The organism is Aquibacillus salsiterrae (genome assembly GCF_028416595.1).
Taxonomy (GTDB): domain Bacteria; phylum Bacillota; class Bacilli; order Bacillales; family Amphibacillaceae; genus Aquibacillus_A; species Aquibacillus_A salsiterrae.
The window spans coordinates 346,030-387,945 of the sequence record NZ_JAMQKC010000003.1 but is presented as its reverse complement, the minus strand read 5'-3'; the positions used below and the strand labels follow the sequence as shown (position 1 = coordinate 387,945).

Annotated in this window: 47 protein-coding genes and 1 riboswitch (1 of these 48 only partly in view); of the genes, 22 read left to right on the top strand and 25 right to left on the bottom strand. The window is 37.5% G+C overall.

Features of this window, described 5'->3' with window-relative positions:
- Positions 1–245 precede the first annotated feature (245 nt).
- The 5 genes from NC799_RS06595 (at position 246) to NC799_RS06575 (ending at position 3,802) form a co-directional block, all read left to right on the top strand.
- Entirely contained in the window at positions 246–1,484 is a 1,239-nt protein-coding gene (locus tag NC799_RS06595) for an ATP-grasp domain-containing protein (protein ID WP_272445590.1), read from the top strand.
- Positions 1,481–2,503: a YheC/YheD family endospore coat-associated protein gene (locus NC799_RS06590; protein WP_272445589.1), complete on the top strand. Its 1,023-nt coding sequence runs from the start codon at positions 1,481–1,483 to the stop codon at positions 2,501–2,503. Before NC799_RS06595 ends, NC799_RS06590 begins: the two co-directional genes overlap by 4 nt.
- A gap of 23 nt (positions 2,504–2,526) precedes the next feature.
- Positions 2,527–2,976 carry a CotY/CotZ family spore coat protein gene (locus tag NC799_RS06585; protein WP_272445588.1) on the top strand — a complete coding sequence of 150 codons (450 nt, stop codon included), beginning with the start codon at positions 2,527–2,529 and terminating at the stop codon, positions 2,974–2,976.
- 201 nt (positions 2,977–3,177) lie between these two features.
- Positions 3,178–3,381: a cation transporter gene (locus NC799_RS06580; protein ID WP_272445587.1), complete on the top strand. Its 204-nt coding sequence runs from the start codon at positions 3,178–3,180 to the stop codon at positions 3,379–3,381.
- A gap of 82 nt (positions 3,382–3,463) precedes the next feature.
- Positions 3,464–3,802: a hypothetical protein gene (locus NC799_RS06575; RefSeq protein ID WP_272445586.1), complete on the top strand. Its 339-nt coding sequence runs from the start codon at positions 3,464–3,466 to the stop codon at positions 3,800–3,802.
- A 245-nt stretch (positions 3,803–4,047) separates the two neighbouring features.
- Here the strand turns inward: NC799_RS06575 and leuD are convergent, their stop codons facing one another.
- The 8 genes from leuD to ilvD all read right to left on the bottom strand — a co-directional run bounded on the left by leuD (position 4,048) and on the right by ilvD (position 14,271).
- Positions 4,048–4,641: a 3-isopropylmalate dehydratase small subunit gene (gene leuD, locus NC799_RS06570; protein ID WP_272445585.1), complete on the bottom strand. Its 594-nt coding sequence runs from the start codon at positions 4,639–4,641 to the stop codon at positions 4,048–4,050.
- A 49-nt stretch (positions 4,642–4,690) separates the two neighbouring features.
- Positions 4,691–6,106 (bottom strand): 3-isopropylmalate dehydratase large subunit, encoded by a 1,416-nt coding sequence (gene leuC, locus NC799_RS06565; RefSeq protein ID WP_272445584.1) that lies wholly within the window; start codon positions 6,104–6,106, stop codon positions 4,691–4,693.
- A 39-nt stretch (positions 6,107–6,145) separates the two neighbouring features.
- The gene (gene leuB, locus NC799_RS06560; RefSeq protein WP_272445583.1) at positions 6,146–7,237 is read right to left on the bottom strand and encodes a 3-isopropylmalate dehydrogenase; all 1,092 of its coding nucleotides are present in this window, start codon (positions 7,235–7,237) and stop codon (positions 6,146–6,148) included.
- Between the two features lie 128 nt (positions 7,238–7,365).
- Positions 7,366–8,898 (bottom strand): 2-isopropylmalate synthase, encoded by a 1,533-nt coding sequence (locus NC799_RS06555; protein WP_272445581.1) that lies wholly within the window; start codon positions 8,896–8,898, stop codon positions 7,366–7,368.
- Positions 8,885–9,916 (bottom strand): ketol-acid reductoisomerase, encoded by a 1,032-nt coding sequence (gene ilvC / locus NC799_RS06550; RefSeq protein ID WP_272445580.1) that lies wholly within the window; start codon positions 9,914–9,916, stop codon positions 8,885–8,887. The genes NC799_RS06555 and ilvC overlap by 14 nt, the downstream gene beginning before the upstream one ends.
- A 74-nt stretch (positions 9,917–9,990) precedes the next feature.
- Positions 9,991–10,512, bottom strand: coding sequence for an acetolactate synthase small subunit (gene ilvN, locus NC799_RS06545; protein WP_272445578.1), 522 nt, complete (start codon positions 10,510–10,512; stop codon positions 9,991–9,993).
- Positions 10,509–12,230, bottom strand: coding sequence for an acetolactate synthase large subunit (gene ilvB, locus NC799_RS06540; protein WP_272445577.1), 1,722 nt, complete (start codon positions 12,228–12,230; stop codon positions 10,509–10,511). Before ilvB ends, ilvN begins: the two co-directional genes overlap by 4 nt.
- 373 nt (positions 12,231–12,603) lie before the next feature.
- Entirely contained in the window at positions 12,604–14,271 is a 1,668-nt protein-coding gene (ilvD, locus tag NC799_RS06535; RefSeq protein WP_272445576.1) for a dihydroxy-acid dehydratase, read from the bottom strand.
- 469 nt (positions 14,272–14,740) lie between these two features.
- Between ilvD and NC799_RS06530 the strand changes: the two genes are divergently transcribed.
- From NC799_RS06530 to NC799_RS06495, 8 genes are all read left to right on the top strand, one after another.
- Positions 14,741–15,193 carry a DUF6884 domain-containing protein gene (locus tag NC799_RS06530; RefSeq protein WP_272445575.1) on the top strand — a complete coding sequence of 151 codons (453 nt, stop codon included), beginning with the start codon at positions 14,741–14,743 and terminating at the stop codon, positions 15,191–15,193.
- A gap of 135 nt (positions 15,194–15,328) precedes the next feature.
- A riboswitch (TPP riboswitch) is annotated at positions 15,329–15,432 on the top strand.
- A 93-nt stretch (positions 15,433–15,525) separates the two neighbouring features.
- A complete protein-coding gene (gene thiT / locus NC799_RS06525) occupies positions 15,526–16,107 on the top strand; it encodes an energy-coupled thiamine transporter ThiT (RefSeq protein ID WP_272445574.1) in 582 nt (193 codons plus the stop codon).
- Positions 16,108–16,227: 120 nt separating this feature from the next.
- Positions 16,228–16,374 carry a hypothetical protein gene (locus NC799_RS06520; protein ID WP_272445573.1) on the top strand — a complete coding sequence of 49 codons (147 nt, stop codon included), beginning with the start codon at positions 16,228–16,230 and terminating at the stop codon, positions 16,372–16,374.
- A gap of 185 nt (positions 16,375–16,559) precedes the next feature.
- Positions 16,560–17,981, top strand: a complete 1,422-nt coding sequence (locus NC799_RS06515; protein ID WP_272445572.1) for a hypothetical protein — start codon at positions 16,560–16,562, stop codon at positions 17,979–17,981.
- Positions 17,982–18,272: 291 nt separating this feature from the next.
- Positions 18,273–19,994: a carbon starvation CstA family protein gene (locus tag NC799_RS06510; protein WP_272445571.1), complete on the top strand. Its 1,722-nt coding sequence runs from the start codon at positions 18,273–18,275 to the stop codon at positions 19,992–19,994.
- A 132-nt stretch (positions 19,995–20,126) separates the two neighbouring features.
- Positions 20,127–20,384: a cory-CC-star protein gene (locus NC799_RS06505; RefSeq protein WP_272445570.1), complete on the top strand. Its 258-nt coding sequence runs from the start codon at positions 20,127–20,129 to the stop codon at positions 20,382–20,384.
- A 14-nt stretch (positions 20,385–20,398) separates the two neighbouring features.
- Positions 20,399–21,340 carry an ArsA family ATPase gene (locus tag NC799_RS06500; RefSeq protein WP_272445569.1) on the top strand — a complete coding sequence of 314 codons (942 nt, stop codon included), beginning with the start codon at positions 20,399–20,401 and terminating at the stop codon, positions 21,338–21,340.
- Entirely contained in the window at positions 21,337–22,320 is a 984-nt protein-coding gene (locus tag NC799_RS06495) for a zinc-binding dehydrogenase (RefSeq protein ID WP_272445568.1), read from the top strand. Before NC799_RS06500 ends, NC799_RS06495 begins: the two co-directional genes overlap by 4 nt.
- A gap of 136 nt (positions 22,321–22,456) precedes the next feature.
- Here NC799_RS06495 and spoVAE read toward each other — a convergent pair whose 3' ends face one another.
- The 8 genes from spoVAE to NC799_RS06455 all read right to left on the bottom strand — a co-directional run bounded on the left by spoVAE (position 22,457) and on the right by NC799_RS06455 (position 27,441).
- Entirely contained in the window at positions 22,457–22,807 is a 351-nt protein-coding gene (spoVAE, locus tag NC799_RS06490; protein WP_272445567.1) for a stage V sporulation protein AE, read from the bottom strand.
- Between the two features lie 5 nt (positions 22,808–22,812).
- A complete protein-coding gene (gene spoVAD, locus NC799_RS06485; protein ID WP_272445566.1) occupies positions 22,813–23,820 on the bottom strand; it encodes a stage V sporulation protein AD in 1,008 nt (335 codons plus the stop codon).
- Positions 23,820–24,296, bottom strand: a complete 477-nt coding sequence (gene spoVAC, locus NC799_RS06480; RefSeq protein ID WP_272445565.1) for a stage V sporulation protein AC — start codon at positions 24,294–24,296, stop codon at positions 23,820–23,822. Before spoVAC ends, spoVAD begins: the two co-directional genes overlap by 1 nt.
- A 16-nt stretch (positions 24,297–24,312) precedes the next feature.
- Positions 24,313–24,783 (bottom strand): hypothetical protein, encoded by a 471-nt coding sequence (locus NC799_RS06475; RefSeq protein ID WP_272445564.1) that lies wholly within the window; start codon positions 24,781–24,783, stop codon positions 24,313–24,315.
- A gap of 262 nt (positions 24,784–25,045) precedes the next feature.
- Positions 25,046–25,792: an oxygen-insensitive NADPH nitroreductase gene (nfsA, locus tag NC799_RS06470; RefSeq protein WP_272445563.1), complete on the bottom strand. Its 747-nt coding sequence runs from the start codon at positions 25,790–25,792 to the stop codon at positions 25,046–25,048.
- 14 nt (positions 25,793–25,806) lie between these two features.
- Positions 25,807–26,529 (bottom strand): hypothetical protein, encoded by a 723-nt coding sequence (locus tag NC799_RS06465; RefSeq protein ID WP_272445562.1) that lies wholly within the window; start codon positions 26,527–26,529, stop codon positions 25,807–25,809.
- 26 nt (positions 26,530–26,555) lie between these two features.
- A complete protein-coding gene (locus NC799_RS06460) occupies positions 26,556–26,822 on the bottom strand; it encodes a YrhK family protein (RefSeq protein ID WP_272445561.1) in 267 nt (88 codons plus the stop codon).
- Positions 26,823–27,213: 391 nt separating this feature from the next.
- Positions 27,214–27,441 carry a hypothetical protein gene (locus NC799_RS06455; RefSeq protein ID WP_272445560.1) on the bottom strand — a complete coding sequence of 76 codons (228 nt, stop codon included), beginning with the start codon at positions 27,439–27,441 and terminating at the stop codon, positions 27,214–27,216.
- A 289-nt stretch (positions 27,442–27,730) separates the two neighbouring features.
- On the opposite strand from NC799_RS06455, the gene NC799_RS06450 reads away from it, so the two are divergent.
- Positions 27,731–28,141 carry a YwpF-like family protein gene (locus NC799_RS06450; RefSeq protein WP_272445559.1) on the top strand — a complete coding sequence of 137 codons (411 nt, stop codon included), beginning with the start codon at positions 27,731–27,733 and terminating at the stop codon, positions 28,139–28,141.
- A gap of 79 nt (positions 28,142–28,220) precedes the next feature.
- Here the strand turns inward: NC799_RS06450 and NC799_RS06445 are convergent, their stop codons facing one another.
- The 5 genes from NC799_RS06445 to NC799_RS06425 all read right to left on the bottom strand — a co-directional run bounded on the left by NC799_RS06445 (position 28,221) and on the right by NC799_RS06425 (position 33,431).
- Positions 28,221–29,378, bottom strand: coding sequence for a S1C family serine protease (locus NC799_RS06445; RefSeq protein ID WP_272445558.1), 1,158 nt, complete (start codon positions 29,376–29,378; stop codon positions 28,221–28,223).
- Between the two features lie 22 nt (positions 29,379–29,400).
- Positions 29,401–30,567 (bottom strand): tetratricopeptide repeat protein, encoded by a 1,167-nt coding sequence (locus NC799_RS06440; protein ID WP_272445557.1) that lies wholly within the window; start codon positions 30,565–30,567, stop codon positions 29,401–29,403.
- 550 nt (positions 30,568–31,117) lie between these two features.
- On the bottom strand, positions 31,118–31,642 hold the full coding sequence (gene lepB, locus NC799_RS06435; protein WP_272445556.1) for a signal peptidase I: 525 nt from the start codon (positions 31,640–31,642) through the stop codon (positions 31,118–31,120).
- 40 nt (positions 31,643–31,682) lie between these two features.
- Complete coding sequence (locus NC799_RS06430) at positions 31,683–32,018, bottom strand: PilZ domain-containing protein (RefSeq protein ID WP_272445555.1); 336 nt, start codon at positions 32,016–32,018, stop codon at positions 31,683–31,685.
- Between the two features lie 264 nt (positions 32,019–32,282).
- Complete coding sequence (locus NC799_RS06425) at positions 32,283–33,431, bottom strand: aminotransferase A (protein ID WP_272445554.1); 1,149 nt, start codon at positions 33,429–33,431, stop codon at positions 32,283–32,285.
- Positions 33,432–33,534: 103 nt separating this feature from the next.
- Between NC799_RS06425 and NC799_RS06420 the strand changes: the two genes are divergently transcribed.
- From NC799_RS06420 to NC799_RS06405, 4 genes are all read left to right on the top strand, one after another.
- Entirely contained in the window at positions 33,535–33,684 is a 150-nt protein-coding gene (locus NC799_RS06420) for an FbpB family small basic protein (RefSeq protein WP_272445553.1), read from the top strand.
- Positions 33,685–33,942: 258 nt separating this feature from the next.
- Positions 33,943–34,815: a patatin-like phospholipase family protein gene (locus NC799_RS06415; protein WP_272445552.1), complete on the top strand. Its 873-nt coding sequence runs from the start codon at positions 33,943–33,945 to the stop codon at positions 34,813–34,815.
- A 48-nt stretch (positions 34,816–34,863) separates the two neighbouring features.
- Complete coding sequence (locus tag NC799_RS06410; protein WP_272445551.1) at positions 34,864–35,235, top strand: hypothetical protein; 372 nt, start codon at positions 34,864–34,866, stop codon at positions 35,233–35,235.
- Positions 35,236–35,381: 146 nt separating this feature from the next.
- Positions 35,382–35,576: a hypothetical protein gene (locus NC799_RS06405; protein WP_272445550.1), complete on the top strand. Its 195-nt coding sequence runs from the start codon at positions 35,382–35,384 to the stop codon at positions 35,574–35,576.
- A gap of 186 nt (positions 35,577–35,762) precedes the next feature.
- Here NC799_RS06405 and NC799_RS06400 read toward each other — a convergent pair whose 3' ends face one another.
- The 3 genes from NC799_RS06400 to trhA all read right to left on the bottom strand — a co-directional run bounded on the left by NC799_RS06400 (position 35,763) and on the right by trhA (position 38,195).
- The gene (locus tag NC799_RS06400; protein ID WP_272445549.1) at positions 35,763–36,239 is read right to left on the bottom strand and encodes a YkyB family protein; all 477 of its coding nucleotides are present in this window, start codon (positions 36,237–36,239) and stop codon (positions 35,763–35,765) included.
- 353 nt (positions 36,240–36,592) lie between these two features.
- Positions 36,593–37,450 carry a metallophosphoesterase gene (locus tag NC799_RS06395; protein WP_272445548.1) on the bottom strand — a complete coding sequence of 286 codons (858 nt, stop codon included), beginning with the start codon at positions 37,448–37,450 and terminating at the stop codon, positions 36,593–36,595.
- 109 nt (positions 37,451–37,559) lie between these two features.
- A complete protein-coding gene (trhA, locus tag NC799_RS06390) occupies positions 37,560–38,195 on the bottom strand; it encodes a PAQR family membrane homeostasis protein TrhA (RefSeq protein WP_272445547.1) in 636 nt (211 codons plus the stop codon).
- 218 nt (positions 38,196–38,413) lie between these two features.
- On the opposite strand from trhA, the gene cbpB reads away from it, so the two are divergent.
- The 4 genes from cbpB to NC799_RS06370 all read left to right on the top strand — a co-directional run bounded on the left by cbpB (position 38,414) and on the right by NC799_RS06370 (position 41,307).
- Positions 38,414–38,866 carry a cyclic-di-AMP-binding protein CbpB gene (gene cbpB / locus NC799_RS06385; RefSeq protein ID WP_272445546.1) on the top strand — a complete coding sequence of 151 codons (453 nt, stop codon included), beginning with the start codon at positions 38,414–38,416 and terminating at the stop codon, positions 38,864–38,866.
- A gap of 133 nt (positions 38,867–38,999) precedes the next feature.
- On the top strand, positions 39,000–39,722 hold the full coding sequence (gene dapD / locus NC799_RS06380; RefSeq protein WP_272445545.1) for a 2,3,4,5-tetrahydropyridine-2,6-dicarboxylate N-acetyltransferase: 723 nt from the start codon (positions 39,000–39,002) through the stop codon (positions 39,720–39,722).
- 131 nt (positions 39,723–39,853) lie between these two features.
- Positions 39,854–40,975 (top strand): N-acetyldiaminopimelate deacetylase, encoded by a 1,122-nt coding sequence (locus tag NC799_RS06375; protein WP_272445544.1) that lies wholly within the window; start codon positions 39,854–39,856, stop codon positions 40,973–40,975.
- A gap of 89 nt (positions 40,976–41,064) precedes the next feature.
- Entirely contained in the window at positions 41,065–41,307 is a 243-nt protein-coding gene (locus tag NC799_RS06370) for a YkuS family protein (RefSeq protein ID WP_272445543.1), read from the top strand.
- 49 nt (positions 41,308–41,356) lie between these two features.
- On the opposite strand, the gene NC799_RS06365 is transcribed toward NC799_RS06370, so the two are convergent.
- On the bottom strand, positions 41,357–41,916 hold the 3' portion of the coding sequence (locus NC799_RS06365; RefSeq protein WP_272445542.1) for a mechanosensitive ion channel family protein. 265 nt of this gene lie beyond the right edge of the window; only the last 560 of its 825 coding nucleotides appear in the window; its start codon lies beyond the right edge, outside the window; its stop codon occupies positions 41,357–41,359.

The following is a 41,916-nucleotide window of genomic DNA, read 5'->3' as shown; positions in this document are numbered from 1 at the left end:
TTCGATATCTGTATTCACAATGATTGCGATATGCACAATATTCACCTCAAGAATATTATGCGGTTAAGCATCCATATTGTACATTTTTAAACAATCATTTATGTACATCCTTAGGGTATCATTTATAGAACACTTCTAAGGGCCTCTTTGCTTTTCTTATTGGCTCATGGCACGTGCCGTTACTTAATCTATTTGTTTGCTTATGATAGGTATAAAGTAATAATTTGTGAAAGAGGGAGGACTGGATGAAATCAATTATTTTTATCGAGACAAACAAATCAGGTTCAAGTCGTGAAGGTATAAAGGCTGCTGAGCAACTTGGCTATTATACTGTCTTAATTACTTCAAAAAAAAAGCTGGTGAAGCAACGTGAGGAATTTCCTGATGTCCACAAATTTATTTATCTTCCAAAAATAACGAAAAAAAAAGTCGAAAATAGGCTAGAAAAATTTTTAGGTTATAGCCATGAAATAAAAGCAATTATTAGTTTTATTGATAACTATGTGGCATTAGCAGCTCAGCTTTGTATTAGTTTTTGCAATCGTTCGCTATCGGTAAAAGCGATTCAATCGATGGAGGATAAAGCAATATCTACTGAGGTGTTGAATGGTCTAGAATATTCCCCAACATCCCACCTATGTAAAAATCTCACAACCGTTTATGAAAAACTTGACAACTATACCATTCCGCTACCGTTTGTTATGAAAGCGCCAAATTCAACCGGATCAAAAGACGTCCTTCTCGTAAATAAGAGGGAGGAAATTAAAGACTCCTTCAACTATTTAAAAAAGAAATATCCGAATAAATCGATTTTAATAGAGGAATTTATCTCAGGGCCACAATATCTAATTGAAGGAGTGGTACACAAAGGGAAATTAGCTATCGTTGCCATCATAAAACAAGAAATAACCTTTAAAGACCGATTTATCATTACAGGCTATCAATACCTTGCCAATGTCGAAGAACCCTTTTATTATTCATTGGAACACGCAGTTAACGCTATCATAACGAAATTTGAAATGGATAATGGATCATTTCATATGGAAATGCGAAGAAGCACAAACGGATGGAAATTAATAGAGATAAATCCACGAATTTCTGGTAGTGCAATGAATCTGATCATTCTAAATGCCAATGGGATAAATCTAGCAAAAGAAACAGTAGCCCTATATTTAGGAGATAAACCAAACCTAGTAAAGGAATTTGAACAACCAGTTTTTGCTCAATTTCTTACCGTTGACAAGCAAGGAAGGCTGAGCAAAGTAACCGGAAAGAGTCGGGCAAGTAACTGTGAAGGTATATGTAGTGTCTACATTAAGCCAAAAAAAGGGCAACTAGTTACTCCCCCAATGTCGATGGGGCATCGTTATGCATATGTGATAGCTAAAGGTGAGACGGAGGAACAAGCAAAGGAAAGAGCCAAAAATGCAGCAGCAGAAATAAAATTTCACATAATGCCAAGCAAGAAGGAGGGAATTAATTGACTACGATTGCAATGCTTCATTATCGGAAAAATCCAGAAAAAGTAAAAAAAGCTTTTGCATGTGCAGCAGTGGCCAAAGCTGAAGGAATTGACTTTTATTATTTTACACCAGGAATGGTTGATTTCAAACAAAATATTGTCTATGGAAAGGTCTATCAAAAAGGAACTTGGGTCAGTAAAGAGTTACCGTTTCCAGATGTAATCTACAACGCAGGTCCCCCGTTAACAGAAAAACAAAAGAAAATTCATTCCCGGTTAAGAAAGACAATTCCTTTTTTAAGTAATCCAGTAGGTTCTAAATTAAGTGTTTTCTATAAAATTAAAAAGTCTAACCAGTTTACTGAATATCTAATCCCTTATAAAAAGGTCTCAAGTCCAAATACGGTAATTGATTATTTAGAAGAGTACGGTAAAGTGGTCGTAAAGCCGGTAACAGGTCACCAAGGTGAAGGGATTCATTTTATTCAAAAAATTGAAAAAAATTATTTGTTTGATAACCAAAAGCAGCAAGAAGAGATAAGTAAACAAGAATTAGAGCAAAGGATCAATGACTTATTACAAAAAAATAAATGGATTGTACAAAAATATATCACATCTTTTACTAAAGCAGGAATGCCTTTTGATATCCGTCTCCATGTGCAGAAAAACAGTGAGGGAAAGTGGTCAATCATGGTCATCTATCCGAGAGTAAGTCTAGGAAAAAGCATTGCATCAAACTTACGCAAGGGTGCTAGAATGTCCTTTTTTGATGATTTCTTGGAACAAGAATATGGTGATAGGGCCCTAAATATGAAAAAGTATATTGAGGTATTCGCTCTGCAATTTTCAGACTTTTTTGAAAGCCTCTACCCGTACAGTTTTGATGAATTAGGAATTGATATTGGGTTAGATGAAGAAGGGAAAATATGGCTGTATGAAGTAAACTGGCGACCTGGCACAGTCTCATTCGAAATGGATGTTGCCAGAAACATTATTGGTTATGGAATGTTTGTAGCTAAGACGGATAAAGAAAGGAAATAGTTGCTTGAAAGGGGGTGATTATTGTGAAGCACTCTGTTTGTCTTAATAACTTCATTTGTGAGAAAGCTAAGCATATCATCGACAAGCAGAAAGAAAAGGTAAACAAAGGGCTAAAACACTTTTGCAAACCGGCCTATGAAGCAACGATTCCAGTAATTTTGTACCCTGATGATAATAAAAATCAGCCACTAGAACGATTCGGTAACATCGGAGAAATAGTTGAAGATGAATATGGTTGCTTTCAAACGAAGTTCTTTCGATTTGAAAAAGTAGACGAAGAAGAATGTATTGCTGTGCTGTCACTGCTTCGTCCATTAGATGAGGGTGGCTGTCTAGTCGACGACATTTGTGATGTTTACCGGCTTGAGCGAACCAGATTTTGTATAAAAGTAGATTTATCTACCATTTCCGATGTTCAGTTACTAAGTCCAGTTCTTGTTGAGCGACAGTTCCCACATCCTAGCCCTAAATAATGTTATCGTGAATGGATTAATTTAAAATGACAAAGGGTGGGTGGAAATACACTAACTATATACTAGTTAAAGAACAATATTTTAAGCATCAGCAGCAATATAGCGTGTATTTCCACTCGCTATCAATAATCAAATAATAAAAAAGATATAGAATGGAAAGAATAGGGCACAGTAAGGTATAAACGTATTAGGAGGTTTTCCATGGCGAACGGTACCGTCTATATAAGACAAGCTACAGATAAACATACAATTCAACATGTCGAGTCTATTTTACACTCTTTAAGAGGTATGGAAAGAGTTTTAGTCGATACTGATGATGGTGAAGTTAAAATAGAATATAATGCCGATATAACAACCAAAGAGGAGATTGTTGATTTATTAAAAAAGAATAATTTTGACGTTTAAAAAAACGATAGCTAAATACTAATAAAACAAGGAAAACAGGGGAAATTATTAATAAATAGTTGTACTCGAATGAGGTGATAACATGAGAAAATGGATTTTAGCCTTTCTGACTAGTGTGATTGTTTCGGTTGGATTTGTCGGGGATCTAAGTGTTAGCGCAAAAGTAGCAAAAATATCACCTGAAGTAGCAGATCCAATAAAGGATGGTATGACTCATACATGGAAAAAAACTAGCTCTGACTTTGAAATGATACATGCCAAAACACACGAGTATACTGTCTGGCATAATTTCATCAAAAAGACTAGAAAGTGTGATGTTACATACAAAATTCGTACGGATGTTTGGTTTTGTGATTTACATGACCATACAAAGTCAGCAGTTTCTCTAGAGGAGACGATTCATAGTGAAAAACACTCATGAATTTCATCTACCTTTCTTAAACTGAGTTACAAAGTAGAAAATCAAATCCAAAAAAGAACTCTAGCTGAAACCAGCTAGAGTTCTTAACTTGTGGAAGATAAGAAAGTATCAAAAAAATTCCAAGCCGTAGATAACATTCAGCGACAGCCACGTCCAGTTTCAGCGCCTACCCCTCCCTGAGTTGTAGTCAATCCTCTACATGGCAAAGGTCGCCATTACGAGTCTTGTCTTGCGCTTTTCTTGCGTTATAAAGTTTGTTTTTTTGCCTCGAACTGATCGATTTTATCTGCATAGGTTAATGTTACCCCAATTTCATCCCAACCATTTAGTAACATCTCTCGTGGATATTCAGGTAAGTCGAAGGATGCTTCGAAATCGATAGAATCGTATACTCGTTTATTTTCTAAATCTACTTTTAGCGTATAATCATTTTCATTATCGGCCCGATCCATTAACAATTGTGTCTCTTCTTCGGTTAACTGTACTGGTAGAATACCATTTTTCGTACAATTATTATTAAAAATATCAGCAAAGCTTGGTGCAATAATAACTTTAAATCCGTAATCAAGCAATGCCCATGGTGCGTGTTCACGGGAAGAGCCACAACCAAAATTTTCACCTGCAACTAAAATAGATGCATGTTGATACTTAGGGTCATTCAAAGAAAAATCGGGACGAGGGTTTCCTTCGTTATCAAAACGCCAGTTAAAAAATAAGAATTGACCGAAGCCCTGACGAGATATGCGTTTTAGAAATTGCTTTGGGATAATTTGGTCTGTATCAATATTTGATCGATTTAATGGATAAACTCGACCTTCGTGGACACGAATTGGTTCCATTTGTTTTACCCCTTTCAGGAAAATATCAGTAATCTTGTAAAGTTTTCACTTATGCGGTCGGTATAGAGAACTTTCTTACATCAACAAAGTGGCCTTCGATTGCTGCGGCTGCAGCCATTTCTGGACTAACTAGATGAGTTCTCGCTCCAGCACCTTGTCTACCTTCAAAGTTTCTGTTTGAAGTGGATGCACAACGTTCTCCAGCTGGAACAATATCATCATTCATGCCTAGGCACATGCTACAACCTGCTTCACGCCATTCAAAGCCTGCCTCTTTAAAGATTTGATCAAGTCCTTCTGCTTCTGCTGCTTTCTTAACACTATGTGAGCCCGGAACGACCATTGCTCTTATTCCTGATTTTACTTTATGGCCCTTAACAATCTCAGCAGCACGTGTTAAGTCACTAAGTCTAGAATTCGTACAAGATCCAATAAACACATGATCAATTTTAACAGATGAAATTGGTTGGCCAGCTTCTAGTCCCATATACTCAAGAGCACGATTTATTTCGTCTTTTCCGTTAGCTGTTTTAGCATCTTCAGGATTTGGAACGGATCCACTAACAGGGATACACATTCCAGGATTTGTTCCCCATGTTACTTGTGGTTCAACCTCATCTGCATTAATTTCTACAGTAGCGTCATAGGTTGCTCCCGCGTCAGTAGCAAGTGCTTTCCATTCTTTGGCTACTTTTTCAAATACTTCACCTTTTGGTACATGACGGCGGCCTCTTAAAAATTCAACCGTAATGTCGTCTGGGCTTATTAAACCTGCACGAGCCCCGGCTTCAATGGACATATTACAAACTGTCATTCTACCTTCCATTGATAAAGAACGAATTGCCTCACCGGTATATTCAACAACATAACCAGTACCAAAGCGAACACCATATTTACCAATAATAGCAAGGATTAAATCCTTCGCTGTAATTCCTTTTCCAAGCTTCCCATTAACTTTAACATTTAATGTTTTTGGAGGTGCTTGCCAAATTGTTTGTGTAGCTAATACATGCTCAACCTCACTTGTACCAATACCAAAGGCAAGGGCACCGAATGCACCGTGAGTAGAGGTATGGCTATCTCCACAAACAATCGTTTTGCCTGGTTGAGTCAAACCTAACTCAGGACCAATGACATGGACAATTCCTTGATCTGGGTGATCAATATCAGCAAGTGGAACACCAAACTCTTCACAATTGGACTTTAACGTATCCATTTGTGTTTTGGATATTTGGTCTTTGATAATATGACGATGAATCGTTGGGACATTATGGTCCATAGTTGCGTATGTTAAGTCTGGGCGACGAACCTTCCTATCGTTCATTCTCAATCCTTCAAATGCTTGAGGAGAGGTAACTTCATGAACTAAATGCAAATCGATATATAGAAGATCAGGTTTACCTTCTTCTTGATGGACCACATGTTGGTCCCATATTTTTTCGATAATCGTTTTCGGCTTTTGCATCGTTATTTCACTCCTTACATTTGTCGTTCTGTAATATGATTAACTGATGGACTGAACAGTTTCATTTTTGATAAATTCGGCAATTAACTGTGTCATCTCATTTGTGTTGATTAATTTTCCATTCTCAACGTGCAAATCTGCAGTATGATAGCCTTCATTAACAACAGCTTCCACAGCATTCTCAATTGCTAAAGCTTCCTCATCTAAACCGAAGGAATATCTTAATAATAACGCTGCTGATAGAATGGTTGCAATAGGGTTTGCGATTCCTTTTCCGGCAATATCTGGTGCAGAGCCGTGGGCAGGCTCATAAAGGCCAACACCATTTTCTGCTAAACTAGCAGATGGTAACATTCCTAGCGACCCTGTTAGGACTGATGCTTCATCACTAAGAATATCACCAAACATGTTTTCTGTCACGATGACATCAAAAGCACTTGGATTTGTGATCAATTTCATTGCAGCGGCATCTACAAGTACGTGATCAACCGTAACATCAGGGTAATCTTGTTTCTTTTCTTCCACTATTTCACGCCATAGTTTACTAGATTCTAGTACATTGGCTTTGTCAACAGAAGTTAACTTCTTCTGTCTTAATTGGGCACTTTGGAATGCTTTATCAACGATTCTTTCAATTTCTCTTCTAGTATAAGTCAGGGTATCAACCACTGCATTCCCATTATCTCTTCGTTCACTTGGTGTCCCAAAGTACAAGCCACCGGTTAATTCTCGTACAATAAGTAGGTCACTACCATTAATAATCTCTTCCTTTAATGGGGAAGCATGCAATAGCGTCGGGAATCCTTTTACCGGTCGTAAATTGGCGAACAAATCTAATGCTTTTCTAATTCCGAGAAGGCCTCGCTCCGGGCGAAGATGAGAGGGGAGGTTATCCCACTTTGGTCCACCAACTGCACCTAATAGAACTGCATCCGCTTGTTTACATGCTTCTACGGTTTGATCCGGTAGAGGAGTACCGTGGTTATCCACGGCAATCCCACCGATATCATGTGATTCAAAGGAAAAGGAATGACCAAACTTCTCTGAGACTGTTTCAAGAATATCCTGTGCAGAAGCAGTTACTTCTTTGCCAATTCCATCACCAGGAAGTAAAACAATTAATTTTTCCATCATTGGTCCTCCACTCGAATCAAATTTGTGCTTTTTCTTCAATAGTTTTGTTTTTGTTTACAAGATAAGAAAGTTAATAAGATCCAAGAGCTGTCCACTCCGCTTCCTAGCCCCTCGGGGTCATAAGTCTAGCAAGGCGCTTTCGCTTTTCTTAGGAAAACACGATTAACTGCGTTTAAGAATGCTTGAGCTGCTGCTTCAAGCACGTCTTGAGCAGAACCTCTGCCACTAACAGGTGCTCCATTAACCGTCATACTAACATGTACTTCAGCTAATGCATCACGACCTTTACCAATAGAACTTAAGTTGAAATCCGTTAAATGGATTTCTTCTTTTACCAAGTTCTCAATCGTGTTGTACAATGCCTCAACACTTCCTTGCCCAGTGCATGCCGTTTCCACTCGTTCTCCATCAGGAGTGGTTAGTGCAACAGTTGCTGTGGGAAGGTTAAAGGAACCGTATTGTAATTGGAAGGACTGTAACTCATATCTTTTAACGTTTGATACATCTGTTTGGATATCAATTAAGATCGCAAACAGATCATCATCGGTAACTTCTTTTTTTCGGTCTGTTAAGGATTTAAATGCCTTAAAGGCTTCTGCTAGCTTTTCTTCACTTAACTGATAGCCAAGCTGCTCAATTTTATCTTTAAAAGCGTGGCGTCCGGAATGTTTACCAAGTACAAGGTTATTAGACTGAATACCAACAAGCTCTGGTGTAATGATCTCATACGTGGACGCATTTTTTAATACACCGTCTTGGTGAATGCCAGATTCATGGGCAAATGCATTTCTACCAACAACTGCTTTGTTTCCTGGTACGACCATGCCTGTAAACTTACTGACTAAATCACTGGTTCGTTTAATTTCTTTTAGCACAAGATTTGTAGTATAAGGATAAAAATCATTGCGTATAGTTAAAGCGACTGCTAGCTCTTCAAGTGCAGCATTACCAGCGCGCTCACCGATTCCATTAATTGTTCCCTCGATTTGGGTTGCTCCATTTTGGATCGCGGCGATAGAATTGGCAAGTGCCATCCCCAAATCATCGTGACAGTGTGCGGAAAGGTCTACTTTATTTATATTAGGAACATTTTCTTTCATATAACGGAACATTTCACCGTATTCTTTTGGTGTTGTATACCCAACTGTATCTGGGAGATTAATGACGGTTGCTCCAGCATCGATAACCTTCTCAACGATTTTAGCTAGGAATTTAAGATCGGTACGAGAAGCGTCTTCAGCAGACCATTCTATTTTGTTAAACCCTTTTTGTTTTCCATAGGTAACCATGTCTACAGCAATTTGAATGACTTCTTCTGGAGTCTTTTTCAATTTGTATTCCATGTGAATAGGGGAGGTAGCTATGAAGACGTGTAGTCTAGGGTCTACAGCATCTTTTAATGCATCCCATGCTACATCAATATCAGACTTTTTAGCACGTGCGAGTGCTGTTACTGAAACATGTTTAATTGTTTGAGCAATTTTACGAACTGCTTCGAAATCACCTTGGGAGGAAGCAGGAAAGCCTGCTTCCATTACATCTACCCCAAAGCGTTCTAACTGCTTAGCGATTTCAAGTTTTTCAAGTTGATTAAGATTAACTCCGGGCGATTGTTCGCCATCTCTTAGAGTCGTATCAAAAATCTTAATTTGAACCATTCGAGACCACTTCCTTCTTAGCGTTTGCCTTTTGCTTTACAAATGGCATTAACTCACGAAGTTCTCTTCCTACCTTTTCAATTTGATGGTTATTTTCACTTGCGTTGATTGCATTAAATTGTGGACGATTTGCTTGGTTTTCTAAGATCCATCCTTTAGCAAATGCACCTGTTTGAATATCTGTTAATACATCTTTCATGCGAGCTTTTGTATCTTCGTTAACTACACGTGGACCTGATACGAAATCTCCCCATTGAGCTGTATCAGAGATAGAATAACGCATACCTTCTAATCCACCTTCATACATTAAATCAACAATAAGTTTTAATTCGTGTAAACACTCGAAGTAAGCAACTTCTGGTTGGTAGCCAGCTTCTGTTAGTGTTTCAAAACCTGCTTTAACAAGAGCAGATACACCACCACAAAGGACAGCTTGCTCACCGAATAAGTCAGTTTCTGTTTCTTCTTGGAATGAAGTTTCTAGAATACCAGCACGGCCAGCACCAATACCTTTAGCGTAAGCAAGAGCAATATCCTTAGCTTGACCTGTAAAATCTTGATAGATACCGTAAAGTGCGGGAACACCAGCACCTTCTTCAAACGTTCTACGTACTAAGTGTCCCGGACCTTTTGGAGCAATTAAGAATACATCAACGTCAGCAGGAGGTACGATTTGGTTGAAATGAATATTAAAACCGTGTGCAAACACTAGTGCGTTACCAGCTTGTAAGTTAGGTTTAATACTTTCTTCATAGATTTTTGGTTGATATTCATCTGGAAGAAGGATCATAACTACATCAGCTTCTGCAGTTGCGTCTGCAACAGACTTAACTTCAACACCATCTTCAACAGCTTTATCCCAAGATTTACCTTGTCTTAAACCAACAACAACATCAAAACCACTTTCTTTTAAGTTAAGTGCATGGGCATGACCTTGTGAACCATAACCGATGATGGCAATTTTCTTTGATTGTAAAACCTCTTCTTGAATATCGTTGTGGTAAAGTACTTTTGTCATAATTAATACATCCTCTCAAAATGGTTTAGTATATTTAAATTTGGTCGTGCAAACAGTGGTTGCTTATTCTTGTACTATTTTAATAAAGAATAAGAAGTAAGTTCTGTTACCTGAGGCTGTTGACCTCTTAGGAAAGCTGTTAAGCCAGTTCTAGCTAATTCTTTAATACCATATGGTCTTAGAAGATCAATTAGTGCTTCAATCTTATCTGGCTTACCTGTTACTTGTATGGAAAGACTATCTCTACTTACATCGATAATCGAAGCACGAAACGGTTCAATAATCCCTTGAATTTCATTACGTAATTGACCAGTACTAACAACTTTAATCAAAGCTAATTCTCTAGCAACAATTGCTTTGTCAGTAATGTCAGATACTTTTAACACATCAATTTGTTTGTTCAACTGTTTTGTTACTTGCTCAAGTTTTTGATTATCTTCTACATCAACGACAAAGGTCATTTTAGAAATTCCTTCAACTTCTGTACGACCCACTGTAATACTTTCGATATTAAATTGTCGCTTTTGCAGAAGACCTGTCACACGATTCAATACTCCACTACGGTTTTGAACAGTGGCTGTAATTATTCGTTTCATGGTTTCACCCCAATCATTTCATGAAGCCCTTTGCCTGGCGCAATCATTGGATAGACGTTTTCCTGCTGCAAGACACGACAATCAACAACTACCGGGCCGTCATAGTCAAATATTTCTGGGAGAGCATTGACCAATTGTTCTTGACTATCAATTCTCAACCCTTTGATTTCGTAAGCTTCTGCTAATTTAACGAAGTCTGGTTGAATTTCAATAATAGACTCGGAATAACGCTTTTCATAGAATGCTTCTTGCCATTGCCTTACCATTCCAAGTGCGCCGTTGTTAACAATGATTACTTTTACAGGTAATCCTCGCTCTTGAAGAACAGATAATTCTTGAAGTGTCATTTGGAACCCACCGTCTCCAACTACTGCAACAACTGTTTCTTCTGGAAATGCTAGTTGAGCACCGATTGCAGCAGGGAAGCCGAAGCCCATTGTTCCAAGTCCGCCTGATGTTACCCAGCGATTTGGTCGGTCAAATGTGTAATATTGTGCTGTCCACATTTGATGTTGCCCAACATCTGTCGTAACAATGGCATCGCCATTTGTTTTTGCATGAATTTGCTTTAGTAACCACTGAGGAACCATCGCCTCTTCTGGCTTTTTATACCAAAGTGGATATTCTTCTTTATATTTGTTTAGCATGTCAAACCAATCCTTGTGTTCAGGTGACTGTTTCACATGGTGTTCCATACTTTTAAGTGCTTCTTTCGCATCAGATACAATTGGAATATGTGTTGTTACATTTTTACCAATTTCTGCTGGGTCAATATCGATGTGAGCGACTGTTGCAAAAGGAGCAAAGTGTGCTAGATTACCTGTTAAACGATCGTCAAAACGAGCGCCGATATTGATTAACAAATCGCATTCATACAATGCTGTGTTTGCTGCATACGTACCATGCATCCCCGCCATACCTAATGACAATTCATGCTGTCCTGGAAATCCACCAAGTCCAAGTAGGGTAGTGGTAACAGGTAATTGGTGCTTTTCTGCAAACTCTCTTAGCTCAAGGGACGCTTTACTAATGATTACACCTGCTCCAGCAAGAATTACCGGTTTTTTAGCTTTTGCTAAGGAATCAGCCAATTTTTTAATCTGTAATGGATTAGGTTTTGTAGTTGGTTGATATCCAGGTAAATGAAAATCCGTATCATAGGAATCTTCACATGGATTTGCTGAAATATCTTTTGGTATATCAACAACTACTGGACCAGGGCGACCTGTAGAGGCGATGTGAAATGCTTCCTTAACGATACGAGGTAAGTCACTCACATCCTGAACCTGGTAATTGTGTTTCGTGATCGGAGTCGTAATACCTATCACATCTGATTCCTGGAATGCGTCTGTACCAATTACACTTCTTGCAACCTGACCTGTGAAAACAACAAGTGGTATAGAATCCATCATAGCATCTGCTATACCAGTAACTAAATTTGTTGCTCCAGGTCCAGACGTCCCGATTACTACTCCTGGTTTCCCGGAAACACGAGCAAATCCTTCAGCGGCGTGGATAGCACCTTGTTCGTGACGAGTAAGAATGTGGTTAAATGCATCCTTTGCACGGTAAAGGGCATCGTAAATTGGTAAAACGGCACCACCTGGATAACCGAAGATCGTTTTAACATCTTCATTGATTAAAGCCTCGACTAGAAGATCTGCTCCTGTCTTTGGTTGGGTTTTTGTCTCATATCCCGGTTTTGCTTCTACCTTCATTTGTAATCCCTCCTATGAGAATAATAAATTTAAAATTAAATTTATTTGCTAACAAAAAAAGCCAATTCTTCCCATAAACTGCACTACTACAGAATATACGGGGAGAAAAGGCTTAGCTTTTCACGGTACCACCCTAAATTCACAGTATCCTCTCGGAGACTGCCTCGTGAAGCTACATGGAATCATGTTCGCTTCTTTTGATAACAGGTGTTTTAACACCTGGTCAAGCCTAATCGGATAAGACCTTTCAACTTAACACTCAGGGAGGAAGTCAGAATAAGGTGTATTTCCGGGCTTCCAGCAACCCCGGCTCTCTGTGAATACATAATCTTATTCCTTTGTTCCCGTCATCGATTTTATATAACCATTAATTTTATATTTTCATTACTCCACCAGTGTTAGCAGAAGTAACTAATTTTGCATATTTAGCAAGGTAACCAGTTTTTATTTTAGGTTCAGGTTTGACCCAATTTTTACGACGATTCTCGAGCTCATTTTCATCTACTAAGAGTTCAATGGTTCTGTTTGGTAAATCAATAACAATCTTATCTCCATTTTCAACCAATGCAATCGGGCCACCTTCAGCAGCTTCAGGAGAAATATGGCCAATGGAGATACCTCGTGTTGCACCTGAGAATCTTCCATCCGTGATCAAGGCCACTTCTTTTCCTAAACCACGACCAGCAATAGAAGAGGTAGGAGCTAACATTTCTGGCATCCCTGGACCGCCTTTTGGACCCTCATAACGAATGACAACAACATGACCTGCCTGTACCGTACCATCGTCAATTCCGGTCTGTGCCTCGTCTTGTGATTCAAAAACAATCGCAGTTCCTTCAAACTTCTGAATCGATGGGTCAACTGCACCAACTTTAATAACTCCGCCGTCAGGTGCAATGTTTCCGTGTAGGATAGAAAGACCACCTACAGGGCTATAAGGATTATCTTTTGTTTTTATTACGTTTTTATTAAGGATTTCTGCATCTTTTACATTTTCATAAATACTTTCACCTGTTATTGTAATACGGTCTTTGTGTATAAGTCCATCTATTTTACATAATTCTTTAATTATAGCGCTAACTCCACCTGCTAAGTGGACATCGTGCATGGAGTAGTCGGATGCAGGACTTATCTTAGATAGATATGGTGTTTTTTTGGCTATTTCATTAACACGATTTAAGTCATACTCAATACCTGCTTCGTGTGCTATGGCAAGAGTATGAAGGACAGTGTTTGTTGAGCCACCCATTGCCATATCAAGTGCGAATGCATCATCAATGGTGTCTCTTGTCACAATATCTCTTGGTTTTATATCTTTTTTGATTAAATCAATTAAATGTTTAGCAGCATCATAAATCAACTTGTGTCTTTCGTCAGAAGTTGCTAGTAGTGTTCCGTTACCTGGTAATGCCAATCCTAACATCTCCATTAAAGAATTCATGGAATTGGCTGTAAACATGCCTGAGCAAGATCCACAAGTTGGACACGCTAGCGTTTCTAATTCTGTTAACTCAGCTTCAGTCATGTTACCTGAGTGTACAGCACCTACACCTTCAAACATTGAAACAAGTGAAAGAGGTTGGCCAGTTGGTGAAACACCTGCTTCCATTGGGCCGCCTGATACAAAAACAGCAGGGACGTTTGTTCTTACTGCAGCCATTAACATTCCTGGTGTTATTTTATCACAGTTAGGAATGTAGAAGACACCATCAAACCAGTGTGCATTAATAACTGTTTCAGCGCTATCTGCAATAATTTCTCGACTTGGTAATGAATAACGCATACCAATGTGTCCCATTGCAATTCCATCATCAACACCAATGGTATTAAATTCAAATGGAATTCCACCAGCTTCGCGAATTGCATCTTTTACTACTTCTGCAAATTTGTTTAAATGTTTGTGTCCAGGTATGATGTCGACGTACGAATTACAAACACCGATGAACGGTTTTCCTAAATCGCTTGTTTTAACCCCTGTTGCGTGTAATAGGCTGCGGTGGGGTGCCCGATCGATGCCTTTTTTTATCATATCACTTCGCATAGTTTTCTCCTTAAATATATGAAATCAATTTTAAAGTTCAAAGGATTATAATTAGAAGATAAGATTTTCAAGTGGTTATCTCCTCCAAATATGAAACCAGTTAACACGTTGTCCCTAAATCAAAAGCTATATTCGAAAAACTTATAATTCTTTTGATTGACAACAATCATACAACCGTTAAAGTTGTAGGTCAACAGGTTTAGTGAAAATTTTCTGATATTTGAGACAAATATAATGATTGTAAAACGTTTTCATTATTGTTAATAAAGAAGTACAAGCTAATTGTGAACATTTATGAAGCGTTTTCAAAAAAAAGTGGATAATTGCGCGGGATGGGTAAATTTAGGTTACTTTCCATGTTATAATTACTAACGTTTAATGTGTAGGTGACAATTTTTTTGAAAATGCTGCAAGAATAATGCTTAAAAAGCTAACAATCATTTCATATAAGGAAGGAAGTAATGTAAAGATGGATTTGTGTATTATTCCTTGTGGCAGGAAAAAAATATGGGATAAATATGAAGACAATGGCCCGGTGCAAGCGAAGGATGCCTATATTGGAACATTGCACCAACTTTCTCAACACTATGCAGTCGATTTTTGTGACGAGTGGGTAATTTTGTCAGCAAAATATGGTTTCTTGTTACCAGATGATTGTGTGGAAGGGAATTATGATCTTAGCTTTGGTAACAAACAAGACGGTGTTATTGCAATCGATCAACTAGTAAGTCAAGTGGAAAGTAAACAACTAAATCGTTTTGCAAGGGTTATTGCCCTCACAGGGAAAAAGTACAGACCAATAATAGAGGCGTGTTTTCCTGTTGAGAAAGTTAGGTATCCGTTAGCTAATTTAAGGGGGATTGGCTACATTCAACAAGAATTAAAATCTGCTATTACCAAGGGGGAGCCTTTTCACTTATAGCCAATCTTTTTCCTTGGGGTTACTACATGTGTTAAAAATGTAAATAAGTGAAAGATGTCTTGTTCCAGCGCTTTTCTTATTGCCAATCATAAAGCGATTCAGGTATAATACCACTAGCAAAAAAAGTATAGAAATAAAGCCTTCAGGGGGAGCCGTTATGGCTGAGAGTGAACAGTCTTTGTTCAGACCCTTTGAACCTGTTAGTTAATTCTAGCGTAGGGATGGTGGCTTTTTTGATGGCGTAGTTAGCAATGTAAACGGGTCCTCCATCAGGAAGCTTCCCCTTGGCGTTGCTTTTTTTGTTGCCAAAAAATAAGGGGAGGAAAATTTTTATGAACAATTCAAGGAGAACATTATTTTTAATTGAAGTGGCAATTTTTTCAGCTCTAGCTCTTGTTCTAGATTTAATACCATTTCTTAAATTTCAACTTTGGGCTCAGGGTGGTTCTGTTTCTTTTGCAATGATACCGGTGTTTATAATAGCTTATCGGTGGGGGGTAAAAGGTGGTCTTTTATCCGGGTTCTTATTCGGTATCATGCAAGTGGTTGTTGGTACAGCATATATTTTAACACCTCTACAGGGATTTATTGAATACGGATTAGCATTTACTGTATTAGGTGTTGCGGGAATCTTTGCTAAGCAAGTTAAAGATGCATTAGAAGCGAAACAATCTGGAAAGTTTTTTACTTATCTAACTCTTGGGGTGTTTATTGGAAGTTTCCTTCGCTTTTTAGCTCATCTATATGCTGGTGTTGTATTTTTTGCGGAATATGCTCCAGAGGGTCAGCCTGTATGGCTATATTCGACACTGTATAATGGATCCTACATGTTACCTGCTTTTGTTCTAAGTACAATTGTCATTGGTTTTTTGTTTTTAAAACAACCACGGACGCTTTTATCGATAAAAGATTGAAGAACAAAAGCGCTGAGCCTGGATGTTATCACGATTGAATTTTTTTATCTTTAAAGAAGAACCTTTGTTAGGAGAGCTCTAACAAAGGTTCTTCCTATAATAATGGGGGTGGATCTCTTGGTGGAGTTAGTTGGTAATTGTGAACGTTGTGGACGAAAAGTATTTTGTGAAAATGGTTTTTTAAATGGTGTAAATGAAAATAACCAGCTTTTTTGTTTTCCGTGTAGTGAATCAAGCGACGACAGTCGAGAGGAATCGAATAAATAAGGCCCATTGTATGATAAACAGCCAGAGATGGCTGTTATTTTTTTAGGGTAATTGATGTAGCTCCGGACGCCTAGCCCCTCGGGTCTTACCAAGGCGCCCTGCGCTTTTCTTTATCACCAATTACCTCCACGTTGCATAGGCTATAACACAATTCGGTTGTAAATAACTGATGGAGGAGATGTGGCGTGGAACTTACGATTTCTCATTGGATATATGGATTATTTACGTTAGCAATAATCATCACAATGGTATTTAAAAGGGGAATTGTCTTACCAACTTTATTAGGTACATTTGTTGTTGCGTGGCTTTATAAGGGAAGTTTAATTGATGGTTTTACCGCAGTGTTTAATGCTAATTTAGTTGCTGCAAAAGAATTGTTTAGTATTTTTCTTATTATTACGTTTATGGTTGCTTTATTGCATTCGCTGAAAGATCTTGGTGCAGATAAACGAATGATAGAACCCATTCAAAAGGTTATGGTTAATGGGCATGTCGCCTATTGGGTTTTAGTTGTTGTCACTTATGTCATTTCTCTATTCTTCTGGCCAACACCGGCAGTACCGCTAATTTGTGCTCTACTTCTACCGGCAGCGGTAAGGGCAGGACTACCGGCTATGCTAGGTGCTGTAGCTGTTGCATTAGCTGGGCAAGGAATGGCGCTTTCTTCTGATTATATTATTCAAGTAGCTCCTGGTCTGTCAGCAAAAGCTGCAGGCATTCCAGCTGGTGATATTATTGATAAAGCCTTAGTACTATCTTTGATTACAGGTGTAATTGCAATTGCCTTAGCTTATTTGCTAAATAGAAAAAGTATTCGACGCCCAAATGACCCGGCTGCTCACGGGGAACTTCTAGCACTTCAAGGTTTAAAAGAAACCGATAAGCATTCAGAAACTAATAATCTACCGATGTGGAGTAAACTATTTGCAGTTCTCGTTCCTGTATCGATGCTGATCGTAATGATTTATATGGTGTCAACAAAGTTAACTTCAGGTCGTATGGGAGGATTTGAAGGAGGAGACGGTGCAGCATTTATTGGTGGAGTTGCCGTTATCTTACTTTTACTATCCACTTTAGCATTTGGAAAGCATAAGGCGTTAGATTATATTAGTGACCATATAACTGAAGGCTTTCTTTTCGCTTTTAAAGCGATGGGTCCGGTCATTCCAATTGCTGGTTTTTTCTTTTTAGGAAGTTCAGATTTCTCTGGAAGTATTCTCGGAGTTGAAGAAGCTCAACCGGGATTTCTATTTGATCTTGTAAATGCTTCACAAGAAATTTTACCTCAAAATCCAATTTTAATGGCATTTGGAATATTGATTATTGGTATTATCACTGGTTTGGATGGTTCAGGATTTTCTGGTTTACCACTCACTGGTTCGTTGGCTGGAGCGATGGCCGGTAGCGGTATTGATCCATCTACTTTAGCTGCTATTGGTCAAATGGGATCGATTTGGACTGGTGGCGGAACAATAATAGCGTGGTCTTCGTTGGTAGCTGTTGCTGGATTTTGTGGTGTATCAGTTATGGAGTTAGTAAGGAAAAACTTCGGTCCAGTAATGATTGGTTTATTTATTTCTACAGCGATAGCGATAATGCTTTTCTAGATAACGAAAACCTTACCGATTTGGTAAGGTTTTTTTGTTGATTATAAATAATCCGAGAGCTGTCTACTTCACTTCCTAAGCCCCCTCTGGGTCGTAAGTCAAAAGGAGGTCCTCAGTCAACTTTTTTAAAGATAAGAAAGTATAAAAAATTCAAGAGCTGTCTAGCTCCGGGCGCCCTGCGCTTTTCTTAACCTCATATTATTTTCTGGGGGTACGGGTCATATTTTTAATTTTAGAAAATATAACTGTTTGTAGTAAACGGTTTCAGATTTTGAATTAGGAGGCTGAAAAATGAATGGAAGTTTGGTTGCAATTCTCGGCATTCTTGTCTTTATTTTAGGTTATCGATTCTACTCAAAATTTATCGCCCAAAAGATTTATCGGTTGGATCCGGATTATGTAACACCAGCACATAAATATCAAGATGGAGTCGATTATGTACCGACAAACAAGTTTGTGCTGTGGGGTCATCATTTTACGTCTGTTGCTGGCGCTGCCCCAATTGTTGGTCCTGCAATCGCTGTTTACTGGGGATGGTTACCGGCTTTTTTATGGGTAGTTCTTGGAACAGTTTTTGCTGCAGGGGTACATGATTTTGGTACGTTAGTTTTGTCTGTAAGAAATAAAGGACAATCAATTGGTACACTTGCCCATACACTAATTGGTCAAAAGGCAAAATTGTTATTTTTGTTTATTATTCTCATTTTAGTATTAATGGTCAATGCTGTTTTCGCTTGGGTTATTTCCAATCTGTTTATATCTTTTCCTGCAAGTGTTCTTCCTGTCTTTATCCAAATACCACTTGCAATTTGGATTGGTTATGCCGTTTATCGAAAGAAAACCAAGATGCTTGTTCCATCTGTACTCGCCTTAATTGTTATGTATGGAGTTGCAATTCTTTCGAGCAAAATACCAGCGTTCCAAATAGACCTTGTCAGCTATTTTGGAGGAGAAGGAGCAACCGGGATCTTCGGATTAGGTGCTACTTCTAGTGCCTTTTTTATCTGGATCATCATCTTGATGGTATATGTTTACATTGCATCGACCTTACCGGTTTGGAAACTACTACAACCAAGAGATTTCATTAATTCTCATCAATTGGTCGTAGGCTTAGCTATTTTATATCTAGGTCTTTTCTTTACTAATCCAGACATCACTGCACCGGTATCAAATGGACAATCGGACGTATCATGGTTTCCGCTGTTATTTATAACAATCGCATGTGGTGCAATCTCTGGTTTTCATGGGTTAGTATCATCCGGTACCTCGTCTAAGCAATTAGATAAAGAGACAGACGCTCGTTTCGTTGGTTATTTTGGGGCTGTTGGAGAAGGGGTGCTCGCTTTAATTGCAATTATTGCAGCAGTAACCTTTTTCCCTTCAGCTGCTGAATTTACCAAAACATATAGTAGTTTTTCAGAAGCGGGAAATGTTGGACTTAGTGTGTTTGTTCGGGGTGGAAGTCAATTAGCAGCAGGACTTGGCATACCAGTTGATGTTGCATCAACAATTGTATCTATCATCGTCATTAGCTTTGCTGCAACAACATTGGATACTTCTGTTCGGCTCATGCGTTATATTATTTCAGAGTTAGGTGTGGAGTATAAACTTCCGGCATTATCAAAAACACATGTGGCAACAACTATTGCCGTAGTGTTAAGTGCTGCATTAGTTTTACTACCAGAAGGCCCTAAAGGATTTGGTTCGGGCGGTTACTTATTGTGGCCGTTATTTGGAACTTCCAATCAATTACTAGCTGGTATCAGTTTGTTACTCGTATCGATATGGTTAAAACGACAAGGTAGGAATTATTGGGTTTCTTTAGTACCAATGATCTTCTTATTAGTTATGACGTTGATTGCCATGTTTAACCAGGTGCTATTTCAATGGTCTTGGTTTGGGACACAATCAAACACCCTATTATTTATCTTCGGTGCAATTATCTTTGGGTTTGCCGTTTGGATAATTTTAACTGCCATTTCAGTACTGACAAAAGGTGAGTTAAATCAATAAACTAACTCGTTTCAGCAAGCTTAAGCATCAGGTCTAAAACACAAAACCGATGGATGGAAAGATTATGTTTCAATAGACAAAAAGGGATCCTTCAAGTGGTCCCTTTCTGTGCTTAGAAGTGGAGTGATTCTTTTGGCTAGAAAAATAAAAAACTTAATCGATTGGTATGAGCAAGTTTTGAGTTTGAATCATCAGAGTGAGATTTCTCGAGAAATAAGGGATGAAGAAGATTTATTTTTACTACTCTTATATTCTGAGCTACTTGGTATTCCAAATCCGATTTATTATTATTCCTTAGAACTTTACCCGTACATGGTGGAACAATTTCATACATGGCATCTTCGGATGGGGATGGACAAGTCACCACTAGATGGCATTCGTTGTTGCTAAAGGAGGAGTGAAGCGTGATTATCAATCAACCAATTATCTTTGTTGGAGGAAAAGGTGGGGTAGGAAAGTCGACAACTGCGGCTGGGCTTGCTCAACAGTCTGCATTAATGGGAAATAAGACATTATTAGTGTCGACTGATCCGGCTCACAATTTAGGTGATATTTTTAATAGGCAATTGGGAGGAGAGCCAATAAATGTTGCGAACAATTTAGCTGTTGTTGAAATAGACTCTCAAAAAGAAACAGAAAGCTATATTAAGCAAGTAAAACAAAACTTAGACGGAATGGTAAAAGCTAATTTTGTCCATGAGGTCCATCGGCAACTTGATCTAGCAAAGGTATCTCCTGGTGCAGAAGAAGCTGCCCTTTTTGATAAAATCGTATCTATCATTTTAGAAGAACGGCAATTATATGATAGGATAATATTTGATACCGCTCCAACCGGACATACGATTCGATTATTGACACTCCCCGAAATGATGGGTATCTGGATTGAAGGTATGTTAGAAAAACGGCGTAAAACTAATCGTAAATATACGGAGTTATTAAACGATGGAGAAGCGATAGATGATCCAATATATGAAATTTTGTTGCTGCGTAAACATCGCTTTAAACAAGTAAGAAAGATACTTCTCGACCCTAAGCTCACTTCCTTTGTTTTTGTATTAAACCCAGAGCGGTTGCCAATTCTAGAAACGAAAAAAGCTGTGAAAATGTTAGAGGAGCACCAATTGCGAGTAAGCACCATTGTTATAAATAAAGTGCTACCGGCAGATACAAATAGTTCGTTTCTGCTCGCAAGGAAAGATATGGAGAGACAGTACCTAAGAGAAATTGATGCTGTTTTTGCTGGGAAGAAATTAATAAATATCCCTCTGTTGGCTAGTGATATTAGAAATGATAAAGATTTGGAGAAGTTTAGTAATTATTTTTATAAAGGAGAAGAAATAACATGAAGGCATTTATTCACGAAGGAAAAGAGTTAAAGGTCAAGGACATGGTCGAGCAAACTGTTTCAAAAGGCATGGTTAAAGTGCGGTTAAAGGTGGCCGGAATTAACCACCGTGATTTAAACATACCGGTAAGAAGAGGCCATAACCCAGTACCTTTAATTCTTGGTTCAGACGGAGCTGGTGTGGTGGATGAAGTTGGGGAAGGGGTCAATCGATTTTCTGTTGGTGACGAAGTGATTATTAATCCAGCGCTGGGTTGGTATGATAATAGCGACGCCCCTCCAGCTGGTTTTGAGATCCTTGGAATGCCTGACCATGGAACGTTTGCGGAATCCATTGTTATTGATGAAGAGCAGCTTGAACCTAAGCCGCTGCATATGTCATGGGAAGAAGCTGGAGTATTAGCTCTTTCAGCTTTAACTGGTTATAGAGCATTAGTTACAAAGGGGAAGGTTGCAAAAGGAGATAACATTTTTATTCCTGGTGCTGGCAGTGGTGTAGCTACTTTCATTATTCAATTTGCTAACGCGATGGGTGCGCGGGTAATCGTTTCTTCAAGACATGAGGATAAGAGACAAAAAGCTCTTTATATTGGCGCAAGTAGAGCAATTGATACAAATAGTGACTGGAAAACTGCATTAGTAAATGAACAAATCGATATCGTAATCGAAAGTGTAGGGAACGCGACCTTTAATCGATCACTATCGGTGCTTAAAAAAGGCGGGAAAATAGTAACTTTTGGTGCAACAACGGAAGATCATGTAACGATAAATATAAGGGAATTCTTTTATGGACAATATCAGTTATTAGGTACCACGATGGGAAGTAGGGAAGAGTTTCGGGAAATGTTATCCTTTATCGAGCAACATCAAATAAAGCCAACTTTGAGTGAAGTCTTTCCACTAGATCACGCTAAAGAGGCATTCGCCTATTTGCAAAATGGTCGTCAGTTTGGCAAAGTTGCGCTGAAAATTGGTATATAGAAACAGATATAGTCTTAAGATTGATTGCAGGAGAATAGATTTACACCTAAGACAAGCCTCTATGTGGCAAAGACCACCACGTCGAGGCTTGATTTAAGCTTGTTTTAGGCTCGGCAAGGCGCGACTTGCGCTTTACTTATCCTTTTGGTTTAAAAAGAAGGGCACCTATCATGCCGAAAATTATTGCTGAGGTAATTCCTGAACTAGTCATCTTAAACATTCCGGTAACAACACCTATAAGGCCGTGTTGTTCTGCTTCATCCATTGCGCCTCCAACAAGGGAATTTCCAAAGCTTGTAATTGGTACGGTTGCACCAGCACCAGCAAAATCAATTAAGTTGTCATAAATTCCTAAGCCGCCAAGAATGGCACCTACAACTACTAATGTACTTAGTGTGTGTCCAGGGCTTAATTTAAAGACATCAAACATAATTTGCCCAATAACACAAATCAACCCTCCTATTAGGAAAGCCCAAAGAAAAACCATTAGAATCACCCTCCATTTTCAATTGAAACTGCATGAGCTATACACGGAATGCTTTCCTTTTGTTGTGTGGTTAATGGTGACAGTAGTGCCCCTGTTGCGACTACTAAAATACGATTTAATTCACCTTGTTTCATTCTATTTAAAAAATGCCCGTACGTAACAGTTGCAGAACAACCTGCTCCACTCGCACCAGCTAGAACAGGTTGGTCGCTTTTATAAATGGTTAGGCCGCAATCAACAAATTGCTCCTCTTTTATATTCGTATTATTTTTCTTGAATAAGTCTAATGCTATGTCTCTGCCGACTTTAGCAAGGTCTCCTGTTATGATTAAATCATAATACGATGCATCTACGCCTCTTTCTTTCAAATGAGCCTCAATCGTATCTACTGCTGCTGGTGCCATTGCTCCTCCCATATTAAAAGGATCAGTTAGGCCCATATCAACTACTTTACCAATTGTTGCTGAGGTGACTTTTGGACCAACACCTGTATCACTAACTAAAGCACAGCCAGCACCTGTTACTGTCCATTGTGCTGTTGGTGGTTTTTGGCCGCCGTACTCTGTAGGGTAACGGAATTGTTTTTCGACGGCAGCATTGTGGCTAGCAGCGCCAGTTAGACAATAGTTTGCCCCTTTTTTATCAACTAAAAATGCACTCAAAGCAAGACCTTCCATCGACGTTGAGCATGCGCCGAACAATCCGAGATATGGAGACCCTAATTTTCTAGCTGCGAAACTAGTTGGAGTTATTTGGTTTATTAAATCACCACCAAGAAAAAACTGTACCTGGTCTTTGGATATGTTTGCTTTTTCCATTGCTTTTTGACTCGCTTCATCCATTAGTAAAGTGTGAGCTTTCTCAAATGAGTCTTGTCCCATCCATAAGTCATCATGGAGTAAATCAAAATCTTGAGGGATATTCCCATTTGCCTCAAAAGGGCCACCAACTGTTCCGGTAGAAATGATTACCGGCTGATTTTCGAATATCCATGTTCGTTGTCCGTTCAACATCAAAATCCACCCCACTGCATTAGGATTGTTTTAATTAAAGCAATAACAAAGGAAGAAAACACACCAAAAAGAATGACAGAACCAGCTAGTTTAAACATGTTTCCGCCAACACCTAACACATATCCCTCAGTTCTATGTTCAATTGCTGCTGAGATTACCGCGTTACCAAACCCTGTTACAGGGACTGCTGTTCCTGCACCCGCAACTTGTGCGATATGGTCATACACCCCAAATCCAGTAAGTAACATCGTAATAAAAATTAGAGTTGCAACTGTTGGATTCCCGACAGTTTGTTCAGTGAAATTAAAGTAATACATGTAAAAAGTGGAGATTGCTTGACCGATTGTACAGATTGATCCTCCGATTAAGAATGCTTTTATACAATTTTTAACTACTGGTCTTTTTGTCTCTCTTTGTTTTTCAAATGTTTGATATTCCTTTTGTTGTTTGGAAAGATTGTTATTCTTCTTTGTCATAGACTACCCTCACTTGTTAAGCTTCATCATCGATTAAGTTTTTGATGTCGTTGTATTGCTTTTGTAATTGCTGTTTATCGTAAGTAGTGTTTTGTAGTTTTTTTTCTAGTTTGTCAAGTTCAATGAAAATTTTTTGATCTGATGATACGTCTACAGTGACCCCTTCGTATATGTTTTCTAATTCTTTTTTAAGTTTTTTTTCTAATTTACGTTCTGTAAACTGATTAATTTGTTTAACATTAATTGCCAAGACTAATTGATTGTCTATATTTATTCCTCGTACAGCAGTTACTTCATCCTGTGTTCGTAAAAGTTCTTTAGCCTTATTCGTCAGTGATTGGTCAGGTGTACTAGGATTACTTATCTTTGTTATATCTTCTGTTGGACCACGAAGTGATAGGCGATTGTCTTCTTCGTTCGAAGTACATCCTGATAAAGTCATAAAAGAAAAGGACAGGGCTAATAAACCGATGAAAAAATGTTTCATGCTGACACCCCAATAAGTATTTTTTTTATTTTGAAACATTTATAGGTTTGCTAATGATATACAATAATATACATAGCAAAAATTGCTTGAAACTTAAAAAAGGAAGAAACGTTCATGATTAAACGTTTCTTCCTTTTTTAACAAGATAAGAAAGTACAAAAAATCCAAGAGCTGTCTAGCTCCGGCACCCTGCGCTTTTCTTAGTTTTTAATGTATTTTTTCATGCCTTATTATATGTGGTAGGGGATCGGGAGGTTTAAAGTTAACTTTTGTTAAGTTTTTTTGTTTTTGTATAAGGGCCGACATCTTCTCTGTTTGGTTTGATTAATTTGCGTTTCATCTGGTCAGTCCAAAAATCATTTCGATTATTAGATGATCGAGATTGATAATAAGATGCTATTGTCTGATCAAAATCATTTAATGACTTTTCGGTAACCTTCTCGTCCATATAACTATTTTCAGAGTAAAAAGCATCAATTGGTAATCGCGGTTTTTTTTCAGGAGAGTAATCAGGTTCACCGATAGCCATGCCGAATAAGGGAATGACATAATTGGGTAAATTCAACAAACGATCTACTTCTTCAATGTTATTTCGAATACTGCCTAAATAACAAATGCCAAGTCCTAACGCTTCTGCTGCAATGGCTGCGTTTTGGGCTGCGAGCGAAGCGTCAATAGTAGCAACTAAAAAGTGTTCTGTATTTTCTAAATTAACCTTCATTTTTTCAAGGTCTGTTTGATCGGCGAATAATGTATTACGATTAAGATCTGCACAGAATATTAGCAAATGACCGTTTTCTTTCACATAAGGTTGGCCGGAAATGGAAGCTAATTTTTCTTTTTTTATTTCATCAGTAACCCCAATTATGGTGTAGGCCATCATATAGCTAGAGGTTGAAGCCATGCTTGCTGCTTGTAATATCGTCTGAATTTGCTCATTTGAAAGTTTCTTCTTTGTAAACTTTCTGATTGAACGGTGAGAAAGTAATGTTTCAATTTGATTATTCATGATGGTGATTCTCCTTACTTCATATTCTCTAAATTAATTTCGATTGTTGTGCCGTCTTCCGTTTTGTTATTCTCTTTGGGTGGTGCAACTGCTGTATTTTCCAATTTAATTGATAAAGTATTGTCATTTTTCCACTCTGCATTAGCTATATTTGTTTGATACGTATTAAGATTACCATTGAATTGCTCGTTCACTAAAGGAACTGGTTTCCAACTAGCTAAATCCATGACAAGTAATTTTGTTGACGGATTTTCAATTTCATCCTCCACACGATTGAATGTGAACAAAAGTTTTTCTTTGTCCGAACTGGTTTGTATTTTGTCTAATTTAGTTAAGTCTTCTAACAAGAAGGACCGACCATCACCATCTTGGTCTAGTAAAAGATAAGAGCACGTATCCTGTCTACAGGAAAAACGTAATAAGTATAAAGATTCAAAGTCAAGGACTTGAGATAATTGCATTTGATTTATTTCGAAGCGTTTGTTGGTAATGCCCGCTAGATACTGTTTTAAAATGGTTACCTGATCAAGGTTTATTAAAACTTGCTCTTTAGGTAAATTAAATTCAATTGACCTTTCTACTTCTTCATCGCTTTTACTTTCTTTCTCCTTTTCAATTAAAACGGGACTTTGTTCCTTATTCGTTTCATCTGATTCTACTTTTGTTATAGCGGGTGTTTCGTTGGAACACGCAGCAAGTAAAAAGGCAAGTAAAAAAAACAGCAGTAAATTTTGCATAAAATCCAAACACTCCTGATTATTATTTATTTTTGTTTTTTATTTCTTAGATGTTTATTTAAATGAATCGAATGGATGATTCTTATTAACGGTCTGACACCGAGTTGACCGCTTCCAAGGATAAAAAGCCATACACCAGCGTTTTTCCATTCATCAAATAAAAAGAAAATACTCCCAACTAAAAACCATAAAGCAATGAGAAGGTCATTTACATTATACAAGATTTGATAGGGTTTTTTAAAAAAAATGTCGTACCTTCCTAATTTAAGGTCAGCGTTATCTCTTTGTGACATACAAAAAGCCTCCTAATTTGTTCTATAAATAGTTATATTCCACATTTTAGCCGTAACTAATCCTATCAAGGAGATATGGTAACCCTATTTTAGAAGAAAAGCGGAGAGGTAATACATCTCCCGGATTTTTTTCTTACCCCTTATAAGTGACCACTTTGAACCCTCTCGCCACTTAACAACCTTACCGCTTGGATTAGTGGCGTTTATCATACGTCCATGAGGATGGGGTCTTCTTCTGGAATGATAAAAAGGGGATAGTAAATCAACGCATGATTTATATCCCCTAAGTACCTGTTATTTCTTTTGGAGTTCGATTTAAGTGGAAATATTTCTGCGGTGTTTACAACGATTGCGGATAAATTGCAGTTACTGCTAGAAGATTAAGAATTTTTCAAAAGGTTTTACTTGGACGTGAGTTCATAGCCCCAATGAATAATTGGATAACCCCAATTGCCAGCATAAGTGGGCCAATTGTCCAAGCGAAAAAGGCGCTGACAGTAATGCTTACAATACCTGAAACAACTTGTAATAAGTATTTTTTATTTTTAAAGTTCAGCAGACTCCAAAATGTATTTAGTCCAAATACAAGGAGTAGTACCATAAATTCTAGACTTCCCATGAGCGTCATTCCTTTTGTTTTTTTAAATTTTAATATAACATAAAAACATTGAATAATCAATGTTTATTGATAGAAAATGCGGAGAATGCGCGAGGTAGTCTTGTTGCATCTTTTTAATATGAAAATCAGGGAATCTTTACTCCGAATATAGCTCCTCGAGGGACTAAGGCTTGGCATTAAGAAATGCTTCTAGGAATTCGACTGCTTTCCTTCAGATGTCTAGCGCTTAAAAAAAGTTTTCCTAATTACTAGGGGATGGTAAAATAGATAAAAAGGGAAGGGAGATCCCATGAAGACTTTTAAACTTATTTCGTTGGACTTACTTGAGGACAAAAATGAAGAAATTATTGTCAGTAACATCCCATTAGTAGATGGCCTTATTATCGACCGGGAAGATGAGAAAAACCATTGGGTTATTGAAGCGCTTCTGAACCGAAATTATGCGAAATATTTCAATGAGTTAAATGAGAAAAATGAGGAGTTTATGTTACAGGCTAAAATTACAAAGCCAAGTAATCAACCTGCGACGTTTATGTGTTCCATCTTATCGATAAATAAAATGGATGAGCACATAAATGTATTATTTTTAGGATCGTTAATTGATCGGAAAAAAGGGCAAATTGAGCGGACGTTAAGGTTACTTATCGATGAGGGTTATCAAGGCGAAGAGTTGTTAGATGAGTTTAAAGATAGAGTTTAACAAATAAAAAGAATGTCACTCGTTTAGAGGACATTCTTTTTATCTTTCTATGAATTAGATAAAGGTTCCGATATTTTCGTTACTGATCTTCTTCTTTAGTGCCAGCGAGTTTTCTTTCACCATTTAAAATTTTCAATTGGTCATTTTCTTTCCCGATTAAGAATTCGAAGGTATAGATTTCAACCTTTATCTCTTGGTTCGGTTTTTTCACTTTTGTTTGAACGTTATAGACTAAATCAACCTGTTTAGTTTTGTCGTTAAAAGTATTGGATTGCTCTTCTACTTTTAAATCAACGAAATACAGATAATCCTGACGAAAGGCTTGATAATTTGTTTTGGTCTGCCAATCACTTCCTAAAAGTGCATAAGCATTTAAATAATCGCGGATTGCAAGACTATCAAAGAAATAATTAGCTATATAGCTAGCATCACTTTTCATTTCTTTTGGATTTATCTTATTTGGTGAAGATGTATCATATATTAAGTCCTTGGAATCCGCTTCTTTTGACCACTTATTCACTTGCTCAATCACACTACTTATCGGAATGCTAAAGCCAATACTTCCTTCCTCAGAGCCGGCAGCATTAATAGCGATCACTTTACCTGTAGCGCGGTCAATCAATGGCCCGCCACTGTTACCCTGTATAATGGAAGCTGAGATTTGATATACGTCAGAATAGTCATAATCGTCGATATTAAATGTCCGGTCAGTACCCGAAATAATGCCCAGACTCACTGAATTTTGAAATCCTAATGGGCTACCTAAGGCGATAATATCATTGCCTAATTCGACATTATATTGTGCATCTATATCTACAGGGGGTTGACTACTTAACTCAGGTACCCTAATGACTGCCACATCATTTTTTTTACTACTACCAACTAAAGCCGCGGGATAGGTTTTTGCGTTAGCTAGTTTTACTGTAATGGAATCTGCTTCTTCGATAACATGAGCGTTTGTAATGATATCCCCTTTATCGTTGTATAAGAACCCAGAACCGATTTTTTGGCTGAATTGCCCAGTTGCTTCAATTTGAACAACATTTTTTTGGGATTCGTGTATGATTGTTTGGAGGTCTTTGTTTTTCTCTGTAGTTGCCTCCATTGCTAACGTGTTCTTGATGGTGATAGGTGTTTCTTTCCAGTTTATATTGATTCTTACCATGAGCAAAACAGTGAGTATGATTAGAATAATGCTTAAGGTAATAGGAAATAACACTTTATGAGATTTAATCATGAAACCACTCCGCTCACTAGTTTCAGTCTAGAAACCATTTAATCTTCTTAACCTTTACATTTGTAGCCTTATCTAACTGACTCATATTATCGTTCTTATCAAAGTGTGTATATTCAAACTTACCCTCTTCCTCAGGGTATAGCGTCTCAGGGTATACATACACTTCATTTTCTATCATCGTATTATCTTGGTCGTCTGTTATTACGTATTCTACAGAAATGGTGTTAATAGGAACTGTGGCAACACTTCTTATTTTTCCTTTAACAACAACATTTGCTTGTTCGTCTTGTTCAAGTTCGATGTCAATCAATGTTACTGCATCATTTTTATTCTTTTGGCGTTCTTCCTCAGCAGCAGTAATTGCTTGTTCAATCCGCTTTTGTTGGGCAATTTCAAATGCAGTTTTTTCCTTCTCTATGGTTGTTTTAAAACTAATTAACTTTTCAGAATCAGGAGCGTATTGAAGTCCATCTTCCACAGTATTTCGAGCGTGTGTAAAGTTTTTATTTGCTAGCTGTTCACTTGCAGTAGAAAACACAAACGAGACAATTTGTTTCCGTATCGTATTGGCGATGGAGTCTGCTCGTGCATCTCCTATTGATTCAGCCTCCCACAACAGCGTTTTTAACTGGTCCACAGTTGGGTCATTAGCTAAATTCTCTTCTAGTTGCTCAAGTTGAGTGGATTGCCGTTGCTTGTTAATTAACTCTAATAATTGTTCCGCAGCTTCTCCTTCATATTTATTAAGGGTTGTCTCTGCTTTATTTAATAATTGGAGCGCCTCTTGATATTGACTTTTTTTTGTCAGTGAATTTGCATTGTTCAAATCAGTTTTTAGCCCAATGGCCGTTTCTAGGAAAGCTATATTTTCTTGTGCCGTTGGAAAATTAGCCTTTTGCTCCACTGCCAGTTTGAATGCATCTAAAGCTTGTTGATAATTTCCATTTACTACAAATTTTTCACCAGTGGAATAGCTTTCCTTTGCTCTTTCTTCTTTTTTGTCTAAATATAAATAAAAACTTCCAACACTGAGCAAACTTATCAATAGGATAAGAAACGGAAGGAACCATAATCGGTTGGCTTGTCTACTAGAGCGCATTCCGATGTCATCTGGAATTTTCTTGCCACATTGAGCACAGTAAATTTCCTCTTCTTTTATAAATCCACTACAGTAAGGACAGTGTAGCATGAACATCACCAACCTTTTCTAAATCTAGGGTGAAACATTAACATGCCAGCCCAGTAATTAATAGTCTACCATAATGGGAGGGGGTTTTTCTTTTTAAAAGGAGTGAAAAATTACAAGTTTTTTGATAAAATAAGAAAAGTATATTAGTTGTGGTAATTTATTGTACATATATAATAACTAAGGAGCTGACAAGGATGTTAGATGTAGTGTTTTCCATTATAAGCATCGTAATTTTACTGACTTTTATGGGGTTTAGTATTTTTGATAGGGGATAAAGAGCAATTCTAAATCCTGTCCAAATTGTATATATCAAACAATGATATTGCTGACGCCAGGATTTCCTTTCAAATGAGTAAATTAAAAAGATGTCTAATTGGGACATCTTTTTTAGTAGATAAGAAATAGATCCAAGAGCTGTCTAGCAAAGCGCTAGCCCGCCTGAGGCATAAGTTCAATCCCTTCTGTGGCAAAGACCGCCACACCACGTCAGGTCTTGTCTTGTGCCTGCCTTAGTCTAGTAAGGCACGACTTTCGCTTTTTCTTAATACAGCTACCGGGTAACTGACCATTCTGAAAAAGGAAAAATGATTAACTCTGATTTACCGATAATCTCGTCTTTAAATACAAACCCAAGCCCATTTCGACTGTCTCTGCTAATTGGTCGGTTGTCACCCATTACGAAATAACTATTCGGTGGAACCTTGATTGGTCTGAAATTAGCCGAATGCATCTGTTGGGACTTAGTAAGGAAATTTTGATTATAAGGAATACCATCAATTCGTAAAACATGGTCCTTTACTTCAATTGTTTCGTTGGGTAAGGCGATAACTCGTTTAACATAGTTCTTTAGTGGACGCTTAATAATTACAATATCGCCTCGCGATGGTTCTTCTGTTAAATAAATAAGTTTATTAAAGAGCAGTCTATCACCATTTTGTAAAGTAGGATACATACTTTCTCCTTGAACCAGAGATGTAGAAAAGACAAAGGTTCTAAGCAAGAGTGCGATAAATAATCCAAGTAGAATTATTTTTATCCATAGGAACCATTTATTTTTTTCACCTGTTTTTACCACTGAATCACTCCCATCATTGCTGATAGTTAAAGTGATAAAACTAGCTAGTTGTTTTAGCTAATTGCTTTAACAAGGTTATTAACTCAGTTCTATACACATTGTCTGTATCTAAAGTTACGCCACATTCACATTTTCGCCCGCGGATTTTCACCCACACTATTTCTCCAATTGCACAAATCCTCTGGTCAATTATAGTAAAAGAAACTATGATTTTATCATGCTTTGTTAGTTGGTGACTAGATTCGAGTCTTAATCCATTTTGACTAATATTAATGATCCGAATGTCAAATCTTTGATTATCTCTTATGAGTAATATCTCAGCAGGTGTTCGTTTCTTAAATGTATATCGGAATGGCTCATTTCTTTTATAGTACATAAAAACCGCCTCATTTTCGGTCTCTGATAAAAACACAAGAATCCAAACCTAGTTAGCCTCTAAAAACATGGCATCTCCGTATCTACTTGGTAGGCAAGGGAGGAAGTTTTACGGGTGAATAATCAGAATCGTAAAAAGATCCAACTGTAAATACCATCCAGCAACACCACACCTATCCTGCCTGCCTTAGTCTAGCACCAAGAAACACTTCTAATAATTGAGCCTCTCCATGGAAAAGCGCCATTATGAGGCTTGACTTACGCCTCAAGAGGATACAAACTGTTGGATTCGGTCGAGCCCATCCCTTAATGTATCCATACTGTATGCATAGGATAATCGTAAATACCCCTGTCCATAGTGCGAGAAGGAATCTCCAGGTACAAGCGCCACACCTACTCGATTTACTAGTTCAATCGCTAAATCAAAAGAAGGTTTTGTTGGGTCTAATTGAAAGAAAAAATAAAATGCCCCAGCAGGCTTAGTAACTTCAATACCCATATCTGTTAGTCGTTGATGGACGTAATCTCTTCGCTCCATATAGTCTTGTTTCATTTCGATTGCATCATTTGCACCAGTTGTTAATGCTTCAATTGCTGCATATTGACTGATAGATGACGCGCAAGAAACATTGTACTGGTGGACCTTAAGAATATGCTTTGCTAACCAGTTTGGGGCAAGAACATAACCAATTCTAAAGCCAGTCATCGAATGCGATTTAGATAGTCCGTTTATGATAATAGTTTTATCTTTTATATCAGTAAAAGTACCAATGGAGACATGGTTTTGTTCATAGACAAGTTCACTATAAATCTCATCTGCAAGAATAAACACATCATCATCCTTAAGTTCTGTAGAAATGTTTTGCAGCTCTTTCTCAGTTAAAGTTACTCCGGTTGGATTTGACGGATATGGTAAAATGATACACTTTGTTTTACTTGTCATATGTTTTCTTATAAGGTCACTAGTCAGTTTAAATCCATTATCTCTTGTATCTACATACACCGGAGTTGCGCCTGCTAATTTTATTAATGGTTCGTATCCAGGATACACCGGGCCTGGTAAAATAACTTCATCACCAGGAGATATAATGGTGCGAAGTGTAATATCAATAGCTTGAGATGCGCCAATTGTCACAATCACTTCATTTTCCGGTTCATAATTAAGTTTGTATTTGGAATGAACGAAATTTGCGATAGCTTGGCGTAACGGCAAAATACCTGCATTGTGTGTATAAGTGGTGCGATTTTCATCAATTGCTTGTTTTGCAGCCGTTTTAACGTGTGTTGGTGTAGGGAAATCAGGTTGCCCAATCGTTAGGGAAAGCACATTCTCCTTGCCAGCAACTAAATTGAAAAATTTGCGAATACCTGAGATTTCAATATTTTTGACGTTTGTATTAATTAAATATTCCAATGTAAGATTCCTCCAAAAAATTTAACAAAATGTTCAAACAATTTTGATTAGTTGGTATAAGAAAAGGGTATAATGTAAGCGTATTGACTACTAAGGAGTGAAGATGTTGAGAACACGAAAACTATCATTTGAAGAACTCGTTGCAAAAAATAAACAAGAATTATTAAACGATAAAAACGCTATGAATAAACTAGAAGAGCAGCTTGAGAAAAAACACCTTCAAAGCGTCATCAAAAAAAAGCAAAGTATATAAATAGATAATACCACAGGTGAGAAATGCATCACAAAGAATATCAAAATAGAATAGTAGGGGTTTTAATGACAAAGAGCGATAATTGTATTTGCAATGTTCGCTCTTTGTCTTGTTTAAAGATAAGAAGGAAATCAAGAACTGTCTAGCGCCATACGCTTTTCTTATTATTTTCCGGGAAATTTTACAGTGAAATCATCGCACACTTAGGGTAAAATAGGATAAACTAATTGTAATTAATTGTAAGGAAGTGTATACAAAATGGAAAACGTAGGGCTTGTCTTAGAGGGTGGAGGAATGAGAGGGGCATACACAGCAGGGGTATTAGACTTTTTTCATGACATAAAACTGCCTTTCTCTACAGTAGTAGGTGCTTCTGCTGGAGCTGGTAATGGCTCTTCCTTTGTAGCCAAGCAAAGAGGTAGAAATTATCAGGTAATTGTGGATTACGGCGACCATCCGGAATATATCTCATTCAAGAGGTTAATACGCTCTAAGGAATTGTTTGGAATGGATTTTATTTTTAACACGTTACCAAAGAAGCTTGTGCCTTTTGACTTTACTACTTTTTCTTTAAATCCAATTGAATTCGTAGTAGCTGCTACGGATGTTCATACTGGTCAACCGGTTTACTATGACTTTTTTGAGACGCAGGAGGATCTATTACAGGTCATCCGGGCATCTAGTTCCTTACCACTCCTTGCTCCTATTACAGAATATAAAGGGAAGCATTTGATGGACGGTGGAATAGCTGACCCGATTCCGTTAACACCCTCCATTCAAGCGGGTAACAAGAAGCACATTGTTGTATTGACTAGAAACAAAGGATACATCAAAAAGCCGATGAAATTCATTTGGTATATTAATCGCAAATTAAAAGACTATCCACATTTCGTCGAAGCATTAAAAAAACGACACATAAAATACAATGAAACAATGAAACAATTAGAAGAAATGGAAGCAAATAACCAAGCTATAATCATTCGTCCAATTAAACCACTTGATGTGAGTAGAATTGAAAATAACAAAGACAAATTGCAAGAATTGTATACCCAAGGATATAATGATGCACAGAAATTGAAAAGTCAGTTACTCGAATTTGTAAAACCAACTTCTCGTATAAGTGTAAAGTAAAGTGTCAATACTTTTCCTATAAAAATAGTGGAAAGGTTGAATTTATTCATGCTCCTACAAATGAACTTTTGGTTAATCAATACGTCACAGTTAGTCCCGCTTGGAATCACAGATGAGTTACTGCAATACTTTATTGGAGCGGCTGGTGTGATTGGTTGTTATTTTATATTACAGCCGCTAATTAGGCTATTTGTCATATTAGAATGGACAAAATTAATTAATTATTTACTTGCTAGTTTCCTATTTTTAATCGTTTTTGGTTTCCTTTATATTGTAAGAGGGACGATCGATGCTAACTCGGTTAATCAATTGGCAAACATAACATTCGGTATTAGCTTATTTGGGGTCGGGTTATTCCTCACATATCTTGTGCAAAGTGCTATTTCTTACTTTAAGCAACAGCGGTCAAAGTCAATTTAAACGGAACGAACGATTCGTTCCGTTTTTAGTTTTCATTACTAGTTTGCTAATTGAGGTTGTGGAATACGACCTTATACAAAATCAAGCAAATAGAGAAACTTTTTCCAAGGTTAGCCGTATAACATAATAAAGAGGGGTGGAAGGGATTGTTTTCCTTTATTTTTGTGTTTTTATTTATAGCAATTGCCATTTTCCTTTTTAACGTGATTACGAGTATATGGGCATATAAAGATGCGAAACAACGAGGGAAAAGCAGTGAATTTGCATTAATTGTTTTAATAGGGACATTAATCTTTCCTGTATTAGGTCTTATCGTCTACCTTGTAATTCGTAATGATTGAGGAATGGTGGTAAACAAATGGAACGTAGTAGGGTGATTACTACGTTCCATTTGTTTTTGGTTAGAAGTTATAAAATCTGCTTGATGTCGATAACGTTTAAGGTAGCTACGTCCACTCTGGCGCCTACGCTTTTTTCACAGATAAGGAAGTAAAAAAATCTTCCGTTCATACTTATAAAGGCATTGACTAATATCTCCATTTTCGCTTGTTATAAGGATGTCCACTCATTTGTCCCAATGAAGAAGGTGTGAAATAAGAAGTATACGTCTGTTTTTGCTCCGACTTAGGGGGGTAAGACCATCCTAGCAATTCACATAAGATTTTTTTTGCATGTGATAAAGACATTTGTGGTTTAGGATTACGATAATTGCTATCGACTTTACCTAAATGTTTAAGTAATTTGAAGTCTTCTTTACTAGGAAGAATGTGAAAATAATAATCACTTACCTTAACCAAGACGGTGGAGTGTTGATGACTTAATTTGGGGTGGTCGGAAAAGTGTAGCCCAATTTTAAATGCATGTTTCTCTTTGATTAACTTTGTAATCGCTTCTTTTTTCATATCGTATAAATAACGAGGGTTTGGTGCCGTTTTTGCATGGCGATTAACGACAAATAGTGCCTTTGCTATCGAGTCGATATTGTTAATTTCGTGTTCACTCATATAATCCCTCCTCTCTTCTATAGGTAATTACCATACGTGTATCGATTTGATGCAATGGTAGATTTTATTATCCTTTACCGCCTGTTCTAGTGCATTTTCCTTCTTTTATACCTTCTTTATTACGTTACCATCAGGAGAGACTAACTAAAAGACAGTTGATTGTGTCACTGGGTCCTAAGTTTGACGGCCATCAACAAACGTATCATTAAACTCTGCGCTCAGGAGGTTATATGAAGTATCTATAATCAAAATCCACCAATTTCCGACACTTATTGTACCATTCGATAACAAGAAAAACTATCCTTTATATAAGGAATAAGTGACAATTTCTTAACAAGTTAAATCAAAAAGAATTAAGAAGTCGTATTTTTTAAGGTGAATACTGATATTTCAGGTTTACATAGAAACCGATAGGGAAGCCGTGTCGTACCAATTCCTCTACTTACGAATAAAGATAGTGGACGTTCTCCGATTTGATAGTTACCCTCCACATAAATTTGAGCATATTCTGGAGTGTAAATGTACCCGAAAAATGGTATTTGGACTTGTCCGCCATGACTGTGACCGGATAACTGAACATCAATTGGATACGTTTTTGACTGGTCGGCAAAATCTGGTTCATGAACGAGTAGTAATGAGAAAAGTTTCTCGTCGATACCAGCTAAAGCAGTTTCAATATCTGGTTTCCCTAGTAATACATCATCTAAACCGATAAGGTTAAAGGAGTCGTTCCCTTTCTTAATGGTGGAATGACTGTTTTGTAGTAAACGAAACCCACTGTCCTGCATTGTTTTTTTTACTATATCAGTTCCGTACCCCCCGTGGTCATGGTTGCCATAAACCCAATATTTTCCGTAGGGAGCGATAATTGATGAAAGAATATGAACCAACTGCTTCCCCCACGAATAATTGTTGGGCTTATCCACTAAATCTCCAGTAAATACGACCATATCTGGATTTTGCTCATTTATAGTAGTAACTAAATCTGACAACTGCTCAAGGGAATAGTTAAATCCAATATGTGTATCACTAAATTGAACTATTTTAAAGTTGTGAAAAGTTTCAGCTATTTTTGGGGATTTAATTAAATCCTTTCTGACAGCTAAAAGCCCAGGTTCAATTTCTCTAGCATAATAATAGGTGCCACCACCAAGACCAAGTAACCCGAGAGTACTAGAAAAAAGCTTTTTTAAAAAAGTGCGTCGTTTCATTAGCAAAAACCTTTCAAGTTGTGTACTTTGATTGAATTATAACATGTTTTTCCTTTTGGTGGTGGACAATTGTTTGGTAGTTTAAAGTGGCGTTGTTTAGCAGGATAACCTAAATAATATAATAAAACACAGTAAAAAAATGAAAGATGGACCCAGCAATGACAAATAAATGCCATACGGCGTGGTGATAATGAAATTTTCTCCAAACATAGAAAACAGCTCCAACAGTGTATAATAACCCACCAACTACAAGATACAACAACCCAGTAGCAGGGAATGCCGCAGAAAGTGGTTCCCATACGAATACAATTAGCCACCCCATTAATACATAGAATACAGTGGAAAGAATCAAAAACTTTTCGACAAAAAATATTTTGAAAATGATCCCAACCAGTGCAATACCCCAGACAATCCCGAGTAGTGTCCACCCTATTTCATTTCTGAGTGGCACGAGCAGTATAGGAGTATATGATCCTGCTATAAAAAGGTAAATAGCAGCATGGTCAAATATTTGAAAAATATCTTTCCATTTTCCTTCCTTGAGTCCATGAGCAATCGTTGATGATACATACATAAGTAACATCGTTAGTCCAAATACGGTTGCTGAAAAAATATGCCAAAAATCTCCGTCTAAGCTAGCAAAGGTTATTAGAAGAACTAAAGCAGTGAGGCTAAAAAGAGCTCCAATTCCATGGGTAACTGCGTGGACGATTTCTTCTTTTCTTGTAAATGTATGAGTTGTCATGCCATTCCTCTTTTCATCTAGAATAGTCCTATTATTCCTTTATAATAAACCGTCTATCAATCAAAAAATGAAATGGATATAATTGCTTTTTTGTCTTGTTTTTGTAAAGTTTATTTAATAATGATACATGGTTTTGTGTCTGGATGTATGATAAAATATGTATGGGTTATTGGATGCGTGAAAACTCCTTCAACTGCAGGGTAAAAGGAGTAGATGGTATGAAGAGTGTAGAACCAATTGAATTATTTGATTTAGATGCTGAAAACCTAATGATACCTTCTGATAAAGTAGCACATGTGCAAGTTGGTAATCCGTTAGAACATGCGCTATTAGTGCTTGTCAAATCTGGTTATTCAGCAGTGCCTGTTCTGGATAATTCCTTTAAATTTAAAGGAATTATTGGAAAAACGCTCATTTTGAATCGAATCCTTGGTTTAGAAAGATTTGAAATGGAAAAACTGTCAGAAGTAAAGGTAAGTGAAGTGATGAATGCTGAAATTCCTTGCTTAAACAAGCGTGATAACTTTTTAACCTGTTTGAAAACAGTGATAAATTATCCGTTTGTATGTGTTATAGACGAGGAAGGATTTTTTGAGGGGATTTTAACAAGAAGACCAATTTTAAAGCAGTTGAATAAATACCTTCACGTGAATAAGCATAATCAATCATAAGCTCTAGACACGATTGTTTAGAGCTTTTTCTATGCTAATTTATCTTTAACCCAGTTTAATACTTGTCATGATTTAATCATTTTTGGTACAGTAAAGATAAATAGTTAACTAAAGTTAAAATGGAGGAAAAAATGTGAAAATGATGGATGCACATGAAATAATTTCGTTTATTTCAAATAGTAAAAAATCAACTCCTGTAAAGGTTTATATTAAGGGTAGAGATTTAGGTCGAATTGATTTTGGAGAAGCTGTTAAAGCTTTTGTTGAGCAAGAATCGGGTGTCCTGTTCGGGGAATGGAAAGTAATTAAAGACGTACTTCATACATATGAAAGTCAAATTGAGGACTATGTCGTTGAGAATGATAGAAGAAATTCTGCTATTCCTTTGCTAGATCTAAAAGGGATAAATGCGCGGATAGAGCCTGGCGCTGTAATCCGTGACCAAGTTGAAATTGGTGATGGTGCAGTGATTATGATGGGAGCAATGATAAATATAGGTTCTGTCATCGGAGAAGGTACGATGATTGATATGAATGCCACACTTGGTGGACGAGCTACAGTTGGTAAGAATTGTCACGTTGGTGCTGGTGCTGTTCTTGCCGGTGTGATAGAGCCTCCGTCTGCCGACCCAGTAGTGATTGAGGATGGCGTGGTAATCGGTGCGAATGCTGTTATTCTTGAAGGTGTTCGTGTTGGAGAAGGTGCAGTAGTTGCTGCTGGAGCAATTGTAACTAAAAATGTTCCGGCAAACACGGTTGTTGCTGGAACACCTGCTAAAGTTATTAAAGAAATTGATGACAAAACCAAATCAAAAACAGAAATAATGCAAGCATTAAGAAAATTGGATGAAGAATAAGCTTCAATTACTGTGTCCCTAATCGGACAACAACTCGATAGTTATTGCGCAAAGCGGGGGATTTTTTCTCCTGCTTTGTTTTGTAATTACGATAGCTAAAGGGACTTGAACCTATTTTGGGAGGAGAAATAATGGACGAACAAACACTTATTGGAATTAGAAGAGATCTTCATCAAATTCCTGAACTTGGCTTTTGTGAAGAACAAACACAGCAATATATTTTAAAAGCTGTCAAACAGTTTAATCAAGAACATTTAACAATTAAAACGTGGAAAACGGGTATCTTCATCAAAGTGAATGGGAAAAATCCGAAACAGATAATTGGTTATCGTGCGGATATAGATGGATTACCAATTAGAGAGGAAACTGGTTTTTCTTTTGCTTCCACTCACTTAGGGCAAATGCATGCCTGTGGACACGACTTTCATATGACTATTGCGTTAGGTGCATTAGAACGATTAGCACAAGCTCCAATTAATGATGATGTATTATTTATTTTTCAGCCCGCTGAGGAAGGGCCGGGGGGAGCCTTACCAATGATTCAATCAGAAGTTTTCCAGGACTGGAAGCCTGATATTATTTTTGCATTACATGTTGCACCAGAGCTTCCAGTTGGAACTGTTTCTTCTAAAAGTGGTTTATTGTTTGCTAATACTAGTGAGCTATTCATTGACTTTAAAGGAAAAGGAGGACATGCTGCTTATCCACATCTCACTAAAGATATGGTTGTTGCAGCAAGTACCTTTGTAACGCAAATTCAACAAATTGTCTCTAGACGGATAGACCCACTTGAAAGTGCTGTGATATCGATTGGAAAAATAGACGGAGGATTTGTCCAAAACGTTATAGCAGAAAATGCAAGGCTAGAAGGGACGATAAGGACGTTACAGCCGCAGGTGATCAGTACGATTAAAAGAGAAATAGAAGCGTTTGCTAAAGGGTTTGAGTATAGTCACGATTGCACGATAACCATTGATTATGGTGCGAATTACTACCAAGTGTATAACGATGGAACTTATGTTGATTTGTTTAGAACAGTTGTTGACGAAGAAGGCTACCTGTTTCAAGATGCAAAAGAAGCAATGACTGGGGAAGACTTTGGGTATATGTTAAAAGAAGTGCCTGGTTTCATGTTCTGGCTTGGTGTTGACTCACCGTTTGGACTTCACCATAGCAAACTAGCACCTGATGAAAGTGCAATTGGAATAGGCGTCCAACTTGTAGACGCCACTGTTCGTAAAATGTCTTCCTGATAAATGGTAATTTCAGCTTGAATAAAAAGTATATCTCCGGGACATCCTAAGAGTGATAAAAGAAAGAATGTTTAGGAGGAGGATGTAAATTGGCGCGTATTGGAATTGAGCAATCGTTATCAAATGTTAAAGGTGCATTAGAAGAAAAAGGATATGAAACAATTGAATTAAAAAATGAACAAGATGCTAATTCATGTGATTGCTGTGTAATTTCAGGACAAGATAAAGACGTGATGGGAATCCAAACAGCAAGCTTTAGTGGTTCAGTTATTAATGCAGAAGGAATGTCTGCAGATGAGGTTGTTAAAGAAGTTCAAGACAGAGTAAAATAATACTTAAAGTGAAAGAAATCATCCTTGATGATTTCTTTCATTTAGATTACTATTTTGTTTCTTTAGTGACGTTTACTTGATGTGGATACGGAATCTCAATCCCGGCCTCATCAAATTTTTCTTTGATTCGCTTTCGCATTTCTCTTTCAGCTGCAAATTGTTGCATGTTTTCCGTTCGGCCAAGAACACGAAGGACAATGTCCGATGCACCAAATCCTTGAACGCCAAGGACGTCTGGACCTTCAACGAAGCGTTCATCCTTTCTAAATTCATCACAAACCTCTTGAAGCACTGCCATGGCCTCGTCTACACTGTTATCATAACTAATACCGATATCTACTAAAGCACGCATTGTCCCTCGGGAGTGATTACTAACACCGGAAATATCTCGATTGGGAACAAAATGCAATGTTCCATCAAATCCTCTAATTTTTGTCGTGCGTAGTCCTACTTCCTCAACAATGCCGCTATAGGTACCAACAGTAACAAATTCATCAACTTCAATTTGTCTTTCCAACAAAATAAAAAAACCTGTGACTATATCGCTGACTAAACCTTGTGCACCAAATCCAATTGCCAGACCAAGCACCCCAGCACCTGCTAACAATG

What these genes read in the sequence shown, in the direction of transcription:
- NC799_RS06595 (WP_272445590.1), top strand. Translation starts at nt 246, where the DNA reads ATGAAATCAATTATTTTTATCGAGACAAACAAATCAGGTTCAAGTCGT.
- NC799_RS06580 (WP_272445587.1), top strand. Translation starts at nt 3,178, where the DNA reads ATGGCGAACGGTACCGTCTATATAAGACAAGCTACAGATAAACATACA.
- NC799_RS06575 (WP_272445586.1), top strand. Translation starts at nt 3,464, where the DNA reads ATGAGAAAATGGATTTTAGCCTTTCTGACTAGTGTGATTGTTTCGGTT.
- leuD (WP_272445585.1), bottom strand. Translation starts at nt 4,641, where the DNA reads ATGGAACCAATTCGTGTCCACGAAGGTCGAGTTTATCCATTAAATCGA.
- leuC (WP_272445584.1), bottom strand. Translation starts at nt 6,106, where the DNA reads ATGCAAAAGCCGAAAACGATTATCGAAAAAATATGGGACCAACATGTG.
- leuB (WP_272445583.1), bottom strand. Translation starts at nt 7,237, where the DNA reads ATGGAAAAATTAATTGTTTTACTTCCTGGTGATGGAATTGGCAAAGAA.
- NC799_RS06555 (WP_272445581.1), bottom strand. Translation starts at nt 8,898, where the DNA reads ATGGTTCAAATTAAGATTTTTGATACGACTCTAAGAGATGGCGAACAA.
- ilvC (WP_272445580.1), bottom strand. Translation starts at nt 9,916, where the DNA reads ATGACAAAAGTACTTTACCACAACGATATTCAAGAAGAGGTTTTACAA.
- ilvN (WP_272445578.1), bottom strand. Translation starts at nt 10,512, where the DNA reads ATGAAACGAATAATTACAGCCACTGTTCAAAACCGTAGTGGAGTATTG.
- ilvB (WP_272445577.1), bottom strand. Translation starts at nt 12,230, where the DNA reads ATGAAGGTAGAAGCAAAACCGGGATATGAGACAAAAACCCAACCAAAG.
- ilvD (WP_272445576.1), bottom strand. Translation starts at nt 14,271, where the DNA reads ATGCGAAGTGATATGATAAAAAAAGGCATCGATCGGGCACCCCACCGC.
- NC799_RS06530 (WP_272445575.1), top strand. Translation starts at nt 14,741, where the DNA reads ATGGATTTGTGTATTATTCCTTGTGGCAGGAAAAAAATATGGGATAAA.
- thiT (WP_272445574.1), top strand. Translation starts at nt 15,526, where the DNA reads ATGAACAATTCAAGGAGAACATTATTTTTAATTGAAGTGGCAATTTTT.
- NC799_RS06510 (WP_272445571.1), top strand. Translation starts at nt 18,273, where the DNA reads ATGAATGGAAGTTTGGTTGCAATTCTCGGCATTCTTGTCTTTATTTTA.
- NC799_RS06495 (WP_272445568.1), top strand. Translation starts at nt 21,337, where the DNA reads ATGAAGGCATTTATTCACGAAGGAAAAGAGTTAAAGGTCAAGGACATG.
- spoVAE (WP_272445567.1), bottom strand. Translation starts at nt 22,807, where the DNA reads ATGGTTTTTCTTTGGGCTTTCCTAATAGGAGGGTTGATTTGTGTTATT.
- spoVAD (WP_272445566.1), bottom strand. Translation starts at nt 23,820, where the DNA reads ATGTTGAACGGACAACGAACATGGATATTCGAAAATCAGCCGGTAATC.
- spoVAC (WP_272445565.1), bottom strand. Translation starts at nt 24,296, where the DNA reads ATGACAAAGAAGAATAACAATCTTTCCAAACAACAAAAGGAATATCAA.
- NC799_RS06475 (WP_272445564.1), bottom strand. Translation starts at nt 24,783, where the DNA reads ATGAAACATTTTTTCATCGGTTTATTAGCCCTGTCCTTTTCTTTTATG.
- nfsA (WP_272445563.1), bottom strand. Translation starts at nt 25,792, where the DNA reads ATGAATAATCAAATTGAAACATTACTTTCTCACCGTTCAATCAGAAAG.
- NC799_RS06465 (WP_272445562.1), bottom strand. Translation starts at nt 26,529, where the DNA reads ATGCAAAATTTACTGCTGTTTTTTTTACTTGCCTTTTTACTTGCTGCG.
- NC799_RS06460 (WP_272445561.1), bottom strand. Translation starts at nt 26,822, where the DNA reads ATGTCACAAAGAGATAACGCTGACCTTAAATTAGGAAGGTACGACATT.
- NC799_RS06455 (WP_272445560.1), bottom strand. Translation starts at nt 27,441, where the DNA reads ATGGGAAGTCTAGAATTTATGGTACTACTCCTTGTATTTGGACTAAAT.
- NC799_RS06450 (WP_272445559.1), top strand. Translation starts at nt 27,731, where the DNA reads ATGAAGACTTTTAAACTTATTTCGTTGGACTTACTTGAGGACAAAAAT.
- NC799_RS06445 (WP_272445558.1), bottom strand. Translation starts at nt 29,378, where the DNA reads ATGATTAAATCTCATAAAGTGTTATTTCCTATTACCTTAAGCATTATT.
- NC799_RS06440 (WP_272445557.1), bottom strand. Translation starts at nt 30,567, where the DNA reads ATGCTACACTGTCCTTACTGTAGTGGATTTATAAAAGAAGAGGAAATT.
- NC799_RS06430 (WP_272445555.1), bottom strand. Translation starts at nt 32,018, where the DNA reads ATGTACTATAAAAGAAATGAGCCATTCCGATATACATTTAAGAAACGA.
- NC799_RS06420 (WP_272445553.1), top strand. Translation starts at nt 33,535, where the DNA reads ATGTTGAGAACACGAAAACTATCATTTGAAGAACTCGTTGCAAAAAAT.
- NC799_RS06415 (WP_272445552.1), top strand. Translation starts at nt 33,943, where the DNA reads ATGGAAAACGTAGGGCTTGTCTTAGAGGGTGGAGGAATGAGAGGGGCA.
- NC799_RS06410 (WP_272445551.1), top strand. Translation starts at nt 34,864, where the DNA reads ATGCTCCTACAAATGAACTTTTGGTTAATCAATACGTCACAGTTAGTC.
- NC799_RS06400 (WP_272445549.1), bottom strand. Translation starts at nt 36,239, where the DNA reads ATGAGTGAACACGAAATTAACAATATCGACTCGATAGCAAAGGCACTA.
- NC799_RS06395 (WP_272445548.1), bottom strand. Translation starts at nt 37,450, where the DNA reads ATGAAACGACGCACTTTTTTAAAAAAGCTTTTTTCTAGTACTCTCGGG.
- trhA (WP_272445547.1), bottom strand. Translation starts at nt 38,195, where the DNA reads ATGACAACTCATACATTTACAAGAAAAGAAGAAATCGTCCACGCAGTT.
- cbpB (WP_272445546.1), top strand. Translation starts at nt 38,414, where the DNA reads ATGAAGAGTGTAGAACCAATTGAATTATTTGATTTAGATGCTGAAAAC.
- NC799_RS06375 (WP_272445544.1), top strand. Translation starts at nt 39,854, where the DNA reads ATGGACGAACAAACACTTATTGGAATTAGAAGAGATCTTCATCAAATT.